At 65.7% G+C, this 55,456-nt stretch carries 57 protein-coding genes, 1 tRNA gene and 1 pseudogene (1 of these 59 cut by a window edge); 36 read left to right on the top strand and 23 right to left on the bottom strand.

The features are described from left to right. From L286_RS44490 to L286_RS44470, 5 genes are all read right to left on the bottom strand, one after another. Positions 1–868, bottom strand: the 5' portion of a protein-coding gene (locus L286_RS44490; protein WP_020818825.1) for a P-loop NTPase. 65 nt of this gene lie to the left of the window's left edge; 868 of the gene's 933 nt are visible here — the first part of the coding sequence; its start codon is at positions 866–868; its stop codon lies beyond the left edge, outside the window. Between the two features lie 13 nt (positions 869–881). Then, positions 882–2,393, bottom strand: coding sequence for an XrtA system polysaccharide chain length determinant (locus L286_RS44485; protein WP_020818826.1), 1,512 nt, complete (start codon positions 2,391–2,393; stop codon positions 882–884). A gap of 1 nt (position 2,394) precedes the next feature. After that, entirely contained in the window at positions 2,395–3,039 is a 645-nt protein-coding gene (locus tag L286_RS44480; RefSeq protein ID WP_020818827.1) for an XrtA/PEP-CTERM system exopolysaccharide export protein, read from the bottom strand. A 146-nt stretch (positions 3,040–3,185) separates the two neighbouring features. After that, complete coding sequence (locus L286_RS44475) at positions 3,186–4,418, bottom strand: pyridoxal-dependent decarboxylase, exosortase A system-associated (protein WP_020818828.1); 1,233 nt, start codon at positions 4,416–4,418, stop codon at positions 3,186–3,188. Then, positions 4,415–5,926, bottom strand: a complete 1,512-nt coding sequence (locus tag L286_RS44470; RefSeq protein ID WP_020818829.1) for an acyl-CoA ligase (AMP-forming), exosortase A system-associated — start codon at positions 5,924–5,926, stop codon at positions 4,415–4,417. Before L286_RS44470 ends, L286_RS44475 begins: the two co-directional genes overlap by 4 nt. Positions 5,927–6,014: 88 nt before the next feature. On the opposite strand from L286_RS44470, the gene L286_RS44465 reads away from it, so the two are divergent. Next, complete coding sequence (locus L286_RS44465) at positions 6,015–7,022, top strand: GNAT family N-acetyltransferase (RefSeq protein WP_020818830.1); 1,008 nt, start codon at positions 6,015–6,017, stop codon at positions 7,020–7,022. A 28-nt stretch (positions 7,023–7,050) separates the two neighbouring features. After that, positions 7,051–7,341 (top strand): acyl carrier protein, encoded by a 291-nt coding sequence (locus L286_RS44460; RefSeq protein ID WP_013039865.1) that lies wholly within the window; start codon positions 7,051–7,053, stop codon positions 7,339–7,341. 30 nt (positions 7,342–7,371) lie between these two features. Here the strand turns inward: L286_RS44460 and L286_RS44455 are convergent, their stop codons facing one another. Together L286_RS44455 and L286_RS44450 are read right to left on the bottom strand one after the other, a co-directional pair. Continuing rightward, positions 7,372–8,022, bottom strand: coding sequence for an MOSC domain-containing protein (locus tag L286_RS44455; protein ID WP_021223977.1), 651 nt, complete (start codon positions 8,020–8,022; stop codon positions 7,372–7,374). 57 nt (positions 8,023–8,079) lie between these two features. Beyond that, positions 8,080–8,298 (bottom strand): DUF2945 domain-containing protein, encoded by a 219-nt coding sequence (locus L286_RS44450; protein WP_007682839.1) that lies wholly within the window; start codon positions 8,296–8,298, stop codon positions 8,080–8,082. Positions 8,299–8,422: 124 nt separating this feature from the next. Here L286_RS44450 and L286_RS44445 point away from each other — a divergent pair, with 124 nt between their 5' ends. From L286_RS44445 to L286_RS44425, 5 genes are all read left to right on the top strand, one after another. Beyond that, positions 8,423–9,601 carry a glycosyltransferase family 4 protein gene (locus tag L286_RS44445; protein ID WP_020818831.1) on the top strand — a complete coding sequence of 393 codons (1,179 nt, stop codon included), beginning with the start codon at positions 8,423–8,425 and terminating at the stop codon, positions 9,599–9,601. Positions 9,602–9,629: 28 nt separating this feature from the next. Beyond that, positions 9,630–10,940, top strand: coding sequence for a replication-associated recombination protein A (locus L286_RS44440; RefSeq protein WP_020818832.1), 1,311 nt, complete (start codon positions 9,630–9,632; stop codon positions 10,938–10,940). Continuing rightward, positions 10,937–11,797 (top strand): hypothetical protein, encoded by an 861-nt coding sequence (locus L286_RS44435; RefSeq protein WP_007682833.1) that lies wholly within the window; start codon positions 10,937–10,939, stop codon positions 11,795–11,797. Before L286_RS44440 ends, L286_RS44435 begins: the two co-directional genes overlap by 4 nt. 31 nt (positions 11,798–11,828) lie before the next feature. Next, positions 11,829–11,903, top strand: a tRNA-Thr gene (locus L286_RS44430). Positions 11,904–11,938: 35 nt separating this feature from the next. After that, on the top strand, positions 11,939–12,331 hold the full coding sequence (locus L286_RS44425; RefSeq protein ID WP_020818833.1) for a YkvA family protein: 393 nt from the start codon (positions 11,939–11,941) through the stop codon (positions 12,329–12,331). A 485-nt stretch (positions 12,332–12,816) separates the two neighbouring features. On the opposite strand, the gene L286_RS44420 is transcribed toward L286_RS44425, so the two are convergent. Beyond that, positions 12,817–13,257, bottom strand: a complete 441-nt coding sequence (locus L286_RS44420) for a cupin domain-containing protein (RefSeq protein ID WP_013039858.1) — start codon at positions 13,255–13,257, stop codon at positions 12,817–12,819. A gap of 121 nt (positions 13,258–13,378) precedes the next feature. Between L286_RS44420 and L286_RS44415 the strand changes: the two genes are divergently transcribed. Next, positions 13,379–13,681 carry a glycine zipper 2TM domain-containing protein gene (locus L286_RS44415; RefSeq protein ID WP_025161093.1) on the top strand — a complete coding sequence of 101 codons (303 nt, stop codon included), beginning with the start codon at positions 13,379–13,381 and terminating at the stop codon, positions 13,679–13,681. A gap of 66 nt (positions 13,682–13,747) precedes the next feature. Here L286_RS44415 and L286_RS44410 read toward each other — a convergent pair whose 3' ends face one another. Beyond that, positions 13,748–14,032, bottom strand: coding sequence for a hypothetical protein (locus tag L286_RS44410; protein ID WP_013039857.1), 285 nt, complete (start codon positions 14,030–14,032; stop codon positions 13,748–13,750). Between the two features lie 133 nt (positions 14,033–14,165). Continuing rightward, a complete protein-coding gene (locus L286_RS44405; RefSeq protein ID WP_020818835.1) occupies positions 14,166–14,573 on the bottom strand; it encodes an EVE domain-containing protein in 408 nt (135 codons plus the stop codon). A gap of 105 nt (positions 14,574–14,678) precedes the next feature. Between L286_RS44405 and L286_RS44400 the strand changes: the two genes are divergently transcribed. Beyond that, the gene (locus L286_RS44400; protein ID WP_025161094.1) at positions 14,679–15,623 is read left to right on the top strand and encodes an isopenicillin N synthase family dioxygenase; all 945 of its coding nucleotides are present in this window, start codon (positions 14,679–14,681) and stop codon (positions 15,621–15,623) included. A 116-nt stretch (positions 15,624–15,739) separates the two neighbouring features. Here the strand turns inward: L286_RS44400 and L286_RS44395 are convergent, their stop codons facing one another. Then, a complete protein-coding gene (locus tag L286_RS44395; RefSeq protein WP_020818837.1) occupies positions 15,740–16,123 on the bottom strand; it encodes a dihydroneopterin aldolase in 384 nt (127 codons plus the stop codon). Positions 16,124–16,275: 152 nt separating this feature from the next. Here L286_RS44395 and L286_RS44390 point away from each other — a divergent pair, with 152 nt between their 5' ends. The 4 genes from L286_RS44390 to L286_RS44375 are packed head-to-tail and all read left to right on the top strand — an operon-like array spanning position 16,276 to position 19,179. Next, the gene (locus L286_RS44390; protein ID WP_193377934.1) at positions 16,276–16,770 is read left to right on the top strand and encodes a GNAT family N-acetyltransferase; all 495 of its coding nucleotides are present in this window, start codon (positions 16,276–16,278) and stop codon (positions 16,768–16,770) included. Positions 16,771–16,815: 45 nt separating this feature from the next. Next, positions 16,816–17,382, top strand: a complete 567-nt coding sequence (locus L286_RS44385; protein ID WP_020818839.1) for a DUF1285 domain-containing protein — start codon at positions 16,816–16,818, stop codon at positions 17,380–17,382. Continuing rightward, positions 17,379–17,990 carry a CoA pyrophosphatase gene (locus L286_RS44380; RefSeq protein ID WP_020818840.1) on the top strand — a complete coding sequence of 204 codons (612 nt, stop codon included), beginning with the start codon at positions 17,379–17,381 and terminating at the stop codon, positions 17,988–17,990. Before L286_RS44385 ends, L286_RS44380 begins: the two co-directional genes overlap by 4 nt. Continuing rightward, positions 17,971–19,179 (top strand): CCA tRNA nucleotidyltransferase, encoded by a 1,209-nt coding sequence (locus L286_RS44375; protein WP_007682819.1) that lies wholly within the window; start codon positions 17,971–17,973, stop codon positions 19,177–19,179. The genes L286_RS44380 and L286_RS44375 overlap by 20 nt, the downstream gene beginning before the upstream one ends. On the opposite strand, the gene L286_RS44370 is transcribed toward L286_RS44375, so the two are convergent. From L286_RS44370 to gcvA, 3 genes are all read right to left on the bottom strand, one after another. Beyond that, positions 19,143–20,885 carry a putative bifunctional diguanylate cyclase/phosphodiesterase gene (locus L286_RS44370; RefSeq protein WP_238559345.1) on the bottom strand — a complete coding sequence of 581 codons (1,743 nt, stop codon included), beginning with the start codon at positions 20,883–20,885 and terminating at the stop codon, positions 19,143–19,145. The genes L286_RS44375 and L286_RS44370 overlap by 37 nt on opposite strands. A gap of 93 nt (positions 20,886–20,978) precedes the next feature. Continuing rightward, positions 20,979–23,267: a DNA topoisomerase IV subunit A gene (parC, locus tag L286_RS44365; RefSeq protein WP_020818842.1), complete on the bottom strand. Its 2,289-nt coding sequence runs from the start codon at positions 23,265–23,267 to the stop codon at positions 20,979–20,981. Positions 23,268–23,653: 386 nt separating this feature from the next. Next, positions 23,654–24,574, bottom strand: coding sequence for a transcriptional regulator GcvA (gcvA, locus tag L286_RS44360; protein WP_025161096.1), 921 nt, complete (start codon positions 24,572–24,574; stop codon positions 23,654–23,656). Between the two features lie 127 nt (positions 24,575–24,701). On the opposite strand from gcvA, the gene L286_RS49085 reads away from it, so the two are divergent. The 6 genes from L286_RS49085 (at position 24,702) to purC (ending at position 30,066) form a co-directional block, all read left to right on the top strand. Beyond that, positions 24,702–24,848, top strand: a complete 147-nt coding sequence (locus L286_RS49085; protein WP_020818844.1) for a hypothetical protein — start codon at positions 24,702–24,704, stop codon at positions 24,846–24,848. Positions 24,849–24,918: 70 nt separating this feature from the next. After that, complete coding sequence (gene otsB / locus L286_RS44355; protein ID WP_020818845.1) at positions 24,919–25,683, top strand: trehalose-phosphatase; 765 nt, start codon at positions 24,919–24,921, stop codon at positions 25,681–25,683. A 99-nt stretch (positions 25,684–25,782) separates the two neighbouring features. Further along, the gene (locus L286_RS44350) at positions 25,783–27,561 is read left to right on the top strand and encodes a glycoside hydrolase family 15 protein (RefSeq protein ID WP_274518534.1); all 1,779 of its coding nucleotides are present in this window, start codon (positions 25,783–25,785) and stop codon (positions 27,559–27,561) included. Between the two features lie 25 nt (positions 27,562–27,586). After that, entirely contained in the window at positions 27,587–28,990 is a 1,404-nt protein-coding gene (otsA, locus tag L286_RS44345; RefSeq protein WP_025161097.1) for an alpha,alpha-trehalose-phosphate synthase (UDP-forming), read from the top strand. 31 nt (positions 28,991–29,021) lie between these two features. Then, a complete protein-coding gene (locus L286_RS49635; protein WP_020818847.1) occupies positions 29,022–29,153 on the top strand; it encodes a hypothetical protein in 132 nt (43 codons plus the stop codon). A 130-nt stretch (positions 29,154–29,283) separates the two neighbouring features. Continuing rightward, the gene (purC, locus tag L286_RS44340; protein WP_007682103.1) at positions 29,284–30,066 is read left to right on the top strand and encodes a phosphoribosylaminoimidazolesuccinocarboxamide synthase; all 783 of its coding nucleotides are present in this window, start codon (positions 29,284–29,286) and stop codon (positions 30,064–30,066) included. A 19-nt stretch (positions 30,067–30,085) separates the two neighbouring features. Here the strand turns inward: purC and L286_RS44335 are convergent, their stop codons facing one another. After that, positions 30,086–30,838 (bottom strand): sulfite exporter TauE/SafE family protein, encoded by a 753-nt coding sequence (locus tag L286_RS44335; RefSeq protein WP_013039843.1) that lies wholly within the window; start codon positions 30,836–30,838, stop codon positions 30,086–30,088. Positions 30,839–30,947: 109 nt separating this feature from the next. Between L286_RS44335 and purS the strand changes: the two genes are divergently transcribed. Together purS and purQ are read left to right on the top strand one after the other, a co-directional pair. Continuing rightward, positions 30,948–31,178, top strand: coding sequence for a phosphoribosylformylglycinamidine synthase subunit PurS (purS, locus tag L286_RS44330; protein WP_007682101.1), 231 nt, complete (start codon positions 30,948–30,950; stop codon positions 31,176–31,178). Between the two features lie 3 nt (positions 31,179–31,181). Then, positions 31,182–31,856: a phosphoribosylformylglycinamidine synthase subunit PurQ gene (gene purQ, locus L286_RS44325; protein ID WP_020818848.1), complete on the top strand. Its 675-nt coding sequence runs from the start codon at positions 31,182–31,184 to the stop codon at positions 31,854–31,856. Positions 31,857–32,226: 370 nt separating this feature from the next. On the opposite strand, the gene serB is transcribed toward purQ, so the two are convergent. After that, positions 32,227–33,105 carry a phosphoserine phosphatase SerB gene (gene serB / locus L286_RS44320; RefSeq protein ID WP_013039842.1) on the bottom strand — a complete coding sequence of 293 codons (879 nt, stop codon included), beginning with the start codon at positions 33,103–33,105 and terminating at the stop codon, positions 32,227–32,229. Between serB and miaA the strand changes: the two genes are divergently transcribed. The 7 genes from miaA (at position 33,104) to leuA (ending at position 40,836) form a co-directional block, all read left to right on the top strand. Continuing rightward, positions 33,104–34,048 carry a tRNA (adenosine(37)-N6)-dimethylallyltransferase MiaA gene (gene miaA / locus L286_RS44315; protein ID WP_020818850.1) on the top strand — a complete coding sequence of 315 codons (945 nt, stop codon included), beginning with the start codon at positions 33,104–33,106 and terminating at the stop codon, positions 34,046–34,048. The two genes, serB and miaA, sit on opposite strands and share 2 nt — an antisense overlap. A gap of 100 nt (positions 34,049–34,148) precedes the next feature. After that, entirely contained in the window at positions 34,149–35,897 is a 1,749-nt protein-coding gene (locus L286_RS44310; RefSeq protein WP_020818851.1) for an acetolactate synthase 3 large subunit, read from the top strand. Between the two features lie 11 nt (positions 35,898–35,908). After that, positions 35,909–36,253, top strand: coding sequence for a hypothetical protein (locus L286_RS44305; protein WP_007682087.1), 345 nt, complete (start codon positions 35,909–35,911; stop codon positions 36,251–36,253). Then, on the top strand, positions 36,253–36,768 hold the full coding sequence (gene ilvN, locus L286_RS44300; protein ID WP_007682086.1) for an acetolactate synthase small subunit: 516 nt from the start codon (positions 36,253–36,255) through the stop codon (positions 36,766–36,768). The genes L286_RS44305 and ilvN overlap by 1 nt, the downstream gene beginning before the upstream one ends. Positions 36,769–36,925: 157 nt before the next feature. Then, positions 36,926–37,945: a ketol-acid reductoisomerase gene (gene ilvC / locus L286_RS44295; RefSeq protein WP_007683242.1), complete on the top strand. Its 1,020-nt coding sequence runs from the start codon at positions 36,926–36,928 to the stop codon at positions 37,943–37,945. Between the two features lie 117 nt (positions 37,946–38,062). Then, a complete protein-coding gene (locus L286_RS44290; protein WP_013039838.1) occupies positions 38,063–38,686 on the top strand; it encodes a YceI family protein in 624 nt (207 codons plus the stop codon). Between the two features lie 473 nt (positions 38,687–39,159). Continuing rightward, positions 39,160–40,836 carry a 2-isopropylmalate synthase gene (gene leuA / locus L286_RS44285; RefSeq protein ID WP_020818853.1) on the top strand — a complete coding sequence of 559 codons (1,677 nt, stop codon included), beginning with the start codon at positions 39,160–39,162 and terminating at the stop codon, positions 40,834–40,836. A gap of 60 nt (positions 40,837–40,896) precedes the next feature. Here leuA and L286_RS44280 read toward each other — a convergent pair whose 3' ends face one another. Then, on the bottom strand, positions 40,897–42,249 hold the full coding sequence (locus tag L286_RS44280) for a M20/M25/M40 family metallo-hydrolase (protein ID WP_020818854.1): 1,353 nt from the start codon (positions 42,247–42,249) through the stop codon (positions 40,897–40,899). A gap of 209 nt (positions 42,250–42,458) precedes the next feature. On the opposite strand from L286_RS44280, the gene L286_RS44275 reads away from it, so the two are divergent. Next, on the top strand, positions 42,459–43,760 hold the full coding sequence (locus L286_RS44275; protein ID WP_020818855.1) for a dicarboxylate/amino acid:cation symporter: 1,302 nt from the start codon (positions 42,459–42,461) through the stop codon (positions 43,758–43,760). A 42-nt stretch (positions 43,761–43,802) separates the two neighbouring features. Continuing rightward, on the top strand, positions 43,803–45,140 hold the full coding sequence (gene trmFO, locus L286_RS44270; protein ID WP_020818856.1) for a methylenetetrahydrofolate--tRNA-(uracil(54)-C(5))-methyltransferase (FADH(2)-oxidizing) TrmFO: 1,338 nt from the start codon (positions 43,803–43,805) through the stop codon (positions 45,138–45,140). 4 nt (positions 45,141–45,144) lie between these two features. Here the strand turns inward: trmFO and L286_RS0125035 are convergent, their stop codons facing one another. Then, positions 45,145–45,609 carry an EF-hand domain-containing protein gene (locus L286_RS0125035; protein ID WP_025161098.1) on the bottom strand — a complete coding sequence of 155 codons (465 nt, stop codon included), beginning with the start codon at positions 45,607–45,609 and terminating at the stop codon, positions 45,145–45,147. A 9-nt stretch (positions 45,610–45,618) separates the two neighbouring features. Next, entirely contained in the window at positions 45,619–46,260 is a 642-nt protein-coding gene (locus L286_RS44265) for a hypothetical protein (RefSeq protein ID WP_020818858.1), read from the bottom strand. A gap of 146 nt (positions 46,261–46,406) precedes the next feature. Between L286_RS44265 and L286_RS44260 the strand changes: the two genes are divergently transcribed. From L286_RS44260 to L286_RS44250, 3 genes are read left to right on the top strand one after another with little or no spacing between them, the layout of a single operon-like run. Beyond that, positions 46,407–48,446: a Tad domain-containing protein gene (locus L286_RS44260; RefSeq protein WP_020818859.1), complete on the top strand. Its 2,040-nt coding sequence runs from the start codon at positions 46,407–46,409 to the stop codon at positions 48,444–48,446. After that, complete coding sequence (locus L286_RS44255) at positions 48,446–49,057, top strand: TadE/TadG family type IV pilus assembly protein (protein WP_007683259.1); 612 nt, start codon at positions 48,446–48,448, stop codon at positions 49,055–49,057. The genes L286_RS44260 and L286_RS44255 overlap by 1 nt, the downstream gene beginning before the upstream one ends. Further along, positions 49,054–49,737: a TadE/TadG family type IV pilus assembly protein gene (locus L286_RS44250; RefSeq protein ID WP_020818860.1), complete on the top strand. Its 684-nt coding sequence runs from the start codon at positions 49,054–49,056 to the stop codon at positions 49,735–49,737. The genes L286_RS44255 and L286_RS44250 overlap by 4 nt, the downstream gene beginning before the upstream one ends. Positions 49,738–49,774: 37 nt before the next feature. Here L286_RS44250 and L286_RS44245 read toward each other — a convergent pair whose 3' ends face one another. From L286_RS44245 to eno, 4 genes are all read right to left on the bottom strand, one after another. Next, entirely contained in the window at positions 49,775–51,157 is a 1,383-nt protein-coding gene (locus tag L286_RS44245; RefSeq protein ID WP_007683263.1) for a pyruvate dehydrogenase complex E1 component subunit beta, read from the bottom strand. Further along, entirely contained in the window at positions 51,157–52,233 is a 1,077-nt protein-coding gene (gene pdhA / locus L286_RS44240; RefSeq protein ID WP_013039827.1) for a pyruvate dehydrogenase (acetyl-transferring) E1 component subunit alpha, read from the bottom strand. Before pdhA ends, L286_RS44245 begins: the two co-directional genes overlap by 1 nt. 126 nt (positions 52,234–52,359) lie before the next feature. After that, positions 52,360–52,671: an FtsB family cell division protein gene (locus L286_RS44235; protein WP_007683268.1), complete on the bottom strand. Its 312-nt coding sequence runs from the start codon at positions 52,669–52,671 to the stop codon at positions 52,360–52,362. A gap of 76 nt (positions 52,672–52,747) precedes the next feature. Next, positions 52,748–54,022 (bottom strand): phosphopyruvate hydratase, encoded by a 1,275-nt coding sequence (gene eno / locus L286_RS44230; protein WP_013039826.1) that lies wholly within the window; start codon positions 54,020–54,022, stop codon positions 52,748–52,750. Positions 54,023–54,233: 211 nt separating this feature from the next. Between eno and L286_RS44225 the strand changes: the two genes are divergently transcribed. From L286_RS44225 to L286_RS44215, 3 genes and pseudogenes are all read left to right on the top strand, one after another. Beyond that, the gene (locus L286_RS44225) at positions 54,234–54,854 is read left to right on the top strand and encodes a hypothetical protein (protein ID WP_007683272.1); all 621 of its coding nucleotides are present in this window, start codon (positions 54,234–54,236) and stop codon (positions 54,852–54,854) included. Between the two features lie 98 nt (positions 54,855–54,952). Then, on the top strand, positions 54,953–55,267 hold the full coding sequence (locus L286_RS44220) for a phage holin family protein (protein WP_020818861.1): 315 nt from the start codon (positions 54,953–54,955) through the stop codon (positions 55,265–55,267). Then, a pseudogene (locus tag L286_RS44215) lies at positions 55,264–55,456 on the top strand (hypothetical protein); the annotation flags it as partial. The gene L286_RS44220 and the pseudogene L286_RS44215, both read left to right, overlap by 4 nt.

Below are 55,456 nucleotides of genomic sequence, written 5' to 3'. Positions count from 1 at the left end.
CGAAGTTCACGCCGTTGAGGAGCAGCTTCACCTTGGACGCGCCCTTGAGCAGCCCGGCCGCGTCGCGCAGCGCGCCTTCGGTCGTCCTGTCCGCCCGCACGACCAGCAGCGCGAGGGCGGCATGACCGGCCAGCACCGCCGCCGGAGACGCCGCCAGCAAGGGCGGCGAATCGAACAGGACGATGCGGTCGGGCCGCCCCTCGGTCAGCCGGTCCAGCAGCATTTCCGTCCGCGCGGAGGCGAGATATTCGGTGTCGTTGTTGCTCCGCTGCCCGGCCGGAAGGACGGAGAGCGAGGGAATGTCGGTGCGCAGCACGCAATCCTCTATGGCCACCGCCGGATCGGCCAGCGCGTCCATCAGGCCCGGCCCCGCCGCCAGGCCCAGCGCCTGCGGAATGCCGGGCTTGCCGAAATCGGCGTCGACCAGCAGGATTTCGCGATCCTTCTCCGCCGCCAGGCTGAGCGCCAGGTTGATCGCGCAGAAGCTCTTTCCCTCCCCGCTATGGGCGGAACAGACCAGCACCCGGTTGCCCCGCGCATTGCCCGCCAGTTCGGCCAGCAGGTCGCGCTTGAGCAGCCGGAACTCCTCGCTCATCCCGGTGACGGGACCGTCGGGCAGCAGATAGCCCGCCTCGACCAGCGCGATGCGGTCGATCGGCTGCACCGGCCCCATCCAGTCCGGCGCGCGATGGGCGGGGACCGGCGTTTCGGCGGCGGCGGGCGCGGGTTGCGCGATCTCCACCGCCGGCTCGCCCTCCGGCACCTCCACCGCCGGCGCGGCGCGCCCGCGCAGGGCCGCGCCGAAATCGTAGATTTCGGTCGCCCGCTCGATCAGCGATCCGCCGGAAAGGGACTTGTGCTTGTTCATCTCCGGTCCCTCCTCAGGCCAGCCCGCGCTGGACGAATTCGATGACGATCAGCAACAGGCACAGCGCCGCAAGGCCGCCGCTGGCGCCCGCAAACCACTTCATCCGCTGCCTTTCCGCCGCAAGTTGCGCCGCGTTGACGGTCTGGCTGATCGATCCGATCACGCAGGCCCCCAGCGCCTTTTCCAGCCGCGCCGCATTGGGGAAGCCGCCCTTCAGCTGCGCCGCGGCAAAGGCCGTGCCCACGCCCGCGCCCAGCCCCAGGACCAACACGCCCAACAGCAGCAGCGGCCGGTTGGGCGCGGCCGGAGCGGTCGGCAGGCTGGGGGGATTGACGATGCGGAACTGGACCGATCCGGTCTCCGACTTCACGTCGCCGCGCAGGCGGATTTCCTCGCGGTCGGCCAGCATCTTGTCATATTGGGTCTTGAGCACCTGATAGTCGCGGTCCAGCCGTTCCTGCTCGGCGGCAAGACCCGGTTCGTCCGTCTGGCGGGATGCCATGGCGTTCAGGTCCGCCTGCAACTGCGCCTTGCGGGCGGAAAGCCCCTGCACCGTCGCGGCGCGTTCCGCCTGCATCGACCGGATCGAAAGATAGGCCGGGTTGGGCGTGCCCGCCCCGCCGCCGCCGCCCTGCCCGCGCAGCAGGTCCACCTGCCGCTGGGCCGCGATCACGTCCGGATGGCTGTTGGTGAAGCCCCGCGCCCGCATGGAGGCAAGGTCCGCCTGCGCCTGCGCCAGGGCAGAAGGAGCGCCCGAAGCGCCCACGCCCGGCAGCGTCTGCGGCGTGCCCGCCAATTGCCCGTTCATCGCCGCCAATGCGCTCTGCGCCTGCACAAGCTGCGATTCGATGCTGTTGATCTCCGACCGGGCGGCGTCCATGCGCTGGCCGATGGAGCCTGCGCCCGGCAGCATGCCCGCATAGCGCTGCTCGAATTCCACGCGGCGCTGTTCGGCGGCGGCAAGCTGCTTGCCCCGCGCCGCCAGTTGCTGGTCCAGGAAGGCAAGGCTCTGGTTCGTCTCCACCTTGTCGGAGGACAGGTTGGTTTCCTGGAATATGTCGACCAGCTTCTGCACGATCTGCTGCGAAATGCGCGCATTGGCGCCGTCCGACAGGCCCGAATCGGCCCATGTGGCGCTGATGTCGATCATGCTGGGGTCAAGCTGCGCCATGACGGTGATCGTCTCGCGCAGCTTGGTGATCTTCGCCGCCAGGTCGCGCGGCCCGTCGACCGTGCGGTTGAGGTCGGTCTCCTTCACCACCCGCTCCAGATTGGCGGTGCTGGCCAGGGTCTGGCGCAGGCGGTCCAGGTCCTGCTGCGCCTGGACCTGGGTGATGCCCACCTTGTCCTCCAGCAGCGACTGGGTGTTCACATAGACACGCGCCTTGGATTCATAGCTGTTGGGGATGAGCGCCACGCCCAGCCAGCCAGCCAGGCACACGCCCCAGGCCACGGCCAGCGCCAGCCAGCGGCGGAGCCAGAGGCCATGCAGGATGACCAGCAGTTCGTCGACCAGCGCCGCCATGTCAGAACATGCTTTCGGGAATGATGATGACGTCGCCGGGCGCCAGCATGACGTTCGCCTTGCTGTCTCCGCGCTTCAGCAGGTCGCCGATGCGGACCTGATATTCCTGCTGCTTGCCGGTTTCCTTGTTGAAGCGGACCAGCTTCGCCCTGTTGCCCGCCGCATATTCGGAAAGGCCGCCGACGGAGATCATCGCGTCGAGCAGCGTCATATTGGCGCGATAGGGGATGGAGGCGGGCTTTTCGGTCGCGCCCACGATCCGCACCTGCTGGCTGAAAGTGCCGGAAAAATTGTTGACGATCACCGACACCAGCGGATTTTCGATATATTTGCCCAGCGCCACCTTCAGGTCGTCGGCCAGTTGCCGGGGCGTCTTGCCCACCGCCGGCATGTCGGAAATCAGCGGCGTGGTGATGCGCCCGTCGGGCCGCACCTGCACCTTCGCGCCCAGGTCGGGGTTGCGCCAGACGAAGATGGTTAGGCCGTCGAGCGGGCCGATCACATATTCGTCGCCCGGCCCCTCCTGCGTCGAAACGAAGGACGCGGGCGGCAGGTTGGGCGCGCCCCCGCCCGAAGCGCAGCCCGAAAGAGCCAGAGCCGGCAGGGACACGCCGATCAACGCGCGGGAAAGTGACAGGAAACGCATAGATTCACCCCTTTTCGCGGCCGCGCCGACAACCGCCAAGGGGAGGTGCCGGCAACCGTCGAGCATTCAGCTTCGACGGCCTTCTTGCCCCCAAAGGGTAAAAATAGCGTTAGGAGTTAAGTTATTGGCAAATCAGTTGATTAAAATCAGCCGACCAGCAGTTCCCGCGGCGCCGGATGACCCAGAAAGGCAGTCGGACTGGCCGAGGCGCCATAGGCCCCCGCCAGGAAGATCGCGACCAGGTCGCCCTCCTCCACCGGCGGCAGCGCGACCTTGTCGCCCAGCCTGTCGATGGGCGTGCAGAGGCAACCCACGACCGTCACGGCATCCTCCGCCGAGGCTTCCCCGAAGCGATTGGCGACGGCGATGGGATAGTTGCGGCGCACCACCGTGCCGAAATTGCCGCTCGCCGCGAGTTGATGGTGCAGCCCGCCGTCGACGACGACGAAGGTTTCGCCCTGGCTTTTCTTCACATCGACGATGCGGGTGAGGTAGACCCCCGCCTCCCCCACCAGCCAGCGGCCCAGTTCCATGGCGAAGGCGCTGTCCTGCAATATGTCCGCCCGCCGATCGAGCAGCCCGCCCAGCGCATCCCCGATGGGCCGGATGTCCAGCCGTTCGTCGCCGGGGAAATAGGGAATGCCGAAGCCGCCGCCCAGATTGACCAGCGGCGGCGGCGCCCCCACCGCTTCGGACAGGCGGGCGGCGAGATCGACCGTCGCCGCCTGCGTCTCGATCAGCGCCTGCGCCCCCAGCGCCTGGCTGCCGGCGAAGATATGCCAGCCGCGCCACTCGCCCCCGGCCTCGATCACCCGGCGCGCCAGCGCCGCCGCGCGCTCCGCGTCCACGCCGAAGGGCTTGGCCCCGCCGCCCATGCGCATGCCGGACCCTTTCAGGTCGAAATCCGGGTTCACCCGCACCGCCAGCTTCGGCGTCCTGCCACGCCGCTCCGCGAGCGCGATGGCCCGCCGCGCCTCGCCCTCCGACTCCAGGTTGATCGTCGCGCCGCTGTCTATGGCGACGATCAGTTCATCGTCGCGCTTTCCCGGCCCGGCGAAGCTGATATGGGCAGCGTCCATCCCCGCCTCCAGCGCCCGCGCCAGTTCCCCGCCCGACGCCACGTCGAATCCGTCGACCAGCTTCGCCATCCGCTCCAGCAGGGGGGCATGGGGATTGGCCTTCACCGCATAATGGAGCGACAGCGCCGCGGGCATGGCGTCGCGAAAGGCCCGCGCCTGCCCCTCTACGATGCCCATGTCATAGACGAACAGCGGCGTGTCCCCGGCCTCCTCGACCAGGCTCGCCGCGCCGCAGCCGCCGATCAGCAACATGCCCTCCTCGCCCGCGAAGAAGGGCGGGATCGGTCCCATCGGCTTCATGCCGCAAATTCCTTCGCCAGCGCCACGCGGTCGATCTTGCCATTGGGATTGCGGGGAAATTCGGACAGCATGACGATCTCTCGCGGTTGCATGAAATTGGGAAGCTCCTGCCGAAGCCGCGCCTCCACCTGCGCCTTTAGCTCCGGCGAAGCCCCGCGCAACAACAACAGCACCGCCTGCCCCAGTCGATCGTCCCGGACGCCCAGCGCCACCGCTTCGCCAATCCCCTCCACCGCGACGGCGGCTTCCTCGACCTCCGTGGGGCTGATGCGGTTGCCGGCGGACTTGATCATGGCGTCGTCGCGTCCGACGAAATAAAGCAGTCCCCGCGCATCCCGGCGGACGGTGTCGCCCGACCACACCGCCATGCCGCCATAGCGGGAGGCCGCGGGCGCAGGCCTGAACCGCTCCGCCGTGCGCGCCGGATCGCGCCAATAGCCCTGGGCCACCAGCGGCCCGCAATGCACCAGTTCGCCCGCCTCGTCGTCGCCCGCCACCGAACCGTCCGGACGAACGACCAGTATCTCCGCATGGGGAATGGCCGATCCCATGCTGTCGGGATGGCTGTCCACCAGCGCGGGCGGCAGATAGGTGGAGCGGAACGCCTCCGTCAGCCCATACATGGGGTAGAGGTCCGCCCGCGCAAACAGCGCCCGCAACTTCGCCACCAGCGGCCGGGTCAGCGCCCCTCCGCTGTTGGTGAGCCGCCTGAGCTTCGCCGCCACGTCGGCGGGCCAATCCAGCTCGGTCAACTGCACCCAGAGCGGCGGCACCCCCGCCAGGGTGGTGATGTCCCACCGATCCACCGCCTTCACCACGTCGCGCGGCGTCAGATAGTCGAGCGGACAGGCGCATCCCCCCGCGAACCAGGTCGAAAACAACTGGTTCTGCCCATAATCGAAGCTGAAGGGGAGCAGGCAAAGCGTCCGGTCCTCCGCCGCCAGCTTCAGATATTCCGCCACCGACGCGGCCCCCAGCCAGAGATTGGCGTGGCTCAGCATCACGCCCTTGGGCCGCCCGGTCGATCCGCTGGTGTAGAGGATCGCGGCCAGTTCGTCCGGCGCGGCATGGGACGGCGCCAGCGCCTCCCCGCCGCTCATCGCGCAGGCCGCATCGTCCTCCCGGTGCAGGTCGCATCGTTCCGGCACGTCGCCCGGCGTCAGCGTCGCCAGGCGGCTGGCCGTCCCGATCAGCAGCGACGCGCCGCTGTCCGCCAATATATGCGCGACCTGCGCATGCTTGAGCAGCGGGTTGACCGGCACATGGACCAGCCCGGCGCGGGGCGCGGCGAGCGGCATCAGCGCAGCGACCGGGCCCTTGGCGACCCAGCTTGCGACTCGCGCCCCCTTTTCCAGCCCGAATCCGGCCAGCCATGCCGCCAGCCGCCCCAATGTCGCTTCCAGTTCGGCATAGCTTTGCGTGCCCGACCGCCCGTCCAGCGCGGGCCGTTCCGGGTCGCCGCGCAGCAGCAGATGGTCGATCGGCCGCACCTGCGCGCCGTCGATCATGGGGGCCGTCCTGGGCGCGGGGGAATCGCTTAACTCCATCTCCAGACTTTTTTCCTAAAGGCGATGCTGTCGACGGGGAGATAATGGTTTGCTGGTCGCAAGGGAATATCGCAGCGTCGCAGATGCGCGCCAGGCCCTGGGCCCGGCGCTCGACCGCGCCTGCACGCCCTCGCTGTTCGACCGCATCGACTGGTTCGAATCGCTCCACGCGCACTGCTTTCCCGCGACGGACGTCCGCATATTCCAGGCGCTGGAGCGGGAATGCCAGGCATGGCTTTTCCTGCTCTCGCCCGGCGCGGGACGGCTCAGCGCGCTCGCCAACTGGTACAGCTTCCACTGGGCGCCGATCTTCCTCGGCCCTCCCGACCAGGCCGTGCGCCGCCGCCTGGTCGAAGTCATCGCCCAATCCCTGCTGAACGACAGCGCCCAGATAGACCTCTATCCCGTCACCGGCGCGTCGGACATGCTGCTCGACGCCTTTCGCCGCGCCGGCTGGTTCAGCGTCCGGCGGCCGATGGGCGGGCGGCACATATTGCACCTGAACGGCCGGACCTTCGCGGATTATTGGGCGCAGCGGCCCGGCCGCCTGCGCACGCTGATCGCGCGCAAGAAGCGCGCGAGCCGCTTCACCCTCAGCATCGCGGACCGGCTGACCGACGCGCTGTGGCGCGACTATGCCGCCGTGCAGGCGCGAAGCTGGAAGAAGCCGGAGGCCGATCTGCGCTTTCTTCATGCGTTGGCCCAGCGGGAAAGCGCCGCCGGCACGCTGCGCCTGGGCTTTGCGCGGCTGGAGGACCAGCCGGTGGCGACCCAGCTATGGACGGTGGAGAACGGCGTCGCCCTGATCCACAAGCTGGCCCATGACCAGGGGTTCGACGGCGCCTCCCCCGGCAGCCTGCTCAGCCATGCGATGTTCGCCCACGCCATCGATCGGGATCATGTCGCGACGATCGACTATGGAACCGGCGACAACGGCTACAAGACCGACTGGATGGAGGAGCGGGAAACGCTCCACCGGCTCGATTTCTTCAATCCCAGAAGGGCGTCGATATGGCTCCCGGCTGCGCGCGCCGCCATTTCCGCGCTTGTAGGTTAGCGGCGGAACGACTAGGTAGGCGCCCATCATGCGGGCGGACAATGCACAGCCGGTCGACCGGACCATGGATATCGAAACGATGATGCGCGCCCTGCTGCGCGACGTGCTGGCCCTGTCGCAGGACCGGGTGGACGCCTTCGATGCCGACACGCCGCTGTTCGGCGCTCTGCCTGAACTGGATTCCATGGCCGTCGCGGGCCTGCTCACCGAGATGGAGGACCGCTTCGGCATCCTGATCGAGGATGAGGATATAGACGGCGACACGTTCGAAACCTTCGGATCGCTCGTCGCCTTTGCGCGGGGGAAGACCGGGGGCTGATTCCGGCCGCCGCGCCGCGCCCTTCCGCCGTCAGGCCAGTTTCCGCGCCCGCTCCCGCCATGCCTCGGCCAGCACCGGCATGTCCGCCAGCGCCCGCACGGCGTCCGGATCGCCCTTGTGCCCGCCCCCGATCAACAGCCGGAACACCCGCGCAATCGGCCATTGGGGCAAGGGCCGCTCCAGCAATTCCATCCGCGTCCCGGCTTCCGCCTCCCCCTCCCGAAGGACGCGGAAATAGATGCCGCATCGCGCCGTCCTGACGATGGTCGCCATCACGTCGCGCGCGCCGAAACGATGGTCGATCTTCCAGCAGGGCTGCCGTCCATGGCTCACCTCCACCACCGCGCCGCCCAACGCGAAGCGGTCGCCAAGGCAGATGTCCTCCTCCGTCATCCCGCGAGACGCGATATTCTCGCCAAAGGCGCCCGGCTTCTCCAGCAGGGGATGGCCCGGCTTGCGCTCGCGCCACCAGCCATAATGGTCCTGCGGGTAGAGGTGGATCGCCTTGTCCCAGCCGCCGTGATGCACGCTGTCGGCCACGCCGTCGCCTTCCAGGCCCAGCCACCCGATCCGCACCGCGCCCGACACCGGCCGCTTCGCGATCGCGCTATGCTCGCCGTCGCGAAAGGGGACGGGCATGCCAGTCAGCAAGGCGTCGACGGTCATGGAGCAAGCGGCCATGCCCTTCCTTGCCACGGAAGCCATGGCCGGGGAAAGGCCGCTCGGCGGGAAAAGGACTCAGGCCGGCGAAAGCTCCGAACCCAGCTTCAGCACTTCGCATCCGCTGTCGGCGGCCACCAGATAGGCGGGATCGCGGCTGGAACCGTTGCGCCTGACGACCGCGCCCTCGATACGGCGCTCCACCTGCCGCTCGAACCGTTCCGATATTCTCCCGCGGCCGACGCCCTGCCCCCGGTTCCACTTGACCCTCGCTCCTTTGCGAAAGCTCCCGGTCATCACGCATCCTCTTCCTTTGGGAAACAACCGCGCCGGCCGGCCGTCATTGCCGCCGCCATGCAAAAATCCCGAACGGCGTCCCGGTTCCCTTGGGTTTTGCGCTTGCCTGCGTTAAGGGCGGCGGATGGATGTCACGGGGCTTCGCGTCGCACTCTTCAGCGGCAATTACAATTATGTGCGCGATGGCGCGAACCAGGCGCTCAATCGCTTCGTCGCCTATCTGCTGCGGCAGGGGGCGGCGGTGCGCGTCTATTCGCCCACCACGGACAGCCCGGCCTTCGAACCGGCGGGCGACCTGGTCAGCGCGCCTTCCGTGCCGGTGCCGGGCCGGCGCGAATATCGGATTCCCTACCGCATGTCGGGCGCGGTGCGCCGCGACCTGAGGGCCTTTCGCCCCAACCTCGTCCACGTTTCCAGCCCCGATCCGCTGGGCCATCGCGCCGTCGCCTGGGCACGCCACCATGGCCTGCCGGCGGTCGCATCCGTCCATACGCGCTTCGAAACATACCCGCGCTATTACGGCCTCGCCTTTCTGGAGCCGGTGATCGAATCGCTGCTCCGCCGCTTCTACCGCCGCTGCGACGCCATCGTCGCGCCGTCCGAATCGATGGCGCAGCTCCTGCGCGAACAGCGGATGAGCTATGATGTCGGCATCTGGACGCGGGGCATAGACCGGGACATCTTCCATCCGGGCCGCCGCGACATGGCCTGGCGCCGGTCGCTCGGCATCGCGGACGACGATCCGGTGATCGGCTTCATCGGCCGGCTGGTGATGGAAAAGGGCCTCGACGTCTTTTCCGACACGATCGATCATCTGGCGGCGAAGAATGTGCGGCACAAAGTGCTGGTCGTGGGCGAAGGCCCGGCGCGGCAATGGTTCGCGAACCGCCTGCCCAACGCGGTCTTCACCGGATTTCAGAAGGGCGCGGACCTTGGCCGGGCCGTCGCGGGCATGGACATGCTGTTCAACCCCAGCGTCACGGAAACCTTCGGCAACGTCACGCTGGAGGCGATGGCATGCGGCCTGCCCACCGTCGCCGCCCGCGCCACCGGCAGCGAAAGCCTGGTCGCCGACGGCGTCACCGGCCGCCTGATCCGCCCTGGAGCGATCACCGCCTTCGCCGACGCGCTGGCCGCCTATTGCACCGATCCCGCCGCCCGCGCCGCCGCCGGGGCAGCCTCCATGGGGCAAGCGGAACGCTATGGCTGGGACCAGGTGAACCAGGCGCTGGTCGACACCTATATCCGCATCATCCGCCAACGCGAACATGGCGCGCTGGTCCGGTCCAGCCCTGTTCCCTGAAAGCCAAAGCCTTCCTATATCCGGGACAATGGCCGATCTTTTCGCTCCCGACGACATCCCCCCTGTCCCAGCCGACGCGCCGCTGGCCGACAGGCTGCGCCCGCGCGCGCTGGCGGAGGTCGTCGGCCAGGACCATCTGACCGGGCCGGAGGGGGCGATCGGCCGCATGGTCGCCGCCGGCCGCCTGTCCTCGATCATCCTCTGGGGTCCGCCGGGCACGGGCAAGACCACCATCTCCCGCCTGCTGGCCGACGCGGTGGGCATGCGTTTCGAACCGATCTCCGCCGTCTTCTCCGGCGTGGCCGACCTCAAGAAGGTCTTTGCCGCCGCGAAGGACCATGCCCGGCGGGGCGAGAAGACCCTGCTGTTCGTGGATGAGATCCACCGCTTCAACCGGGCGCAGCAGGACGGCTTCCTCCCCTTCGTGGAGGACGGCACCGTCACGCTGGTGGGCGCGACCACGGAAAATCCCAGCTTCGAACTCAACGCCGCGCTCCTCTCCCGCGCGCAGGTGCTGATCCTGCGCCGGCTGGACGCGAGCGCGCTGGAACAGTTGCTCGACCGCGCCGAAGCGCTGACCGGCCGCCCCCTGCCGCTCGAGGCCGCCGCCCGCGAAGCCCTGCTCGCCAGCGCCGACGGCGACGGACGCTTCCTGCTGAACCAGGTCGAAACCCTTTATTCCATCGACCTCCCGCAGCCGCTCGATCCGGCGGGCCTTTCCGCCCTGCTCCACCGCCGCGTCGCGGTCTACGACAAGGACCGGGAGGGGCATTACAACCTCATCTCCGCGCTGCACAAAAGCCTGCGCGGTTCCGACCCGCAGGCCGCGCTCTATTATCTCGCCCGCATGCTCACCGCGGGGGAGGAGCCGCTCTACGTGCTGCGCCGCCTGGTCCGCTTCGCCGCGGAGGACATCGGCCTCGCCGACCCGCAGGCGCTGGTCCAATGCCTCGCCGCCAAGGACAGCTATGAATTTCTCGGCTCCCCCGAAGGCGAACTCGCCATCGTCCAGGCCTGCCTCTATTGCGCCACCGCGCCCAAATCCAACGCCGCCTACAGCGCCATGAAATCCGCCTGGAGGTCCGCCCGCGAGACCGGATCGCTGATGCCGCCGCAAAATATCCTGAACGCCCCGACCAGGCTCATGAAAAACATCGGCTACGGCAAGGGCTATCAGTACGACCATGAGGCGCAGGACGGCTTTTCCGGCGACAATTACTGGCCCGAAGAGATGCAGCCCCAGAGCTTCTACGCCCCCACCGAACGCGGCTTCGAAGCGCGCATCGCCGAACGCATGGCCTATTGGGAGCGCCTGAGGGCCGAACGCCGCCCGAAATGACGCCCCGCTTCGTCCGCTACGCCGTCATCGACTGGTCCGGCGCGAAGGGTTCGCGTCACAAGGGCATAGCCGTCGCCCTGTGCGAGGCCGGCGATGCGGCGCCCCGGCTCCAGCATCCGGACGGCGGCGGCCTCTGGTCGCGCAGCGCCGTCGCGGACTGGCTTGTCCACGCGGCGGCCGAAGCCCCGACGCTGTTCGGCTTCGATTTCAGCTTCGCCCCGCCCTATGTCGCGCGCCAGGGCTATCTGCCCGGCGACGAGGTGCCCGTCACCGGCCCCGCCTTCTGGGCCTATGTCGAGAGCATCTGCGCGGACGAAGACCTGGGCGCGGCCAGCCTGCTGGAACGCACCCACCGCCGGCATTTCTATTTCGGCAAGGCCGACGGCATCAAGGCGGACTATATGCACAACCGCGCCTGCGAGGCGCACTACAACGCGCAGGGCGGCGGCAAGCCCTCCACCGTCTATGACGCCATCGGCGCGGCGCAGGTCGCCAAGGCCAGCTTTTCAGGGATGCGCCTGCTCCACCGCGTCCATCCCCATGTCCCCATCTGGCCCTTCGACCCGCCGCCCGAAAGCGGCTCGCTGATCGTGGAAATCTATACCAGCATCGCCGCCCGCGCCGCCGGACGCCCCAGGGGCAGGGCGAAGATGCGCGACCTGCCTGCGCTGAACGACGCCCTCCTTGCCGTCGAATCGCAGCCGCATGAGGGCCTTCCCCCCGACGATCACGGCGCCGACGCGATCCTGACCGCCGCCTGGCTGCGCCGCATGGCCCCGCGCCCCGGCCTGTGGAACCCGGCGCCGCTCGATCGGAAAATCGCCGCAACAGAGGGCTGGACGTTCGGCATCATCTGATAGTAAGGCGCTCCCCGTCCGACGCGGACATGCCGGCTTAGCACAGCGGTAGTGCAGCGGTTTTGTAAACCGAAGGTCGGGGGTTCGATCCCCTCAGCCGGCACCATGACATTCCCGCGCCATCCGCGCTATAGTCGCCCGATGGCATATCAACGCCTGAAAAGCTGGGCCAGCGCGCTGAAGCTCGACATCATGGCCCTGTGGATCGCCGCCCGCGACAGCCGCACGCCTCTGCTCGCAAAGCTCGTCGCGGCGGGCGTCGCCGGTTTCGCGCTCAGCCCGGTCGACCTCATCCCGGACTTCATCCCGATCCTGGGCTATCTGGACGATCTCATCATCCTGCCGCTCGGCATAGCGCTGGCGATCCGCCTCATCCCCCCGCCGCTGATGGCGCAGTTCCGGGCCGAAGCGCGCCGCCTGTCGGACCGTCCCCAAAGCCGCGCGGCCATGGCGGTCATTCTCCTGCTCTGGCTGGGGTCGGGGCTGGCGCTGTCGCTTTGCGCCACGCTCTGGATCGCCCGCCGCGCCCACTGATGCCATTCCATCCAGCCCGAAAAGCAAAATGGGGGCCGGCATCTCTGCCGGTCCCCACTTCCGTCGCGTCTCCCGATCCGCTTCTCTTTCCAGATGCGATCATCGGACTCGGCGTTCGATAGGTCCGCCTCAAAGGCTTTGCTATCGTTTCGGCTCCGTTCGTCCGGCCGGTCGGCCTTTCTCCCGCAGCCTGTCCTCTTTGCCCGATGCCCGACGTTCACTTTCGCGCGTACCCGGCATCATCCATTGAGAACCGTCGGATTTTCCGCATCTTCCTTCCGGTCCATGCTTCTTTCCCAACGCTCGAAAATTCCTTCAAGTCACTGATTTCTCATCGACTTTGGCATCCAGATTTCTCTGTCTCCCGGTCTTTCCGATAAGATGATGCTCTCACCAAAAGCGAGTCGCTCAAAGCGGAATCTCGCAGCTGGAAGGGCGCCTCGCGCTAAAGCTGTGGATAAATGTGGATAAATTTTCGCCACGGTTCAGCCGCCCGGCGACCAGCCCTCCGGCGCCAGCGCGAAGCCCGAAAATTCAAATCCCGGCACCACCGTGCAACTGACCAGGCTCCAGCCGCCCATGGGCCGCGCCGCCTGCCAGTGACCCGCCGGAACCATCGCCTGCGGACTCTGCCCCGCCAGCACGTCCCCGCCCAGCAGCAGGTTCCGCACGGCCCCGCCCTCTTCCGCGATGGAAAGCCCTATCGGCGCCCCGCCATGCCAGAACCAATGCTCGTCGGCGTCGACCCGGTGCCAATGCGACCGCTGATGCGCCTCCAGCAGGAAATAGATCGCCGTCCCACCGGCCCGCTCGCCCGGCTCGGCCGCCGCCCGCCAGGTCTCCCGAAACCATCCCCCCTCCGGATGCGGGGCCAGGTCCAGCGCCCGGATCAGCGCCTCCGCCGTCCCCTCGTCGCAACCGTCCATCGCTTCGCCTCGAAATTTATCATATGGAAAACAACATGATGCGCCGTTGTCGCAGGTTCATGCAACCTCCATCAATATGCGCGGGTTGAACGATCAAAGCACGCCTTTTGGAGGAGATAAAATGCGTAAAGCCCTTATGGCCATGGCCGCCGTCTCGCTGGCCATTCCCGCCTCGATGGCCGTTCCCACGGACGGCGCCAACGCCCGCCGCCATTATGAATATCGCGAATGGCGCGGCCGCGACGGCCGCATGTACTGCCGCAAGTCCAACGGCACGACCGGCCTGATCGTCGGCGGCGTGGGCGGCGCGCTGGTCGGGCGCGCCATCGACACGCGGGGCGACCGCGCCACCGGCACGATCCTGGGCGCGGCCGGCGGCGCGCTGCTCGGCAAGGAAATCGACAGCAAGCGTCGCTGCCGCTGACAGGCGCGAAAAGGGGCGGCTTCCGATGGGAAGCCGCCCCTTTTCCTGTTCAACGCGCCCGCAGGCTTATTCGGCGGCGGCGCCGCGCGCGTCATCGACCTTGAAATCCACGGCCTGGCCGCCGGAAACGCCCGAAACGCGGCCATTCTTGACCGAAAGGTTGAAGGCGACGGCGTCGGGATAGCGACGGCCGGAAATCACCTTGCCGGTCTTGGTGTCCTTGACGTCATACACATAGGTGTAACCTTCGTGCGTGAACTTCTGCTTGGCGGCCTCTTCGGCATGGGCCGCGGCATTGGCGGCGCCGACGACGACCAGGGCGGACATTAGAAACTTGGACAGCATTCGCATGAGTAAACTCCTTGTGAATGCCGATCAAACACCTCTGGAATATTCTTTTCTGTTGGCGCCGGTTTATGAAGCGCGCGGGGAAAACGACAATCGCAAACAAAGGCGAAACGATTGCATTTCCCGCAACCGTTTTTCAACCCTTTGATAAATCGACGATATGCCTGAATTCCGCCGCCGTCAGCGGGGACACGGAAAGGCGGGATTGGCGTATCATCGCCATATCAGCCAGCTTCGGATCGGCCTTCATCGTCTTCAGCGTCACGGGCTTTTCGAACTTTTCCTTGGGCGCCACATGGACGGCGATCCACTTGCCCGTCTCATCCGTGCTGTCGGGCGCTGCCTCCCCGACGATCTCCATGATGCCGACCGCCTCGACCCCGATATTGCTGTGGTAGAAGACGGAAAGGTCGCCCTTGCGCATCGCCCTCATATGGCCCTGCGCGGCGTGATTGCGCACGCCGTCCCACTCCGCCCTCCCCTTTTCGACCAGATCGTCATAGGAAAAGGCGTCGGGTTCCGATTTCATCAGCCAATAGTTCATGGCTTATCCTTGCATCAGCCGCGAAGGACGATCAAGGATGCGCGCATGACCCGCGCCGCCACGACGGCGCGCCAGCCCGATCCAATTGAATTTCGGAGAAATCGCGTGTCGCAATCGGTGCCGGGACAAGTGCCCGTCCTGTCCCTGGCCAACATGGCCAGGGCCGACTTCGCCGCCGCCTTCGGCGGTTCCTTCCAGCGCTTCGGCTTCGCCATGGTGAAGGACCATGGCATGGACCAGGCGCTGATCGACCGTGGCTGGGCGCTCGCCCGCCGGTTCTTCGCCCTGCCGGAGGAGGTCAAGCGCCGCTACGACGCCCGGTATAATGGCGGCCAGCGCGGCTACACCGCCTTTGGCGTGGAGATCGCCAAGGGCGCGAGCGAGAACGACCTAAAGGAATTCTGGCATGTCGGCCGCGACCTCCCCGAAGGCGATCCGCTGGCGCGGAGCATGCCGCCCAATGTCTGGCCGGAGGAACTGCCGGAATTCCATGAGACGTTCTCGCGCCTCTATGCCGAATTCGACCGCGTCGGCGCCGACCTGCTCTCCGCCATCGCGCTCTATCTGGGGCTGGAGGAGCGCTGGTTCGACAAGCCCGTCGAAAACGGCAATTCGATCCTGCGCCTGCTCCACTATCCGCCCGTCTCGCCGCAGGCGCCGGGCATCCGCGCCGGCGCGCATGAGGACATCAACCTCATCACCCTGCTGCTGGGCGCGGAGGAAGGCGGGCTGGAACTGAAGGATCGGGACGGCAACTGGCTGCCCGTGGTTCCGCCGCCCGGCGCGCTCGCCATCAATGTGGGCGACATGCTCCAGCGGCTGACCAACCACCGCCTGCCATCGACCAGCCACCGGGTCGTCAACCCGCCGCCGGAACGGCGCGGCTATTCGCGCTATTCCATGCCCTTCTTCCTGCACCTGCGGCCGGATTTCCTGATCGACGCGCTGCCCCAATGCGTGGATGCGGACCATCCCCGGCGCGACCCGCCCATAACCGCGCACGACTATCTGACCGAAAGGCTGCGGGAAATCGGGCTGATCAAGGGATAAGCTCACCGTGCTCCTGCGCAGGCAGGAGCCTAGTTCCGCCGTTTGAACTGGGCTCCTGCCTGCGCAGGAGCAGGAAGCGCTCCGATCGAAACGAGCACGCCCAAAAGATCAGGAACCTACCGCCGCCCACGCCCCATGGTAATGCCGATCTCCTCGCCCTTCTCGCTGAGGGCGAGCTTCACGATCTTCACCTCGACATGCGTCACCTTGTCGTCCTGGAGGAAGATCGTGTCGACGATATGGTCGGCCACCGCCTCGATCAGGGTGAAATGCTGTCCTTCGGGCAAGGCCGTCGTCGCCGCATGCTTGAGGTCCATGTAATTTTTGGACCGGGACAGCGGCGTGTCGGGATCGTAATGATCCGCGACCTTCAACCGCGCCCTGATCGATATGCGCAGCGGTTGCGGCAGGTGCGTCTCCTCCGAATAGATGCCGGTCAGGACATCCACGTCCAGATTGTTCACCTCCAACGTCAGGAAATCGTCAAATCCGCTGTTCATAGCTCGCCACGTTCGGCCGGTCCCTGCTGCGGGAGTGGGCCAGTTTTAGACTTTTATTTTGCGAGCCACGCGCTAAAGCCCGCCGCTCTCGGCGCGTCCATGCGCCATTGAGGACGGATCGGCAAGACGTGTCTGTGATAGTGCCCCTCAACATGATGTCGCGGGACGCGATAGAGCGGTTGCTCGACGCCGCCTTCGGCGCTGACCGGCACGGCCGCACAGCCTATCTGATTCGCGACGGCATGCCCTGGCTGCCCCAACTGTCCTTCGGCATGGAGGATGAGCGGGGCAGGCTCATCGGCTCGCTGCAAAGCTGGCCCGTCGCCCTCGCCCATGCGGACGGCGGGCGGACGCCGCTCATCATGGTCGGTCCCGTCGCCGTCGACCCCGCCGTCCAGGGGACGGGCCATGGCCGCGCCCTGATGGACGCCGTCGTGGCGGCCGCCCGCGCGCAGCGCAGCGATCCGCTGATGATGATCGGCGATCCGGAATATTATGGCCGCTTCTGGGGCTTTTCGGCGGAAGCGACCGGCGGCTGGGACTGCCCCGGCCCGTTCGAGCCGCGCCGCCTGCTGGCGCTGTCGGTCGACGGGCGGCCCCTGGGCGGCACGGGCATGCTGGGTCCGCGCGCCACCGTCCGCGCCTGAAATTTCCCTTTTGCCTTCGGGCGCTCCGCCCCCTATCTCCGCCCTATGCCGATGGAGCCGCCCCCCGATCTCGCCAGCCTTTCCCTGACGGACATTGCGCGGCTGCTCCAGGAAAAGCGCCTGCCGCCCGTGGAGAAATGGAACCCCGACCATTGCGGCGACAGCGACATGCGCATCGCCCGCGACGGCACCTGGTTCCATCAAGGCTCGCCCATCGGGCGGGAGGCCATGGTCCGCCTCTTTTCCACCATCCTGCGCCGCGAACCGGACGGCAGCCACGTGCTGGTCACGCCCGTCGAAAAACTGTCGATCGAGGTGGAGGACGCGCCCTTCGTCGCCGTCGAGCTCAAGAGCGAGGGCGAAGGCCGGACGCGCAGCCTCGCCTTCCGGCTCAACACGGGCGACCTGGTCGCCGCCGGGCCGGACAACGCCCTCATCCTGCGCGAAACGCCGGACGGGCCGCATCCCTATCTCCACGTCCGCGGCGGGCTGGAGGCGCTGATCGCCCGCAGCGTCTATTATGAACTGATGAACCTGGCGCTGGACGAAGGCGCCGAACCCATCGGTCTCTGGAGCAACGGCGCCTTCTTCGCGCTGGACGGATCGGCATGACCCTGGCGGAACGGCTGCGGACCGCCCTCCGGGAAGGGCATGAGCGGGAGGTCGGCGTCCTGGCCGCCGACACCCGCGATCCCCGCATCGACGGCGACATCATGCTGTTTCCCGCCGCCGTGCTGGTCGCGATCACCGACCGCCCCGAACCCGGCCTGATCCTGACCCAGCGTTCGACCGGACTGCGCAAGCATGCGGGCCAGGTCGCCTTCCCCGGCGGGCGGGTCGACGACGACGACCCCGACGAAATCGCCGGCGCCCTGCGGGAAGCGCAGGAGGAGATCGGCCTCCTGCCCGACCTGGTCGACATCATCGGCACGTCGGACCGCTATCACACCTTCACCGGCTTCGACATCGTCCCCGTGCTGGGCGTGATCCCGCCCGACCTCCCCCTCTTCCCGCAGGAGGCCGAGGTCGCCGACCTGTTCGAACTCCCCCTCTCCTACGCCCTGAACCCCGCCAACCGGATCAGAAGATCGATCGAATTTCAGGGCGTTGAAAGGCATTATTACGAAATATTCTGGGAAGGACGGCGCATCTGGGGCATCACCGCCGCGATCCTCGCCAATCTGTCGCGCAGGCTAGGCCATGACCAGTCTGCTGCCTGACGCCGACTGGCGCCACCGCCCCGGCCTGGACGCGCTGCTGAGGGCGCTTGGCGCGGAACAGGGCCTTGCCCGCTTCGTCGGCGGCGCGGTGCGCGACGGCCTTCTGGGCCTGCCGGTCAACGACCTGGACATCGCCACCGTGCTGGAGCCGCAATCCGTCATCGACCGCCTCAAGGCCGCCGGCATAAAGGCCGTGCCCACCGGCATCGACCATGGCACGATCACGGCGGTGATCAACGGCTGGCCGGTGGAGATCACGACCCTGCGCCGCGACGTCAGCACGGACGGCCGCCGCGCCACCATCGCCTATACCGACGACTGGCGCGAAGACGCCGCCCGGCGCGATTTCACCATCAACGCGCTCTATGCCGACCCGCTGACCCACGCCATCACGGACTTCTTCGGCGGCGTCGCCGATCTTCGCGCGCATCGCGTCCGCTTCATCGGCGACGCCGGCGCCCGCATCGCGGAGGATCATCTGCGCATCCTGCGCTATTTCCGCTTCCTCGCCCGCTTCGGCCATGACGAACCCGATGATGAGGCCTATGCCGCCTGCCGGCAGGCCGCCAACAGCCTGATGGCCCTCTCCCGCGAACGCATAGCGGACGAGCTGCTCAAACTGCTCGCCCTGCCCCGCCCGCTGGCCTCGCTCCGGCTCATGGTCGACGGCGGCATATTGCTGCCGGTCCTTCCGGAGGTCGACCATGGCGGGCTGGCGCGCCTGTCCGCGCTGATCGATCGCGAGGCCGCCTCCGGCACCGCCCCGGCGGCCCTGCGGCGCCTGGCGGCCCTGCTTCCCCCGGACCCCCGCGTCGCCGACCAGGTCGGCGCCCGGCTCAAATTGTCCAACAAGGCCCGAAAGCGCCTGGCCACCGCGCTGGAGGGCGCAGCCTCCGCTCCGCCCCGCGCCCTCGCCTTCCGGATCGGCGTGGAAGGGGCCATCGACCGCATGCTGATCGATCCATCGGCGCCGCTCAACGACATGAAGCTGCTCGCGGGCTGGACGCCGCCGCGCCTGCCGCTGGGCGGCGGCGCCCTGATCGAGCGGGGCCTGCAACCCGGCCCGGACGTGGCGAAGGCGCTGGCGGAAGTTCAGGACATCTGGGTGGCGGAGGGCTTTCCCGACGAAGCCCGCCTGTCGGAAATCGCGGATCAGACCGTTTCGAAGTTCCAGCGCGCCCGCCAATAGTCATAGGCGTCGGCTTCGGGCATCGGCCGCGCGAAATAATAGCCCTGCCCCTGCCAGCAGCCCAGATTCTGCAACGCATGGGCCAGTTCCTGCGTCTCGATCCCCTCGGCCGTCACGTGCAGCCCCAGCGATTCGGCCAGCGACAGGATGGTCCGCACCATGATCTCCTTGTCCCGGTCCTCCAGCATGGAGGTCACGAAACTGCGGTCGATCTTCAATATGTCGATGGGCAGGCTGTGCAGGCTCGCCAGGTTGGAATAGCCGGTGCCGAAATCGTCCATGGCGATCGGCATGTGCAGATCCTTGAGCGCGAACAGCAGCTTCCGGGCCTTCTCCGGATCGGCGATGATGGCGCTTTCGGTCAGTTCCGCGGTCATGCGCTTGCCCGAAATGCCCGAATAGCGCAGCGCCTCCTCGAACATGGAGGCGACATCGTCCCGCGCCATCTGAATGGGGGACAGGTTCACATTGACGCCCAGCGGCGCCGGCTGGCCGAATTTCGCGTCCCACCGGCTGAGCGCCTGCGCCGCCTCATAGGCCGCCCAGCGTCCCAGGGAGGTGATCAGCCCGCTTTCCTCCGCCACGGCGATGAATTCGGCGGGCGAGACATGGCCCAGTTCCTCGTCCTCCCACCGCGCCAGCGCCTCGAAACCCGTGACTTCCCCGGTCTGGAGGTGGATGAGCGGCTGGAAGGCCAGGGTCAGCCCGCCCTGCGCCAGCGCGTCGCGCAACCGGCTCTCTACGGAGAAGCGCCGCTGCGCCTCCTTGAGCACGCCGTTGCGATAGATTTCCACCTTGCCGCTGCGCTTGGCGATCTTCACCGCGGCCTGCGCCTTGCGCACCACGTCCTCGGGATCTTCGCTCAGGCTGGTCGACAGGGCGCAGCCGATCGCGCAATCGACCCTGATCTGCAGATCGCTCAGCCTGATAGGATAGCTCAGCGCATCGCGAATGCGCTGAACGATGTGAAGGGCGTCGGACAAGCCGTTGTTAAGACGGGCGAAGATCGCGAAATCATTGCCGCCGATGCGCGCCAGCACATCGCCCTGGCGCAGGCTCGACTTCAACCGCTTGGCGACGGTGATCAGCAATTCGTCGCCGGCCATCGGCCCCAGCGATTCATTGACCCGGCTGAACCGGCTGAGATCGATGGCGATGACGCCGAACTGCGCATTTTCCGGCCAGGGCGCGTTGGTCAGCCGGTCTTCGATCTCTTCGCCGAAACCCGTCCGGTTGGGCAGCGCCGTCAACCCGTCGGACAGCAATTCCCGCCTCAGATTCTTCTCGATGGTCCGGTCGCTGGTGCGGTCGAGCGCCGTGAACAGGAAAAGGTCGGGCTTGCCGTCCCGTTTCGGCAGGCGGCCGACCGTGCAATAGAAATATTCCGGTCCCAGCGCCCCGTCGCGACGTAATTCGAATCCTTCCGAATCGCGGCCGGACAGGATGCTCTCCACGATTCGCTTGCGCCATTCGGCCGCGTGGGACCGTTCGGCCTTGCCCGACAGGATGCAATCGAAGCTGTGCGCGAAGGCCGCATTGGCCCCCACCATGGACAATCGCTTGTTCTCGAACGATAATATGGTGGCGGGAAAGGGCAATGCCGCCATCCAGTCGGGCATCGGCAGCGTCGGCGACGGATGCGCGCCATCATGCCCCGAAAGAAGCTCGACGTCCGGCGTTTCTGTGGGCCGATCGCGCATCGACATGGATTCCATGGCCCTGGCGATAGGGCCAAAGGGTAAATATTCGGGAAACGACATTCCCCGATCCCGATGCGATGATAGCGAAAAATCCGCTTCTCAGAAACGGTTATCGCGCGGGAAGCCGGTGGGCGGCATCCGCCCGGCCGCGCCCCTGGCGACGCGCCATGGCGTCATGTCCGCCTCCGTGCGCACCCGCCCCGTTCCCCCGCCCATGGCCCAGCTAAGCCCGTCCGACAGGCGGAAGGCGATGGCGTCCGACAGGCCGCCGTCGCGATATCGCTGCATCTGCACGCCCTGCCCCCGCGCCATGCGCGGCATTTCGATCAGGGAAAAGACCAGCAGCTTGCGATTCTCGCCCACCACGGCGACGCTGTCGGCATCGGGCGCGATGGGGTGGACGACGCTCAGCTTCGCGCCGGTGCGGACATTGACCACCTGCTTGCCCTTGCGGGTTTCCGCGATCACGTCGGCCACCGCCGCCACGAAGCCCCGCCCGTCGGATGACGCCAGCAGCAGTTCGCCGCCGATGCGCGCAGGCATCAGCGCGACGATCTGGCCGGTGCCGTCCATGTCGACCAGCGACCGCACCGGATCGCCGAAACCGCGCCCGCCCGGCAGCTTGTCCGCGCCCAGGGTGAAGATGCGCCCGGTCTCCGTCGCCAGCAGCAGCTTGTCGGTGGTCTGCGCGTGGAAGGCGATCATCGGACCGTCGCCTTCCTTGAATTTCAGCGTATCGGCGGAGGCCAGGTCGCGATGCCCGCTCATCGCCCTGATCCAGCCGCGTTCGGACAGGATGACGGTGATCGGCTCCTTCTCGATCATCGCCTCCAGCGGGATTTCCCGCGCCGGCGCCGCTTCCTCGACCAAAGTGCGCCGCCTGCCGAAATCGCTGTCGGGCGAATAGCGCTTGCGCAGGTCGGCCAGATCCTTCTTCAGCCGCGTCCGCTGCCGCGCCGGGCTTTCGACCAACTTGATGAGGTCATCCCGTTCCTTCAGCAGTTCGGAATGCTCGCGCCGCAGTTCCATCTCCTCCAGCTTGCGCAGGCTGCGCAGCCGCATGTTCAGGATCGCCTCGGCCTGCCGGTCGTTCAGGCCGAACTCGGCCATCATCACCTCTTTCGGCTCGTCCTCGGTCCGGATGATCTCTATCACCCGGTCCAGGTTCAGATAGGCGATGATATAACCGTCCAGCAGTTCCAGCCGCGCCGCGATCTTGTCCAGCCGGTGCTGGGCGCGCTTCACCAGCACGTCGATCTGGTGCTTCAGCCATTCGATCAGGACCGGCTTCAACCCCAGCACCCTGGGCGTGCGCGTCGCGTCCAGCACGTTCAGGTTCAGCGGGAAGCGGTTTTCCAGGTCGGTCAGCCGGAACAGGCTGTCCATCAGCACGTCCGGGTCGACCGTGCGGGCGCGGGGTTCGATGACGATGCGGATCAGTTCGTCGCTCTCGTCCCGCACATCGGCCAGGATCGGCAGCTTCCTGTCGTTGATCAGCGCCGCGATCTGCTCGATCAGCTTCGACTTCTGCACCTGGAAGGGGATTTGCGTGACCACCGCGACCCATGTGCCGCGCCCGCCATCCTCCTTGTGCCAGCGGGCGCGGGTTCGAAACGATCCCCGCCCCGTCGCATAAGCCTCTGAAATAATGGAAGGACTGTCCACCAGCACGCCGCCGGTCGGAAAGTCCGGCCCGCGCACGATCCGCATCAGCTCGGCATGTTCGGCATCGGGATTGTCGATCAGCAGGCTGGCCGCGTCGATCAGTTCGGCGACATTGTGCGGCGGGATGCTGGTCGCCATGCCGACCGCGATGCCGCTGGCGCCATTGGCCAGCAGGTTGGGGAAGAGGCCGGGAAAGACCTCCGGCTCCTGATCCTCGCCATTATAGGTGGGGCGGAATTCGACGGTGCCCTCGTCCAGCCCCGCCATCAGGTCGGCCGCCGCCTGCGTCAGCCGCGCCTCCGTATAGCGCATCGCCGCCGCATTATCGCCGTCGATATTGCCGAAATTGCCCTGTCCGTCGACCAGCGGCGTGCGCAGCGAGAAATCCTGCGCCAGCCGCACCATCGCGTCATAGACCGACGCGTCGCCATGCGGGTGATATTTGCCGATGACGTCGCCGACGACGCGGGCGCATTTCTTGTAGGACGTGGTGTTGCGCGCCGGATTGGCGACCAGCACGTCCGGCGAAGCCCCGCCCGGCTCCATCTTGAGCAACCGCATCGCCCACAGCAGCCGCCGGTGCACCGGCTTCAACCCGTCGCGCAGGTCCGGCAACGACCGCGCCGTGATGGTGGAGAGCGCATAGACGAGGTAGCGCTGCGACAGCGCATCGTCGAACGGGTGATCCTTGATAGCGTCGAACGGGTCGCGAAAATCGGTCATCGCGCAGGGGAATAGCAGCGCCGCGACAAAACGGAAACGGAGTTTAATCCCACCCTGCTCCTGCGAAGGCAGGAGTCCAGTTCGCCCCAGGCAGCGTGGACAAATTCAAGTCTCGCCGGACTGAGTAATTTGGGTGGAAAGCGGACCTATCCTATTCCTCCCCATCGAGAGATGGGGAGGGGGACCGCGCGAAGCGTGGTGGAGGGGAAAAGGCACGGCCTCCGAAATTTCCCCTCCACCAGCCTGCGGCTGGTCCCCCTCCCCACGCTTCGCGTAGGGAGGAATGATGTCCGGAAATGCCCATCCCCCACATCCCGAATTTGTCCACCCGGCCCAGGGCAGAACTGATTTCCCGCCTTAGCAGGAACACGCAACATCAACGCGCTTCACCGCGGCAAAAACCGCCCTTCCGGGTCCGCCGCGATCTCCCGCGCGAACTCCGCGCCGATCCAGTCGCGAAACGCCTTCACCTTGGCCGTGTTGCGCGCATGGGGCGGATAGACCACCCAATAGCTCGCCCGCTCCCGGACATAGGAGGGCACGGCCTCCACCAGCAATCCGGCCTCCACCTCCGCCTTCCACAGGAAGGGATTGACGATGGCCACCCCCTGCCCGGCCATGGCGGCGCGGCCCTCCATCACCTGGGAATCGAACGCGATTGCGGGCGGCAGCCCCTTGCCGTCCGCCTCCACCCCCATGGCGGCGAACCATTCATGCCACCACATGTCGTCCGGCGACAGGCGCGGCATGGCGTGCAGCGCCTGCGCATCGGCAATGGGTCCGTTCGCCGCCAGCCAGGCCGGGCTGCAAAGCGGCGCCAGCCGGTTGTGGGTCAGCAGCTTCGCCTCCAGCCCCGGCCATTCGCCCCGCCCGCCCCGCACCGCCACGTCCACGCCGTCGCGGGCCAGGTCCACCACCCGGTCGGTCGCGTCGATCCGCACGGCCAGCCCCGGCTGGCGCATCTGGAACGTCCCGATCCGCTGGGCGAGCCAAAGATGCGCGAAGCTGTTGGTGCAACTGATCGTCAGGATCGTCATATGGTCCTGCGTCAGCGCGGCGAACCCCTCCCGCATCTGGTCGAAGGCGCGAGACACGACCGTCGCGATCTCTCGCCCCTTGTCGGTCAATGCCACTTTCCGTCCCGCCCGCTGGAACAGGCTGATGCCCAGCCGCTCCTCCAGCAACTTCACCTGATAGCTGACCGCCGCCTGGGTCATCCCCAATTCCTGCGCGGCGGCAGTGAAATTCTCCAGCCGTGCGGCGGCTTCGAACACGCGGACGGCGGACAGGGGCGGCAATGGTCTCATGCGCCATGGATAAGCCAGCCTTATGATTCCCGTCCACCCTTTTGTTGGCCGACCCCCTGAAAAAGAGCGATAGGAAATCCCGAAAAACGCCATTCATTCTCCACAACGTTCATGGAAAGGAACTGTCATGCATATGTCCAAGGACGCCCGGCTGTCCCCCCGCGCCCATGAAACCGCCCAGGATCGCCCGGATCTGACCGCCGCCATCATGCAGGCCTTCCGCGCGCTCCACCGCATCGCCTGGTCGGCGCCCTGGGCGGAGGAACGGCGGTGAAGCCCCGCAAAAATCGCGAACAGGGTTCAACGGGGCTTGCACAATCCGCGCCACGCGCCAACTTGCGCGCGTGTCCGATTCCCGCCTTTCCCCTGTTCCCGATCTTCCCCCTCCGCCGCCCCGGCTGCTGACCGGGGCCGCGCTGTTCCTCGATTTCGACGGAACGCTGGCCCCCATAGCCGACACGCCCGACGGCGTGGAGGTCGATGACGACCTGCTCGCTCTGCTCGGCCGCCTGCGCGATCGGCTCGAGGGGCGGCTTGCCATCGTCAGCGGCCGATCCGTCGCCACCCTGCGCGATTTCGGCTTCGGGCAGTTCCTGCTCGCCGGCACCCATGGGCTGGAACTGGCGGAACCCGGCCGCCCCATAGAGGCGCCCGCCCGCCTGCCCGCGATCAATGAGGCGGAAGCCGCCTTCCAGACCTTCGCGTCCGGCAAGCCCGGCGTCCTTGTCGAGCGCAAGACGATCAGCGTCGGCCTGCATTTCCGCGGCGCCCCCCAATGGGGCCGGGAGGCGGGCGACCTCGCCGCCGGCCTGGCGGACCGGCTCGACCTCGCGCTCCAGCCGGGCAAGATGCTCTACGAACTGCGTCCCGGCGGCGCCGACAAGGGCAGCGCCGTCCGCGCGCTGATGCGCCGCGCGCCCATGGCCGGCGGCACGCCGTTGTTCATTGGCGACGACGTCACCGATGAGGAGGGCTTTGCCGTGGCGCGCGATCTGGGCGGCGCCGGCATTCTCGTCGGCGTGCCCCGGGCGACGCTCGCCGCATTCTCTTTGGAACAGGTTGCCGCCGTCAGGCATTATCTGGCCCAGGGGGTCGCTGGCACCGACTGATCCGATGGTCCGGCGCCCCCGTCGTGCACGAACAAGGGGGACGGACCGATAGAGACGCAGAAAAACGACCTTCCCGGCGGGAATGAGCGCACGCTCGACCTGTGGCCCATCGGCAATTGCCAGGCTTCGGCGCTGATCGACCGGGCCGGGCGGATGGTATGGGCCTGCGTCCCCCGCGTCGATGGCGATCCGGTATTCTCGGCCCTGCTGGACGATGCCGCCTGGGATGAACCGGATGCGCGGGGCTTCTGGGCCATAGAACTGGAACACTGCGTCCGGATCGAGCAGCATTATGTCCGCAACACCCCCGTGCTCGTGACCCGCCAGACCGACGCGCAGGGCAATGCGATAGAGCTTTACGATTTCTGCCCCCGCCACAAGCATCTGGGCCGGATGTACCGCCCGGTCGCGTTCGCCCGCGTGGTGCGGCCCGTGTCCGGCAGCCCGCGCGTTCGCGTCAGGTTGCGGCCCACCACCTCCTGGCATTCGGAAAAGGTGCCGATCAGCTACGGATCAAACCATATCCGGCTGGTGCTGTCCTATATGGCGATGCGCGTTTCCACCAATGCGCCCATCGGCCTCATCTCCCAGGAAAGCTGGTTCCGGCTGGAACATGACATGCATTTCTTCCTGGGTCCGGACGAGAGCTTTTCCGACGCCCTCCGCCCCGCAGTGGAGCGGATGCTGGACGATACGATCCACGAATGGCAGATCTGGGTGCGCGGCCTCGCCATTCCAGCCGAGTGGCAGGAGGCAGTGATCCGCTCCGCCATCACGCTCAAGCTGTGCCAGCATGAGGAAACCGGCGCCATCGTCGCTGCGCTGACCACCAGCATCCCCGAACATGCGGACAGCGGCCGCAACTGGGACTATCGCTATTGCTGGATCAGGGACGCCTATTACACAGTGGAGGCGCTGAACCGGCTGGGCGCGCTGGACGTTCTGGAAAGCTATCTCGTCTACCTCCGCAACATTGTCGACGGTGCGCGGGGCGGCCATATCCAGCCGCTCTACGACGTGCGCGGCAACGCCACGCTGGAGGAGCGGGAGGCGCAGAACCTGCCCGGCTATCGCGGCATGGGGCCGGTGCGCGTCGGCAATGCCGCCTATTCCCAGGTGCAGCATGACGCCTATGGCCAGATCGTCCTCTCCTCCGTGCAGGGCTTCATCGACCAGCGCCTGCTGCGCATGGCGGGGCTGTCGGATTTCGAGGCGCTGGAGGCCGTGGGCGAGCGCGCCTGGCAGGTCTATGACCAGCCCGACGCCGGCCTGTGGGAATTGCGCACCCGCGCCCATGTCCACAGCTATAGCGCGGTGATGTGCTGGGCGGCGTGCGACCGCCTCGCCCATGCGGCGGCGGCCCTGGGCCTGCCGGAACGCGAAGTCCATTGGCGCGAACGGGCGGAGGTCATGAAGGCCCGCATCCTCCAGTCGGCCTGGCGGACGGACAGCAACGCCATTTCCGCCACTTTCGAGGACGACGCGCGGGATGCCTCGCTGCTCCAGTTGCTGGACCTGCGCTTCCTGGCGGCCGACAATCCCATGTTCGTCGGCACGCTGAAGGCCCTGGAGCAGGATCTTCGCCGGGGCAACGACATGCTGCGCTACAGCGCGCCGGACGATTTCGGGGAGCCGGTCACCGCCTTCAACGTCTGCACCTTCTGGCTGATAGAGGCCCTGCATCGGACCGGCCGCAGCGAGGAGGCCCGCGCCCTCTTCGAGGAGATGCTGTCCCGCCGCACCGCCGCCGGGCTGCTTTCCGAAGACATCGACCCCGCCACCGGGGAATTGTGGGGGAACTATCCCCAAACCTACTCATTGGTCGGCATCATCAATTGCGCCGTGCTCTTGAGCAAACCGTGGAGCGTGATGCGATGAGGCGCTTGGCATGGAGGCGCTTGGCATGAGCCGCCTGATAGTCATTTCCAACCGGGTCAGTCGCCCGACCAAGACCGGCAACCAGGGCGGCCTGGCCGTCGCGCTTTCCCAGGCCCTCCGGGAAAGCCGGGGCATCTGGGTCGGCTGGTCGGGCGAGGTCACGGAGAATTTCACCGGACAGATCGGCTTTTCGGAGGATGAAGGGGTCAAGACCGCGACCATCGATCTGGAGGAGCAGGACGTCGATGAATATTATAACGGCTATGCCAACAAGACGCTCTGGCCGCTGTTCCATTTCCGCATCGACCTGGCCGAATATGCCCGCGATTTCGAGGGCGGGTACAACCGCGTCAACCAGCGTTTCGCGGACACGACCAGCCCGCTGATCGAGCCTGAGGACATCATCTGGGTCCAGGATTATCACATGATCCCGCTGGGTCGGATGCTGCGCGATCGGGGCCATGACAATCGCATGGGCTTCTTCCTGCACATCCCCTGGCCGCCGACCCGGCTGCTGGTGTCGCTGCCCCACCACAGCAAGCTGGTGCAGACGCTGTTCGCCTATGACGTCGTGGGGTTCCATACGGAGGAATGGCTGGAATCCTTCCGCCACTATGTGGAGCGGGAGATGGGCGGAACGGTCGACGGCGATTTCGTGACGCTGGGAAACCGGACGATCCAGGCGATCGCCTGCCCCATCGGCATCAACGCGCAGGAATATGCCAGCGCCGCCGTCAGCGACGCCGCCAAGGACATGTATGAGAAGGTCCGCCGTTCGCTTCAGGACCGTCCCATGATCGTGGGCGTGGACCGCCTGGACTACAGCAAGGGGCTGGAGGAGCGGTTCAACGGCTATGCCCGCTTCCTCAAGGATCATCCCGAACAGCATCGCAATGTCGTGCTGACGCAGATCGCGCCGCCCTCCCGCGGGGAGGTGGAAAGCTATCAGCAGATCCGCGCAACGCTCGACGCGCTGGCAGGCCGCATCAACGGCGAATATAGCGACGTCGACTGGACGCCGATCCGTTACGTCAACCAGGGCTATCCGCGCGACAAGCTGGCCGGCATCTACCGCGCCGCGAAGATCGGGCTGGTCACGCCGCTGCGCGACGGCATGAACCTGGTCGCCAAGGAATATGTGGCGGCGCAGGATCCCGACGATCCCGGCGTCCTCATCCTGTCGCGCTTCGCCGGCGCGGCCCAGCAGCTCAAGGACGCGCTGCTCATCAATCCCTACAGCCCGGAGGAGATGTCAGACGCCATCACCCGCGCCCTTTCCATGCCCCTGGACGAGCGCAAGCGCCGCTGGCGCGCCATGATGGACAGCGTGGAGCAGCAGGACATAAGCTGGTGGCGTCAGCGCTTCACGGAGCGGCTTATGGCGGTCCAGCGCGACGGCGAAGTGAAACCGGAGGCGCAACCGGCTTAACTTTCCCGCCGGCGCCGCTACTGTCGGACAGATGGATGATGATGAGGAAGAAGCGGGCGGCGCCCTTGCCGCCATTCGCGCCAGATCGGGCGTCATATTGGGGGCGGTCGGCCTTTTGCCGTGGCTGGCGCTGATCTGGTTCATGTTCGGGGACGTGCTGTAGCTATCCCCATCCATTTGCACCCTTGCCCACTTTGGTCTAAGGGCCAGCCCAAGCAGCCCCGGCACCCGCTGATCCTTCCCGATTCGCGTTTGCCGGGGCACATTCATTCTTGGGAAGACAGGAACCGCGCATGGCCCGTCGCCGCCAGATCTACGAAGGCAAGGCAAAGATCCTTTACGAAGGCCCGGAGCCGGGCACGATCATCCAATATTTCAAGGATGACGCGACCGCCTTCAACGCCCAGAAGAAGGGCACGATTTCGGGCAAGGGCGTGCTCAACAACCGGATTTCCGAGCATATCTTCACCCTGCTCGGCCAGATCGGGGTTCCGACCCACTTCATCCGCCGCCTCAACATGCGCGAGCAGCTTGTCCGCCAGGTCGAGATCGTGCCGATCGAAGTCGTGGTGCGCAACGTCGCCGCGGGTTCGCTCAGCAAGAAGCTGGGCATCGAGGAAGGGACGCAGCTTCCCCGGACGCTGATCGAATATTGCTACAAGGACGACGCGCTGGGCGACCCGCTGGTGTCGGAAGAGCATATCGCCTGCTTCGGCTGGGCGAGCCAGGACGAGATGCACGACATCGCCGACATGGCGATCCGCATCAACGACTTCATGTGCGGCCTGTTCGCGGGCATCGGCATCCGCCTGATCGACTTCAAGCTGGAGTTCGGCCGCCTGTGGGACGGCGATTACAGCCGCGTCATCCTGGCCGACGAGATCAGCCCGGACGGCTGCCGCCTGTGGGACATGGCTACCGGCGAGAAGCTGGACAAGGACCGTTTCCGCCGCGACCTGGGCGGCGAAGTCGAGGCCTATCAGGAAGTCGCCCGCCGTCTGGGCCTGATGCCTGAGGGCGTCGATACGACCGTCCTCGACCTCGACACCCACCGCAAGAAGCGCAGCAAGGATTGATAGATATAGGACGCGCTGCTCAGGCGAGCAGCGCGTCCACCAGCAGCTTGATGCCCAGCAATACCATCAGCACATAGATGAGCGTGTAGAAGCGCGCCGGATCCACGCGCCGCACCAGCACCACGCCCGCCAGGGTCGCCGCGACGGCCACGGGAATCAGCGTCGCGGTCGCCAGCAAATTGGTCCGGGTGAACTGCCCCAGGGCGGCATAGGCGGGCACCTTCATCCAGTTCATCGTGGCGAAGGTGACCGCCGTCGTCCCGACCAGCGTGTCGCGGGGCAGGCGCTTGGGCAGCACCCACATCTGGAAGGGCGGCGACCCGGCATGAGCGATCTGGCTGGTGAAGCCGCTCGCCACGCCGAACAGCATGCCGATCCAGCTTGGCGAATTGGACGGCAGCACCATCGCGCCGCCGCGCTCGATCCAGAGCCGCTGAAGCCCGAACAGCGCCGAAATCAGGCCCAGCACGCCCAGCACCGCGACTTCGGACACCTGGGCCGCGAAGACATAGCCGATGGCGACCCCCATCGCCATGCCCGGCAGCATGACCTTCGCTATGTGCCGGTCCCAGCTATGGCGGAACGACCAGACGCTGACGGCGTCCTGCAGGATCAGGATGGGCAGCAGGATCGCCGCCCCCTTCACCGGGTCCACGCCCAATGCCATGATCGGCATGGCCAGCGCCCCCACCCCGGCGAACCCGCCCTTGGCGAGGCCGGACAGGATCACGGCGGCGACGGCGCAGGCATAATAGAGATATTCCTGATTCATGGCGCCCGCCTAAAGCAACGCCGCCGATCGGGAAAGCATAATGCCTTGCCTGCGGGAGCCGAGGGGATTAGGGGGTGCGCGAAAGCCTGATTACGGAGTTCCCTGCCCCATGAAAGCCCGCATCTTCGTCACCCTCAAGGGCGGTGTCCTCGATCCGCAGGGCAAGGCGATCCATCATGCGCTGGAAGGCCTTGGCTTCGGCGGCGTCAACGACGTGCGCGCGGGCAAGCTGATCGAGCTTGACCTGGCCGACGGCACCAGCGACGAGGATATCGACGCCATGTGCCGCAAGCTGCTGGCGAACACGGTGATCGAAAACTACCGCATCGAAAAGGCCTGAGCCATGAAGAGCGCCGTCATCGTCTTCCCCGGCAGCAATTGCGACCGCGACCTCGCCGTGGCGTTCGAGGCGGCGACCGGCGCGAAGCCCGCCATGATCTGGCACCGCGACACCGAACTGCCCGACGATATCGACCTGATCGGCGTGCCGGGCGGCTTTTCCTATGGCGACTATCTGCGTTCCGGCGCGATGGCGGCCCGCTCGCCGGTGATGCAGGCGGTGGCGAAGGCGGCGGACCGGGGCGCCTATGTGCTGGGCATCTGCAACGGTTTCCAGGTGCTGACGGAGAGCGGGCTGCTGCCCGGCGCGCTGCTGCGCAATGCGGGCGGGCATTTCGTCTGCCGCGACGTCGCGCTGACGGTGGAGAATGCGCAGAGCGCTTTCACCAGCCGCTATGAGGCGGGGGAAGCGATCAGCTTTCCGGTGGCGCATCATGACGGCAATTATTTCGCCGACGCGGCGACGCTCGACAGGCTGGAGGGCGAAGGCCGCGTGGCGCTGCGCTATGCGGAGAGCGTCAACGGGTCGGCGCGGAACATCGCGGGCATTTTGAACGAGACCGGCAATGTGCTGGGCATGATGCCGCATCCGGAGCGCGTGATCGAGGCGGCGCATGGCGCGACCGATGGCCGGCGGCTGTTCGAGGGGCTGGTCGAGGGGCTGCTGGCGCGAGCCTGAGAGGGGCTGCCTTTCAAGAAGCTGAGTGAACTATGAAAGGCCGGGAAACTGCGGCTTCCTGGTCTTTTTTCCTGTTCGCCGTCGAGCGTTTCACCCCGAAGTTCACAGTGTATGCGCGCGCGTGCCTAGGCGCGCGTATGCGTGGTGAGGCGATTGGTCGGACGTTTCAAAGAGCGACGTGGGATAGGCTGGCTGGCGTCGAATAGGACAGGGCAAATTGTGGGGGTGGTTGAGAAATAGGATGTTTTTTTAGGGAAGCTGTGGCCATTGGGTTACGCCTGATCCTGAGCCAATCATCTGGACTCGGGGCCGGACAATTGAAAAGAGAGTCTGAAAATGGCCAGTCGCGGTCATTCTGGGCGCGCCAGGATCAACGCACGACCCACTCCGCCGAAGCGATGCCCTGCGCGTAGAGCAGCACGGACAAATCGCCATGCACGATCTCAGCCGCCGCAGCTTCGCGGGTCTTGGGCTTGGCATGATAGGCGACGCCCAGTCCCGCCCCCTGGATCATCGGAATATCATTGGCTCCGTCGCCCACCGCCAGCGTCAGGGCGCGGTCGATGCCGCCCTCGATCGCCGCCTCCAGTTCCGCCCGCTTGCGCGCCGCGTCGACGATGGGCACCGTCACCGTGCCCAGCAAGGCCCCGTCCGCAATCTCCAGCACATTGGCGACCGCCGCGTCGAAGCCGATTTCCTCCGCCACCGGCCCGGTGAAGCGCGTGAAGCCGCCCGACACCAGCAAAGTCGTCGCGCCCCGCGCCTTCATCGTCCGCACCAGTTCCCTGGCGCCGCCCATGATGACGACCCGTTCCTCGCGGCACTGGTCGATGGCCGCGTCCGCCAGCCCCTTCAGCAGGGCCACACGCTCATGCAGCGCGCCCGCGAAATCCAGTTCGCCGCGCATCGCCCGCTCGGTGATTTCGGCGATCTGCGGCTTGATCCCGGCATAGTCGGCCAGTTCGTCGATGCATTCGACGGTGATCATGGTGGAATCCATGTCCGCGATCAGCAGCTTCTTCTCGCGCCCCTCGGCCAACTGGACGATCACGTCCACCCGCTCGCCGATGCCGGTCAGCACCGCCCGCGCCGCGACCGGATCGAACCCGAAGAAAATATCCGCCGCCTTGCCCTCGTCCAGCCACTTGCTATCGACGGGCGCGCATCCCGCCGTCGCCAAGCGTCCGACGGCATCGGCAATATCTTCCTGACTCAAGGCCCCGCTTGCCACTAAGGTCGCAACGAACATGGATACTCCTGCCACATCGAAGGGCGAATCCCGCCCCCGCGTCGCGCTTATTGCCGGGCCTACCGCCAGCGGCAAGAGCGCGCTTGCGGTCCGCCTGGCCCACATGACCGGCGGCATCGTCATCAACGCCGACGCCAGCCAGGTCTATGCCGACCTCCGGATCCTCTCCGCCCGGCCGTCGGATGAGGAGATGGACGGCGTTCCGCACCGCCTGTTCGGCCATATCGACGGGGCAGAGGCCTGCACCGCCGCCCGCTGGGCCGCCGAAGCCAAAGCCGAAATCGACAAGGCGCATAAGGCGGGCCGCCTGCCCATATTGGTCGGCGGCACCGGCTTCTATCTCCGCACCCTGCTGGACGGCATCGCCCCGGTTCCGGACATAGACCCCGCCATCCGCGCCGCCGTCCGCGCCCTTGCCGTGGCCGACGCCCACGACGCCCTCGCAAAAGAAGACCCCGAAGCCGCCGCCCGCCTAGCCCCCGCCGACACCACCCGCGTCGCCCGCGCGCTGGAGGTGGTCCGCTCCACCGGCAAGCCCCTCGCCCAATGGCAGCAGCATAAAAGCGGCGGCATCGCCGACGGCATCGCCCTCTCGCCCCTGATCCTCCTCCCTCCCCGCGACTGGCTGATCGCCCGCTGCGACCTGCGCTTCGGGCAGATGCTGGACGGCGGCGCCGCGGCGGAAGTCGAGGCCCTGCTCGCCCGCAACCTTTCCCCCGACCTTCCCGTCATGCGCGCCATCGGCGTGCCCGAAATCGCCGCCTGGCTGGCGGGACAGATCGACCGCGACACGATGCTGAAACGCGGCCGCATCGCCACCCGCCAATATGCGAAACGCCAATATACCTGGTTTTCGCGCCAGCCCCCGCCCGAATGGCCGAGCGAGAACCGACAGATTGATGCAGAAATATTGGGTGAATTGGCAATTAAATTACAGCAATAACTCTTGACTTGCCATTTTATGTCCAATAGACGCAGCCGCCTTGCCATCGCTCCGCTTCTGGAGCAGAGGGCGCAGCAATTATCCAACGGAAGGATCCATCGTGGCCGAAAAGAGCGGCGCGGACATATTGGTTGAGTGCCTGATCGACCTGGGGGTCGAGGTCGTGTTCGGTTATCCGGGCGGCGCGGTGCTGCCCATTTATGACGCACTCTTCAATCATCCGAAGATCCGCCACGTCCTGGTCCGCCACGAACAGGGCGCGACCCATATGGCGGAGGGTTATGCCCGCTCCACCGGCAAGCCCGGCGTCGTGCTCGTCACCTCCGGCCCCGGCGCGACCAATGCCGTCACCGGCATCACCGACGCGCTGATGGATTCCATCCCGATGGTCGTCATCACCGGCCAGGTTCCCACGCATCTCATCGGCACGGACGCTTTCCAGGAAGCGGACACGGTCGGCATCACCCGCCACTGCACCAAGCACAACTATCTGGTGAAGTCGCCGAACAAGCTGGCCAGCGTCGTCCATGAGGCGTTCCATATCGCCACCACCGGCCGCCCCGGCCCGGTCGTCATCGACATTCCGAAGAATGTCCAGATCGCGACCGCGCCCTACAGCAAGCCGCAGGCGTTCGAACATGCCAGCTACCGCCCCCAGACGAAGGCGGACCCGGCCGCCATCGCCAGCGCGGTGGAGATGCTGGCGGCGGCCGAGCGCCCGATCTTCTACACCGGCGGCGGCGTCATCAACTCCGGCCCCGAAGCATCCGCCCTGCTGCGCGAGATCGCGGCGCTGACCGGCGCGCCCGTCACCTCGACGCTGATGGGCCTGGGCGCCTTTCCGGCTTCGTCCGATCAATGGGTCGGCATGCTCGGCATGCACGGCACCTATGAAGCCAATTGGGCGATGAACAAGGCGGACCTGATCGTCTGCGTCGGCGCCCGCTTCGACGATCGCGTGACCGGCCGCCTGGACGCCTTCTCGCCGGATTCGAAGAAGATCCATATCGACATCGACCGCAGCTCGATCAACAAGACGGTCGACGTCGACTTGGCCATCATCGCGGACGTCGCCAGCGCGCTGGCGGACATGATCGCGCTCTGGAAGGATCGCTGCCACAAGGCGGCAGACCTTTCCGAATGGTGGGCGCGGATCGACGGCTGGCGCGCGCGCAACAGCCTCGCCTATCCCGACAGCCGCGAAGAGATCATGCCGCAGGAGGCCATCGCCCAGCTTTACAAGGCGTCGCGCTCGGCCAAGGACGTCATCATCTCCACCGAAGTCGGCCAGCATCAGATGTGGGCGGCGCAGCATTTCGGCTTCGACGCGCCCAATAAATGGCTGACCTCCGGGGGCCTCGGCACCATGGGCTACGGCTTCCCGGCGGCCATCGGCGCGCAACTGGGCAATCCCGACAGCCTGGTCGTCTGCGTCGCGGGCGACGCCTCGATCCAGATGAACATCCAGGAAATGGGCACGGCCAGCCAGTATCGCCTGCCGGTCAAGATCTTCATCCTGAACAATGAATATATGGGCATGGTCCGCCAGTGGCAGGAACTGACCTATGAAAGCCGCTATTCCAACAGCTATTCGGACAGCCTGCCCGACTTCGTGAAGCTGGCGGAGGCCTATGGCTGGACCGGCATCCGCATCGAGGGGCCGCAGGAACTGGAGGCGGGCATTGCCCAGATGATCGACACGCCCGGCCCGGTGCTGGTCGATTGCCGCGTGGCGAAGCTCACCAACTGCTTCCCGATGATCCCGTCGGGCGCGGCGCATACCGACATGCTGCTCGACCCCAGCCAGGTCGAAGGCGTCATGTCGGACGAAGCGAAGGCGCTGGTGTAAAGGATGGCGGCGTGACGCAACATCTGAAGCTCCGCATCCATGTGAGCGAACCCTTCGATTTCGAACGGCTGGCCGGCACCGCCGAGCTGACCGGCTGGACGGTGGACCATGCCGATCCGGAGAATGAGGCCTGGGAAGTGCATCTGGATCATGGCTTCGACTTTCACGAACGCCATATCGGCCGCCTGCTGGTCAGCCCCCGCTATGTGGGCGAGCATCTGGCGCGGATGTTCGATGCGATCGCGGGCTTCCCCGTGCGCCTCGCCCATCGCGACGACGGCAGTTGGCACTACGCCTTCACGGGCATGATCTCGCAACGCCATGACGGCGAAGAAGCGGACAATGGAACGATCTGATGCACATTCAGGAAGAGATTAGCGAGCGGCACGTCCTGTCGCTGACGGTTTCGAACGAGGCGGGCATATTGGCGCGCATCGCGGGCCTGTTCACCGCGCGCGGCTATAATATCGACAGCCTGACCGTGGCGGACATCACCCCGGACCATGCGATCAGCCGCATCACCATCGTCACCAGCGGCCCGCCCAAGGTGATCGACCAGATCATCGCCCAACTGGAACGGCTGGTGCCGGTGCACAAGGTGACTGACCTGACCGACAACGGCCCCTTCGTCGAGCGCGAACTGGCGCTGGTCAAGGTCGCAGGAACGGGCGAAAACCGGATAGAGGCGCTGCGCCTGGCCGACGTGTTCCGGGCGAAGGTGGTGGACACCACGATAGAGAGCTTCATCTTCGAGATCACCGGCACGACGGACAAGATCGACAATTTCGTCGGCCTGATGCGCCAGATCGGCCTGGTCGAGGTCGGCCGCACCGGCGTCGTCGGCCTGATCCGCGGCAAGGAGTCGAACTGAAGAAATTACCCCTCTCCCCTTGTGGGAGAGGGAGGGGCCCGCCGCGCAGCGGTGGGAGGGTGAGGGCCAGCAGCCCCTCCCCCGCGCGCAGGTGGTCCCCCTCACCGCCAATCTCGGCTCCGAAAGGCGCCACCCGAACTGAAAGAAGGAACGTCAAATGAAGGTTTATTACGACCGCGACGCCGACATCGGCCTGATCAAGGGCAAGAAGGTCGCCATCCTGGGTTACGGTTCGCAGGGTCACGCCCATGCGCAGAATCTGCGCGACAGCGGCGTCGCCGAAGTCGCCATCGCGCTGCGCCCCGGCTCGCCCAGCGCCAAGAAGGCCGAAGGCGCGGGCTTCAAGGTGCTGCCGAACGCGGAAGCCGCCGCATGGGCCGACGTGCTGATGATCCTGGCGCCCGACGAGCATCAGGCCGCCATCTACGCCGCCGACATCCACGCCAATCTGCGCCCCGGCGCGGCGCTGGCCTTCGCGCACGGCCTCAACGTCCATTTCGGCCTGATCGAGCCGCGCAAGGATGTCGACGTCATCATGATCGCGCCCAAGGGCCCCGGCCACACCGTGCGCGGCGAATATGTGAAGGGCGGCGGCGTGCCCTGCCTGATCGCCATCCATCAGGACGCGACCGGCAACGCCCATGACATCGCCCTGTCCTACGCTTCGGGCGTCGGCGGCGGCCGCAGCGGCATCATCGAAACCAACTTCCGCGAGGAATGCGAAACCGACCTGTTCGGCGAGCAGGCCGTGCTGTGCGGCGGCGCGACCGCGCTGGTGCAGGCGGGCTTCGAAACCCTGGTCGAGGCGGGCTACGCCCCGGAAATGGCCTATTTCGAATGCCTGCACGAACTGAAGCTGATCGTCGACCTGATGTATGAAGGCGGCATCGCCAACATGCGCTATTCAATCTCGAACACCGCCGAATATGGCGATATCAAGACCGGCCCGCGCATCATCACCGAAGAAACGAAGAAGGAAATGAAGCGCGTCCTGGCCGACATCCAGTCAGGCCGCTTCGTCAAGGACTTCGTGCTCGACAACCGCGCCGGCCAGCCGGAATTGAAGGCCAGCCGCATCGCCGCCCAGCGCCATCCCATCGAGGAAACCGGCGCCAAGCTGCGCGCCATGATGCCCTGGATCGGCGCGAACAAGCTGGTCGACAAGGACAAGAACTGACGGCCACGCCGACATAGCGTAACGGTAACCCATTGTTTCCGGTTACGGCTCTGGAACAATCGAGGGACGTCGCCTATCGTGGCGGCGTCCCTTGAACGTTTCGGAGAGAGCATCCCTATGCGCAAATATCTGATCCCCGCCGCCGCCCTGATCGCCCTGGCCGGCGGCAGCGCCGTCATCGCCCAGCAAATGCCCGCCGCGCCCGGCGCGAAGGACGCCGCGCGCGTCACCGGCGGCGCCTATACGATCGACCCCGGCCACACCCAGATTCTCTTCGCCTATGACCATATGGGCTTTTCCAACAATCTGGGCGTCCTGTCCGAATCGACCGGCACGCTGACGCTCGACCCGAAAAACCCCTCCGCCGCCAAGGTTTCGGTCGAGGTTCCGATCGCCAACCTCAAGACCGGCATCGCCAAGCTGGACGAGCATCTGATGAAGCCGGAATTCTTCGATTCCGCCAAATTCCCCAAGGCGACCTTCGTGTCGACCGGGGTGAAGGTGCAGGGCACCCAGGCGGAGATCAGCGGCAACCTGACCATCAAGGGCATCACCAAGCCGGTGACGCTGGACACCGAATTCTACGGCGCGGGCAAGGCCCCGGCGATGATGGGCGGCAAGGAAAATGTCGGCTTCGTCGCCACGACTACGATCAAGCGCAGCGATTTCGGCATGGGCTATGGCGTCCCGATGGTCGGCGACGCGGTAGAACTGAAGATCGTCGCGGCGTTCCAGAAATAAGCGCTCCCAATATCCCTCTCCCTTGAGGGTCGGCCAGAGTCACGTGCCTCTGGCCGAGGCTGCGCAGACTTGGCAGCTTGCTGCCTAGTCGTAGCTGGGTGAGGGGGTTGCGATCCTTCGGATCGCGCGGGCCGCAGGCCCGCTCCCCCTCATCCAACTGCGCCTAGCTTCGCGCCGCTCAGCAAGGCTCCGTATCCTTCTCGCTCAAGGGAGAAGGAATGGCCCGGCCTGCTCCCCCGCCCATCCGCGAACGACACCAACCTTGCGCTTTCCCCCAACTCCGGGTAAAGCGGCCCCATCATGCAGCGCGCGCTTCTTCCCCTGCTACGACTTACACGCCCTTAGGCGTGGTTTTTGTGCTGCTCTTCGCTTGAACGACGCGGCAATCCGCCTAAGGGCATAATCAAGCAGATAGTCGTACCACCGGGCAGACGCCAACAGGCTCGCCCGTATGCAGAGAAGCCATTTTCGTCATGATGCTGAACGATCCCTCGCTGAAATACCGCCCCTTCCCCCAGGTGGACCTGCCCAACCGCCAGTGGCCGTCGCGGGTCATCACCGCGCCGCCGCGCTGGCTGTCGACCGACATGCGCGACGGCAACCAGTCGCTGATCGACCCGATGAACGCGGAAAAGAAGCGCCGCTTCTTCGACCTGCTGCTGAAGGTCGGCGTGAAGGAGATCGAGGTCGGCTTCCCCAGCGCGGGCGCGACCGAGTTCGATTTCATTTCCGGCCTGGTCCGCGACGGCGCGATCCCCGACGATGTCTTCCCGCAGGTGCTGACGCAGGCCCGCGAAGACCTGATCGCCACCACCTTCGAAAGCCTGCGCGGCGCGAAGAAGGCCATCGTTCACGTCTACAACGCCGTGTCCCCGGCGTGGCGCAACATCGTGTTCCAGATGGACCGGCCGCAAATCCGGGAGATCGCCGTCACCGCCGCCAAGCTGCTGCGCGACAATGCGGCGAAACAGCCCGACACCGACTGGCATTTCGAATATAGCCCGGAAACCTTCTCCACCGCGGAACTGGATTTCAGCCTGGAATGCTGCGAGGCGGTGATCGACATATTGCAGCCGACCCCGGAAAAGCCGCTGATCCTGAACCTGCCCGCCACGGTCGAATGCGCGACGCCCAATATCTATGCCGACCAGATCGAATGGATTTGCCGCAACATCTCCCGGCGCGACAGCGTGGTGATATCGCTGCACACCCATAATGACCGGGGAACCGGCGTGGCGGCCGCCGAACTGGGCCTGATGGCGGGCGCGGACCGCATCGAAGGCTGCCTGTTCGGCAATGGCGAGCGCACCGGCAATTGCGACCTGGTGACGGTGGCGCTCAACATGTACACGCAGGGCATCAATCCGGGGCTGGATTTCAGCGACATCGACGAGGTCATCCAGACCGTCGAATATTGCAACCAGTTGCCCGTCCACCCGCGGCATCCCTATGCGGGCGAACTGGTGTTCACCGCCTTTTCCGGCAGCCATCAGGACGCGATCAAAAAGGGCTTCGCCGGGCAGGAAGCGCGCAACGACCAGATCTGGGACGTGCCCTATCTGCCCATCGACCCCAAGGATCTGGGCCGCGACTATGAGGCCGTGATCCGCGTGAACAGCCAGTCCGGCAAGGGCGGCGTCGCCTGGGTGCTGCAACAGGACAAGGGGCTGAAACTGCCCAAGCGGATGCAGGCCGATTTCTCCAAGGTGGTGCAGGCGCTGGCCGACGAAAGCAGCCGCGAACTCAACGCCGCCGACATATGGGCCGCGTTCGAGACCCATTATCGCCTGGCGGGCGAACAGCCCTACAGCCTGATCGACTATCATGAGAGCGGCGCTGCTGGCGACCGCATCTTCACCGGCAAGATCACGCACAAGGGCGGCGAGCGCTCGATTTCCGGGCGCGGCAACGGCCTCATCTCATCGGTGCTGGCCGCGCTGCGCGACGAACTGGGCGTCGATCTGGAGGTCGCGGATTATAGCGAACATGCCATCGGCGCAGGCACGGACGTCGCGGCGGCCGCCTATGTCGAATGCCGCACGCCCGATGGCCGCACCATCTTCGGCATCGGCACCGACACCGACGTCGCGACCGCCTCGGTCCAAGCGGTCCTCTCCGCCGCGAACAGCATCGCGGCGCAGCGGGAATAAGTCGAATTCCTGACGCGACGTGCTCCTGCGCAGGCAGGAGCACGTCGCGCATTGGGGCGATTATCCCGCCAAAGCCTTCACCACCCTTTCCCACTGGTCGAGCGCCGCCGGAATTCCCGCCACCGGCACCCGCTCGTCCAGCCCATGGGCAAAGCCGTCCTCGCCGCGCTGGAACAGGCTGGACACGCCATAGCTCGGCACCCCCAGCGCCCGGAAATGAAGGCTGTCCGTCGCCCCCGCCGACATGGAGGGAATGACCGGAATATCCGGATGGCGCGCCGCCACCGCCGCCCTCACCGCATCCACCACGTCCTTGCGCAGGGGGGAGGCGCTGCTGGCCTGCGGATCGTCCAGCGTGGCGATCTTCGCGCCCGGATCGTCGATCACCTGCGCCAGTTCCGCCTTCACCGCATCGATGGCGACGCCGGGAAAGATGCGGCAATTGACATCCACCTTCGCGCTCTGCGGCAAGGCGTTGAGCGCATGGCCCGCCTGCGCCATGGTGGCGACGCAGGTCGTCCGCACCTGTCCCACGAATTCGGGATAGTCGGACAGAAGATCGGCCGATTTCCTGTCCCCCGTCTCCGCATAGCGCCGCATCGCCGCGCCCGCCGCGCCGCCGATCCGATCGGCCGACAGCAGCAGGGATGCCCTGGTCAGTTCATTGCGCATCGGCACAAAACGATAGGCCGCGATCCGACCGATGGCCCGCGCCATGCGATGGATGGGATTGCCCGGCGTCGGCGCGCTGCTGTGGCCGCCCGCATCGGTGAAGGCGATCTCGAAATCGGCATAGGTCTTCTCGCCCGCCTGCAACTGGTACAGCACGGCCCGCCCGCCCTCGTCCAGCAGCCCGCCGCCGCCGTCGCCGTTCAGCAGCAATTCTGCATCCCTGTATTTCTCCGCCAGCGCCCTGCCGGTGCGCATATGGGTTTCCTCATCGCCCGACAGCAGCAGCGTGACGGTCCGCCGGGGTCGCCAGCCCTCTTTGCGCAGGCCCGCAAGCATCGCCACCATCATGGCGACGTCATATTTATTGTCCTCCGCCCCCCGGCCGAAAATATAGCCATTCTCTTCGACCGGCACGAAGGGATCGCGCGCCCAGTCCGCAGGATTGGCGGCCACCACGTCCATATGGCCGGTCAGCAGCAGGGGCTTGAGCCGCGGATCGCTGCCCCGGATGGTCGCGGCCAGGCTGGCCGTTTCGCCCATCGGCATGATCTCGACCTCCGCCGCCGCAAAGCCCGCCTGCCGCAGCACCGACGCATAATAAGCGGCCAGACGGGGCACCTGCCCCTGCCCCTCGACCGTGCGAAAGGCGATGGATCGGACGAGCACATCCTTGGCCAGTGCCGGATCGCCGGCGGCCTGCGCGGCGCGGGGCAGGATTAGCGCGGGCAGGATCAGGGCCATCGGAACCGCCCACCAATTCGTCAAATCGCATCTCCTGCTGGATTTCGGTCCATTCTGTGGCATAGCGGATCGCGGCCGCCAATCCGTTTGGCCGTCAAGTAGCGGAAAGAGGGCGTCCTTATCCGCATTCACCCCCATAAAGAATTGCTTGCGCGCATCTGGCGGAGCCGCTCCCCATATCGCGCGCCGGTCGCCCGAAGGAAATGCCCATGGCCATCAACTATCGCAGTTTCGGATTTCAGGTTCTGGTCGGCATGGCTGTCGGCCTGTTGCTCGGTCTTGTGGCGCGATCTATGGGGCCTGGGCCGGACGGCGATCTCAACGGGCTGGCGACCGCGCTCAAGACGACGGGATCGATCTTCGTCTCGCTGCTCAAGGCCGTGGTGCCGCCGCTGGTGTTCGCGGCCATCATCGCCTCCATCGCCAATCTGCGCGCGCTGGACAATGCGGCCCGGCTGGCGGGGCAGACGCTGCTCTGGTTCGCGATCACGGCGTTGATCGCCGTCGTCATCGGCCTGGCCATCGGGTTGATCGTCCAGCCGGGTTCCGGCCTCCACGGACAGGCGCTGGCAACTGCCAAGCCGGATTCCGTGGGCGGCTGGCTCGATTTCCTGAAAGGCCTGGTCCCCGGCAACAGCTTCGCCCTGTCCGCCAGCACCAAGGTCACGGATACAGGCGCGACCACCAGCCTGTCCTTCAACATCCTGCAATTGCTGGTCGTCTCCATCGCCATCGGCCTTGCGACGCTGAAGGTCGGGGAGAAAGCCGAACCTTTCCTGGCCTTCGTCCGTTCGCTGCTGGCCGTGGTGCGGGCGATATTGGGCTGGATCATCCGCCTGACGCCCATCGGTTCGGCCGCCCTGATCGGCAGCGCCGTCGCGACCTATGGCTGGAGCGCGCTGGCCCAGCTCGGCGGCTTTGCGGGGGCGGTGTATCTGGGTCTCGCATTGGTGCTGCTGGTGGTCTATCCGCTGCTGCTCGCCGCCAACGGCCTTAGTCCCCTGCCCTTCTTCGCCAAGGCATGGCCCGCCATCCAGCTTGGCTTCGTGTCGCGATCCTCGGTCGGCACCCTGCCCGTCACCGAAACCGTGACCGAGCGGATGGGGGTGGAAAAGGGCTATGCCGCCTTCGCCATTCCGCTGGCATCGACCACGAAGATGGACGGTTGCGCGTCCATCTATCCGGCGCTGGCCGCGATATTCGTCGCCGGTTTCTACGGCATACCGCTTCATGCGGCGGACTATGCGCTGATCGCCTTCGTATCCGTGGTGGGATCGGCCGCGACGGCTGGCCTGACCGGCGCCATCGTGATGCTGACTCTGACGCTTTCCACGCTCGGCCTGCCGCTGGAGGGCGCGGGCCTGCTGCTGGCCATAGACCCGATCCTCGACATGGGGCGCACCGCCGTCAATGTCGCGGGACAGGTGCTGGTCGCCACCATCGTCGCCAAGCGGGAAGGGATATTGGACGAGGCCGCCTATCAGGGCAAAGCGGATCTGGCCGTCGCCTGACAGCGGTTGACCTGCGCGTCGCGGGGGACCATGGGTCGCCCCATGCATCAGGTTCATATCATCGGCGGCGGACTCGCGGGCACGGAAGCGGCATGGCAATTGGCGCAGGCGGGCGTGAAGGTCCGCCTGTCGGAAATGCGCGGAAGCGGCGACATGACCCCCGCGCACCAGACGGAGGGGCTGGCCGAACTGGTCTGCTCCAACAGCTTCCGATCCGACGATGCGGACAAGAATGCCGTGGGCCTGCTGCATCAGGAGATGCGGCGGCTGGGATCGCTGATCATGGCGCAGGCGGAACCGGCCAAGGTGCCCGCCGGATCGGCGCTGGCGGTGGACCGGCATATTTTCTCCGACGGCGTCACCCGCGCGCTGGCCAGCCACCCCAATGTGGAGATCGTGCGGGAGCGCATCGACGCGCTGCCGGCGGAGGGCATGACCATCGTCGCCACCGGCCCGCTGACCGCCCCCGCGCTGGCCGCCAGCATCGGGCAGGCGGCCGGGATCGACCATCTCGCCTTTTTCGACGCCATCGCGCCGGTCGTGCATCATGACAGCATCGACATGGACAAATGCTGGATGGCCAATCGCTGGGACAAGATCGGCCCCGGCGGCGGCGAGGGCAAGGATTACATCAACTGCCCCATGAACAGGGATCAGTATCAGGCCTTCGTCCAGGGACTGCTGGACGGCGAAAAGACCGACTTCAAGGAGTGGGAAAAGGACACGCCCTATTTCGAAGGCTGCATGCCGATCGAGGTGATGGCGTCACGCGGCCCGGAAACGCTGCGTCACGGGCCGATGAAGCCGATGGGCCTGGACGATCCGCGCACCGGCCGGTGGCCCTATGCCGTGGTGCAGTTGCGGCAGGACAATGCTTCGGGCACGCTGTGGAACATGGTCGGCTTCCAGACCAAGCTGAAACATGGCGCGCAGGTCGAATTGTTCCGCACCATTCCGGGTCTGGAGAAGGCGGAATTCGCTCGGCTGGGCGGCCTGCATCGCAATACCTTCATCCAGAGTCCCAAGCTGCTGGATGGCACGCTGCGCCTGAAAAGCGCGCCGCATATCCGCTTTGCAGGCCAAGTGACGGGCTGCGAAGGCTATGTCGAGAGCGCGGCCATCGGGCTGCTCGCCGGGCGATTTGCCGCGGCCGAGATATTGAGCCGGCCGCTCGCGCCGCTGCCGCCGGAAACCGCGCTGGGCGCGCTGCTCGGCCATGTGACCGGCAATGTCGAGACGGCGGATTATCAGCCGATGAACGTCAATTTCGGCCTCTTCCCGCCGCTGGAGGATGTGAAGAAGAAACAGCGCAAGGAAGCGATGACCGCCCGCGCCCGCGCCGCGCTGGGCGCCTGGCTGGGCGAACTTCAGCCGGCCTGACGCGTCAGCATCGGCATTTCGGCGCGGCCGCGCGTTTCGGGGCGGTCGTCGCGAATTCGGCGGGTGTCAGCCTGCCGTCGCCATTGGCGTCCGCCCTGGCGAAGCGGTCCGACGTCGTCACCGCCCACTCCTCGAAGGAGAGGAGATTGTCATTGTCGCGGTCCAGCGCCTTGAACGCCCTGACGCGGCTGCCCATCATCTCGACCCGCGAGATGACGCCGTCGCGATTGCGGTCGTAACGGGCAAATCGCTTCTGCTCGCGGCTTTGCGGCGACGCTTCGCCGGGCATGGGCGGCGCCTCCCCCGAAGCGTCCGGATCGCCTTCCGGCAGGGCGTCGACAGCGGGCGGCGGGGGCGATCCGACCAAAGGGTGGGGCACGGGTTGATTGTTTGCCCGTCCCTGCCACCAGAACAGTCCAGCCGCCGCCAGCAGCAATGCCGCTATCGCACCCCCCAGAACTCGCTCCACACTATCCCCCTATCGCCCCAGCAGCGCGACGCGCACCAATCGCCAATATAGCGCCGGGGTCAATCCCGCCGGCGCGCGGCGGCCCTTTTCGATGTCGCGACGCGCAAGCTGACAGGCGATCCGCAACGGGCGCCATTCCTTCGGCCAGGGCAGCCCGCCGCCGGTTATATATCCCCGCGCCAGATCGATTGCCTTTTCCGCAACCTGCCGGTCCGCACAATGTCCGGACAGATCCCACAAGGCCCAGGCCGCTCCCGCCCGGTCGAGCCATGGCGGCATATCCTCCCGCCCCGCCAGAGCGCGGAACAGCCCGCCGCCCCGCCCCTCCGCATAGCCGGGAAGGTCCACCTCCCCGATCAACGCTTCCCAGCCGTCAAGCCATTGCGAAAGCCCGCAGGGCGGCAGGCCCTTTATCTCCCGCATCGCATCGATCAAGGGTTCGCCCCGCCCCCTGACGCCGCTTTCGTCGGTCAGGGCATCGTTCCACCAGGCCATGCGCATCTGCCCGATGACAGGCTCGCTCGTCGTCGCCACGAGCCGCGAGAAGCGGGCATCGAGCGCCCAGACCAACCGATGACGGGGCGCGTCCGGGCCGGCATAGGCGCTGAGCAGCGACGGCAAGGGGGCGAGATCGTCGCTCACCTTATCCATTCACCTATATCGAACGAAATGGATTTTGTCGAAATTATCAGCTTTTTAACCCCAACCGGCATAGTGATCCTGGCAATTGCCCCTGACGGGCATGGGGGTGCCCTGCCTGAATTGGGGATGCGGGGCAAGCGAAGGCAGAGCGGATTATGGGCGATCGGATCAAGCGCGCGCTGTTCATTCTGATGCGGCTTTACCACAATCAGGCGGGCAATACGCTGGCCATTGTGGCGGCGGCCGTCCTGCCGCTTATGGGATTGATCGGCGGCGGCGTCGACATGAGCCGCATCTATCTGACCAAGTCAAGGCTGCAACAAGCCTGCGACGCTGGCGCTCTGGCGGGCCGCAAGACCATGGGCGGCGGCGCATGGGCCGCCAACAACAACCAGGCGCTGAATGCCGCCAATGGGATGTTCGACGCCAATTTCCGGCCAGGCTCCTATGGCAGCGGAACGGTAATGCGATCGTTCAGCGAGTCCGCGGGTAAGGTTACCGGCACAGCGTCTGTGCCGCTGCCGATGGCGATCATGCGGATTTTCGGCATTAATTCCAAAACTATCGAGGTCACTTGCGACGCCGAAATGCGCCTGCCGAATACCGATGTGATGTTCGTGTTGGACACCACAGGTTCAATGGCGAGTGCCATTTCCGGAGATACCGAGACGAAGATCGTCGGCTTGCGACGCGCTGTTAGATGCTTCTTCGAGATCGTGGCCAGGCTGGACACCGTCGCAGCATGTGATGGCGGCGCTCCTTCTGGCGGCACCAGTTCGGAAACCCAGATTCGTTTCGGCTTCGTGCCTTATGCCACCAACGTGAATGTCGGCAGGCTGCTTCCGCCCGAATGGTTCAGGGATTTTTCCTCCTATCAGTCACGTGAACGGGTCGTCGTATATGGTCGGCCTGTATCCTATGTCGACAGCGACAAAACAGACTGGCTATGGATCAGTTGGACCCAGAAGACCGCAACCACCGCTAGCGATGCGCTCTGTAAATCGACTTATGTCGATCCCACGGAATCCTCGGTTGCCACCGGAACCCTCAGCAATGGCATCAATGAGAGCAATGGCGGCTTGCAGGGACATGGCAACTGGCAGGCCACGCGGCCGTGGCAGGATACGCAGCGCCAGTTTGTCAGTTGGACCTCGAACAACAAGAGATGCACCTACCAAATAAGATCGCGATCCTATACGCGCACCTATACCTATCAGTGGTCCGACACCGCCACTTCAGACACAGTCGCGTTCAATGCCTGGCATTACGGCTTGGTATCTTTCGATTTGCGTGGACTGAAAAGCGGTAATGGATGGACCGCCGCTGGAACAGTCACCTTGCCCATCGGCGGCACGACGAACAATCAACTGAATTCATCCTATTATAACGACAGGACTATAACGTGGAACGGTTGCATCGAAGAACGGCAAACTGCGCGCGCGACAACCTATATCCCGCTCCCGGAAGGCGCCTTCGACCTTGACGTCAATGCGCTACCCACGACGGCGCCAGAAACGCAATGGGCGCCTGCTCTGGGTCAAACTATATATCGGCGCGGTACAACCTATTATGACAGCACCAGAAGTACGAGCGACATCACCACGTTCAGCGCCTTTTCTGCCAATAACAGCACCGAATGCCCGGTCGCAGCCACGAAACTGCGTCAGTGGGCCTCTGCATCGGATTTCGATGGCTATGTCGATACTTTGACGCCGAACGGTAGAACCTATCACGATATTGGCCTGATCTGGGGCGCGCGCCTGATTTCTCCCACAGGTCTGTTCGCATCGGAAAACGCAACGACGGCGCGCGGCGGAGAAATTCAGCGGCACGTCATTTTCATGACCGATGGTCAGGCCGACACCGATGTAGACATTTATCAGGCCTATGGCATGGCCTGGTATGATCGCCGTCAGACCGATCCAAATACGGTTCCGACGGATGGCACCTCCACCAGTGCGACATTGACACAGCAGGTTTACGCCCGGACGGCGGCAACATGCGCTGCAATCAAGAACATGCCCAACACGACGCTGTGGGTGGTATGGTTCGGCACGAAGAACACCACCATCGAAAATATATTGACGGATTGCGCCAGCAAGGATCGCTTCTTCTCGGCCCAGAGTTCGGCCGCCCTGCAACAGACTTTCCGCAATATCGCCAATCAGATTTCCCAACTCAGGCTGACAAGCTGATGTCAGTGGCAGCGCTTTTCCGTCGCTCCAGCGACCAGCGGGGCACCGCCATCACGGAATTCGGGCTGATCGCGCCCGTGTTCCTGCTGCTGATGCTTGGCGCGCTCGACCTGGCGCATACGCTGTACATGCAGGGCGTGCTTCAGGGCGTGGTGCAGAAGGCGGCGCGGGATTCGACGCTGGAAAGCGCGCAGGAAGAAACGACGCAGTTGGCCATCAACCAGAAGATCGAAGATCAGGTCAAGCGGCTCGCGGCCAATGCCGATGTGAGCATCAGCCGTCGCAACTTCTATTCCTACACGAAGGCGGCACAGGCGGTCGCAGAACCCTATAATGACAATAACGGCAACGACAAATGCGATGATGGGGAGCCGTTTCAGGACAATAATGGCAACGGCGTTCGGGATGCGGACGGCGGCAGCGAAGGTCAGGGCGGCACCCAGGCAGCCGTGGTCATGATCGTGGACGTCCAATATCCCCGCTTCTTCCCTCTGGACAAGATGATCGGCCTGCCCGGCAAGGTCCATCTCTCGGCAAAGACCGTGCTGACTAACCAGCCCTATGGCCAGAAACCCGGCGAACCTGTTTCCGTCGTGAGGAATTGCCCATGAGGAGGAACAGCAATATTTTTGCGCGGGGTTCGAACTGGATTTGTGGCCTAATCCGCGCGCAGAACGGTATCGCGGTGGTTGAATTCGCCCTATGCCTGCCATTCGTCCTGGTGGCTACGCTTACGGCTGCCGAGCTGGCCAACTATACAGTCACCAAAATGCGGGTCAGCCAGTTAGCGTTACGGCTCGCGGATGATGGTTCCCGCATTGGAACAGGCGACCTGTTATCAACCAAACAGATAACGGAAGCACAAATAAATGATCTGATGACGGGTGCCGACCTCCAGGGTTCCGCCCTGGGCCTGTTCACCAACGGAAAAGTCGTCCTCACCAGCCTTGAGCCGGTGGCGAACCCTAATACGACGGACCGCTACCGCATCCGTTGGCAGAGATGCCGAGGCAGCCTGACTTACTCCTCCGGCTTCGGCAAGCAGGGCGACACTAATCTGACGGGCATTTCGGTAAATAGCCAGACGCTGAAGGCGCCTGAGGGTGGCGCGGTCATCCTTGCCGAGGTGGCGTACAGATATCAGCCGTTGATCGGATCGCGCTGGCTCAACTTGTCTAGCATGGTGGAGACAGCAGGAATGTATGTCCGGGATAATCGCGAATATGCAGGACCAACAGGCGGCGTAGGCATCTACAACCCGGAAAATGTGACTGCATCGACCTGTAGTTGACAGAGGAGCGGCATGCGCCGCTCCCCTGTCCCAATTCCTACCGATAACAAACCTTCTTCGCCGCCGCGATAACCCGGGCTGCGTCGATAAGCGCCGCCTTTTCCAGATTCGCCGCATAGGGCAGCGGCACATCCTCGTTGGTTACGCGCAGCACCGGGGCGTCGAGGTCGTCGAAGCCCTGCTCCATCACCACGGCCGCGATTTCAGACGCGATCGAGCAGACCGGCCAGCCCTCTTCCACCACCACCAGGCGGTTGGTCTTCTTCAGGCTCTCCAGCACCGTCGCCGTGTCGAGCGGGCGCAGCGTGCGCAGGTCGATGACCTCCGCATCGATGCCTTCGCCGGCCAACGCCTCAGCCGCTTCCAGCGCCACGCCGACGCCGATGGAGTAGCTGACCAGCGTCACATCCTTGCCCTCGCGGACAATGCGCGCCTTGCCGATGGGGAGGACATAGTCGTCCACCTCTGGCACGTCGAAGCTGCGGCCGTAGACCAGTTCGTTTTCCAGGAACACGACCGGATCGTCCGAGCGGATCGCCGCCTTGAGCAGGCCCTTGGCATCGGCCGCGTCATAGGGGGCGATCACGATCAGCCCCGGAACCGACGCATACCACGGACCGTAATTCTGGCTGTGCTGCGCGGCGACGCGGCTGGCGGCGCCGTTCGGGCCACGGAACACGATGGGGCAGCGCATCTGGCCGCCGGACATGTAGTTGGTCTTGGCCGCCGAGTTGATGATGTGGTCGATCGCCTGCATCGCGAAGTTGAAGGTCATGAACTCGACGATCGGCTTCAACCCGCCCATCGCCGCGCCCGCGCCGATGCCGGCAAAGCCATATTCGGTGATCGGCGTGTCGATGACGCGCCGGTCCCCGAACTCCTCCAGCAGGCCCTGGGTGACCTTGTAGGCGCCCTGATATTCCGCCACCTCTTCGCCCATGACGAAGACGCGCTCGTCGCGCCGCATTTCCTCCGCCATGGCGTCGCGCAGCGCTTCGCGCACGGTCGTCTTGATATATCCGGTGCCCTCGGGCAGCGCGGGATCCTTGACGGTCGCCTTGGCCTCGGTCGCCAGCTTGGCGGTGCCGCTTTCGGCCTTCCTGGGTTCCGGAGCGGCTTCGGGAGCGGCCGGCGGCGCGCTTTCCGCGGCCTTCGGGGCCTGGGCGGTCTCGCTCGTCCCATCCGCGGCCATGGTGGCGATGACGGTGCCGACCTTCACGCCCTCGGTCCCCTCGGCCACCATGATCTGGCCGATCTTGCCTTCATCGACAGCTTCGAATTCCATCGTCGCCTTGTCGGTCTCGATCTCGGCCAAGATGTCGCCCGAGCGGACCTCGTCCCCTTCCTTCACCAGCCACTTCGCCAACGTGCCTTCCTCCATCGTCGGGGACAGCGCCGGCATCTTGATTTCGATACCCATTAATATTGCTCCACCAGCACGTCGGTATAAAGGTCGTGCAGTTCCGGTTCGGGAGAGGTTTCGGCGAAATCCGCCGCGTCGCTGACGACCTTGCGGATGTCCTGGTCGATCTTCTTGAGTTCGTCCTCGCCCACGCCCATTTCGGCCAGATATTTCTTGACGCCTTCGATCGGGTCGGACTTTTCGCGCATCGACTGCACTTCCTCGCGCGACCGATATTTGGCCGGGTCGGACATGCTGTGACCGCGATAGCGATAGGTCTTCATCTCCAGCAGGATGGGACCATTGCCCGCCTGCACCCATTTCAGCGCCTCTTCCGTCGCGCCGCGCACCGCCAGCACGTCCATGCCGTTCACCTGGATGCCGGGAATGCGGAAGCTCTCGCCGCGCCGATAGAGCTGGTCTTCCGCCGAGGAGCGGTTGACGCTGGTGCCCATGGCGTACTGGTTGTTCTCGATCACGAAAATGATCGGCAGCTTCCATAGCTCGGCCATGTTGAAGCTCTCATAGACCTGGCCCTGGTTGGCCGCGCCGTCGCCGAAATAGGCGACGCAGACGCCGCCGTCATTATTGTACTTGTGCGCAAAGCCAAGGCCCGCGCCGAGCGACACCTGCGCGCCGACGATGCCATGGCCGCCGTAGAATTTATGCTCGACGCTGAACATGTGCATCGAACCGCCCTTGCCGCGGGAGATGCCCGCTTCCCGGCCGGTCAGTTCCGCCATGATGACATTGGGATCGATGCCATAGGCCAGCATGTGGCCATGATCGCGATAGCCGGTGATGACGCTGTCCTTGCCCGGCTGAAGCGCCGACTGGATGCCCACGGCGACCGCTTCCTGCCCGATATAGAGGTGGCAGAAGCCGCCGATCAGGCCCAGGCCGTAAAGCTGGCCGGCCTTTTCCTCGAAACGGCGGATCAGCACCATCTGCCGGTAGAATTCCAGCAACTCCTCCTTGCTGGCGTCATAATCTTTCGGAGTGTCGGGGCGAGGCCGGTTATGGTCCGCGCCGGCGGCGGGTGCAGCCGCCTTTGCCTTTGCGCGTGAAGGACGCGGCGTCGTTGGTTTCGCCAAGGCTCTTATCCTTTTGCGTGGGTGAGGATGGAAGGAAGGCCGATATAGCGACAGTCCGCCACCAAATGCAACGCGGCATGGCGCCCAAAAGCGCGGTCAGGGCGACCCGCCGGCCATCCGCGGCGATCAGTTCAGCGGGACGATCACCTCATCAGGATGAACGACGCCCAGTTCCCGCCGGATCAACTCGTCGGAAAGGTCGGGATCGACGCGCCGGGGATCGAGCAGGTCCACCCGGTTCTTCAACTCCTGCCGGCTGGCCTGGACCTGCTTCAGTTCGGCGCGCGCATGATGGAGCTGCCGCTTGTAGTCGCCCCAGGCCAGAACGCCGTTGGAACCCAACACCACATAGCCCGCGAAGAAGAGAAGAAGAAGCACCGCAATCGCAGGCCCGAAAGCCGAAAAAAGCAATATGCGGAGTTTCGCGATATGCGCCATGGGCCAGTTGAATCACAGGGAAGGGCCAGCCGCAAGCGAAATTTAAGGCGCTTGCGGCCGGTGGCGGATATTCGACTTAACGGAAAATCGAACGGCCTGCGTAAAGCGCGATGTCGCCCAGTTCTTCTTCGATCCGGATAAGCTGGTTATACTTGGCGAGCCGGTCGGAACGGGCGAGCGAGCCGGTCTTGATCTGGCCGCAATTGGTGGCGACGGCCAGGTCGGCGATGGTCGCGTCCTCGGTCTCGCCGGAACGGTGCGACATGACGGCGGTGTAGCGCGCCCGGTGCGCCATGTCGACGGCGGCCAGCGTTTCGGTCAGCGATCCGATCTGGTTCACCTTGACCAGCAGCGAGTTGGCCAGCCCCTTGCCGATGCCCATTTCCAGGCGCTTGGGGTTGGTGACGAACAGGTCGTCGCCCACCAACTGGACCTTCCCGCCGATCTTGTCGGTCAGCGCCTTCCAGCCTTCGAAATCATCCTCGCTCATGCCGTCCTCGATCGATTTGATCGGATAGTCGGCGCACAGGGCCGCGAGGTAATCGGCCATCTCGACCGGGCTGAGCGACAGGCCCTCGCCCGAAATCTCATATTTGCCGTTCTTGAAGAATTCGGTCGCCGCGCAGTCCAGCGCCAGCACGACATCGTCGCCCGGCTTGTAGCCCGCCTTCTCCACCGACAGCATGATGAAGTCGAGCGCGTCGCGGGTGGAGGCGATGTTGGGCGCGAAGCCGCCCTCGTCGCCCACCGAGGTCGCAAGCCCCTTGTCGTGCAGGCCCTTCTTCAGCGTATGGAAGATTTCCGAACCGATCCGCACGGCGTCGGCGATGCTCTCCGCCCCGACAGGCATGATCATGAATTCCTGGAAATCGATGGGGTTGTCGGCATGCTCGCCGCCATTGATGATGTTCATCATCGGCACCGGCAGCACATGGGCGTTGACGCCGCCGACATAGCGATAGAGCGGCAGGCCGCGCGCATCGGCGGCCGCCTTCGCTACGGCCAGGCTGACGCCCAGTATCGCGTTGGCGCCCAGGTTCGACTTGTTGTCCGTCCCGTCGAGCGCGATCATCGCGGCGTCGACTTCTGCCTGATCCTCGGCGTCCAGGCCGATGATCTGCTCGGCGATCTGGTCGTTGACGGCGGCGACGGCGGCCAGCACGCCCTTGCCCAGATATTTGGTCGCGTCGCCGTCGCGCTTCTCGACCGCTTCATAGGCCCCGGTGGACGCGCCCGACGGCACGGCGGCGCGGCCGAAGCTGCCATCCTCCAGCATCACGTCGACCTCGACGGTGGGATTGCCGCGGCTGTCCAGGATCTGGCGGGCGTGGATATCGAGAATGGCGGTCATGGATCGCTCCTTGGAACTGGCTCTGGTCGCTTTTCGCGCCCCGCTTAGCCACCGACCTTCCGCTTGGCAATGCGGGGGCTTGCAAGGACTCGAAAAATGCCGATGCTCAAAATAGTAACGGCAACGGAACTGTGGGCGGTGGGAAGCATTAGAGGGAGAGCCGCCAGCCCGCTTCGCGATTCCGCTGCATTTCAAAGGGAGACTTAGGACGATGGCCGACACCCCCGAAACCCCGCCCGCCAAGCGCGTCAAAAAGGCCAGCCCCGCCAAGGCGCCCAAGGCCAAGCCGGCCAAGGCCGCCCTGTCCGGCACGCTGGTGAAGGCCGCGCCCGTCAAGACCGCCACCACGCGCAAGGCCGCCGCGCCCAAGACGCCCGGCAACGGCGCCGTCGCCCATGGCTGGACCGCGCAGATCGCGCCGATCAAGGCGCAGGCCGAAAAGGCGGCGAAGGCCGCCGCCGACAAGCTGAACGCCGTCGATTGGAAGGCGCATATCGACCCGCTCAAGGACCAGGCGTCGAAGACGGCCAAGTCGGCCGCGGGCGTCGCCAAGGACAAGACCGGATCGGCCATGCAGAGCCTGGCCAAGCTGATTTCCGACACGGCCGGCACCGTGGATGCGAAGCTGGGTCCGCAATATGGCGACTATGCCCGCCAGGCCGCCGAATCCGTGGCCGGCGCGGCGAAGACGCTGGACAGCAAGGATGTCGACCAGTTGATGACCGAAGCGCGGGATTTCGTGCGCAAGAGCCCCGCCGTGGCCATCGGCGCGGCGGCGGTGGTCGGCTTCGTGCTGATGCGCCTTGCCAAGGGGCCGGACGAAGACGCCTGATCGCGTCCCTGCCCATTGACGGACGATAAGGCCCCGGCGCCGGGGCGGAGGATATTTTGACCCAAGAGCCCCTGCAGAACGAGGCACAGCAAGAGTCCGTGCGGGACGTCTTCGCGCGCCTGTACAGCGACGGGCGGGCCTATGCGGAAGCGGAAGCCGAACGGCAGAAGCTGCGCGCCGGCATCATCGGCGCAGGGGTCCGCGACGCGCTGATCTTCGCGACGGCGGGCGTCATGCTTGTCTTCGCGGCGATCGTCGCCGGGCTGGTGGGCGTCATATTGGCGTTGTCGCCCCTTGTCGGGCCAGGCTGGGCGGCGGCGGCGGTGTTCGGCGGCGCGCTGGTCGTCGCGCTGCTGCTGCTGCTGGTCGCGAAGGGGCGCATCGGCCGGATGAAGAAGGCGGTGAAGCCGTGAAGCGCGAGGAAGCCTATCGGGATGCGGCGGCGCGGGCGGATGCGCGCAAGGCCGCGCTCCTCTCCAGCGCCCTTGCGGCCAAGGCGCGCGTCGCCCCCGCCCGGCTCAAGCAGGACGCGAAGGACAAGGCGACGGAAACGCTGACGGGCGGGGTCGCCCACGCCGCTGCCCAGGTCCGGCAGCGGCCGG

It is taken from the genome of Sphingobium sp. HDIP04 (genome assembly GCF_000445085.1).
Taxonomy (GTDB): Bacteria; Pseudomonadota; Alphaproteobacteria; order Sphingomonadales; family Sphingomonadaceae; genus Sphingobium; species Sphingobium indicum.
The sequence above is the reverse complement of the archived record's forward strand: the minus strand, read 5'-3'. Positions and strand labels throughout refer to the sequence as shown.

What these genes read in the sequence shown, in the direction of transcription:
- L286_RS44265 (WP_020818858.1), bottom strand. Translation starts at nt 46,260, where the DNA reads ATGGATAAGGTGAGCGACGATCTCGCCCCCTTGCCGTCGCTGCTCAGC.
- L286_RS44280 (WP_020818854.1), bottom strand. Translation starts at nt 42,249, where the DNA reads ATGGCCCTGATCCTGCCCGCGCTAATCCTGCCCCGCGCCGCGCAGGCC.
- eno (WP_013039826.1), bottom strand. Translation starts at nt 54,022, where the DNA reads ATGACCGCCATTCTCGATATCCACGCCCGCCAGATCCTGGACAGCCGC.
- L286_RS44445 (WP_020818831.1), top strand. Translation starts at nt 8,423, where the DNA reads ATGGATGTCACGGGGCTTCGCGTCGCACTCTTCAGCGGCAATTACAAT.
- otsA (WP_025161097.1), top strand. Translation starts at nt 27,587, where the DNA reads ATGAGCCGCCTGATAGTCATTTCCAACCGGGTCAGTCGCCCGACCAAG.
- L286_RS49635 (WP_020818847.1), top strand. Translation starts at nt 29,022, where the DNA reads ATGGATGATGATGAGGAAGAAGCGGGCGGCGCCCTTGCCGCCATTCGC.
- L286_RS44225 (WP_007683272.1), top strand. Translation starts at nt 54,234, where the DNA reads ATGGCCGACACCCCCGAAACCCCGCCCGCCAAGCGCGTCAAAAAGGCC.
- L286_RS44275 (WP_020818855.1), top strand. Translation starts at nt 42,459, where the DNA reads ATGGCCATCAACTATCGCAGTTTCGGATTTCAGGTTCTGGTCGGCATG.
- ilvC (WP_007683242.1), top strand. Translation starts at nt 36,926, where the DNA reads ATGAAGGTTTATTACGACCGCGACGCCGACATCGGCCTGATCAAGGGC.
- gcvA (WP_025161096.1), bottom strand. Translation starts at nt 24,574, where the DNA reads ATGAGACCATTGCCGCCCCTGTCCGCCGTCCGCGTGTTCGAAGCCGCC.
- L286_RS44455 (WP_021223977.1), bottom strand. Translation starts at nt 8,022, where the DNA reads ATGGCCGCTTGCTCCATGACCGTCGACGCCTTGCTGACTGGCATGCCC.
- L286_RS44480 (WP_020818827.1), bottom strand. Translation starts at nt 3,039, where the DNA reads ATGCGTTTCCTGTCACTTTCCCGCGCGTTGATCGGCGTGTCCCTGCCG.
- L286_RS44290 (WP_013039838.1), top strand. Translation starts at nt 38,063, where the DNA reads ATGCGCAAATATCTGATCCCCGCCGCCGCCCTGATCGCCCTGGCCGGC.
- L286_RS49085 (WP_020818844.1), top strand. Translation starts at nt 24,702, where the DNA reads ATGCATATGTCCAAGGACGCCCGGCTGTCCCCCCGCGCCCATGAAACC.
- L286_RS44375 (WP_007682819.1), top strand. Translation starts at nt 17,971, where the DNA reads ATGACCAGTCTGCTGCCTGACGCCGACTGGCGCCACCGCCCCGGCCTG.
- purS (WP_007682101.1), top strand. Translation starts at nt 30,948, where the DNA reads ATGAAAGCCCGCATCTTCGTCACCCTCAAGGGCGGTGTCCTCGATCCG.
- L286_RS44470 (WP_020818829.1), bottom strand. Translation starts at nt 5,926, where the DNA reads ATGATCGACGGCGCGCAGGTGCGGCCGATCGACCATCTGCTGCTGCGC.
- L286_RS44425 (WP_020818833.1), top strand. Translation starts at nt 11,939, where the DNA reads ATGGCATATCAACGCCTGAAAAGCTGGGCCAGCGCGCTGAAGCTCGAC.
- L286_RS44405 (WP_020818835.1), bottom strand. Translation starts at nt 14,573, where the DNA reads ATGAACTATTGGCTGATGAAATCGGAACCCGACGCCTTTTCCTATGAC.
- L286_RS44410 (WP_013039857.1), bottom strand. Translation starts at nt 14,032, where the DNA reads ATGCGAATGCTGTCCAAGTTTCTAATGTCCGCCCTGGTCGTCGTCGGC.
- L286_RS44385 (WP_020818839.1), top strand. Translation starts at nt 16,816, where the DNA reads ATGCCGATGGAGCCGCCCCCCGATCTCGCCAGCCTTTCCCTGACGGAC.
- L286_RS44380 (WP_020818840.1), top strand. Translation starts at nt 17,379, where the DNA reads ATGACCCTGGCGGAACGGCTGCGGACCGCCCTCCGGGAAGGGCATGAG.
- L286_RS44440 (WP_020818832.1), top strand. Translation starts at nt 9,630, where the DNA reads ATGGCCGATCTTTTCGCTCCCGACGACATCCCCCCTGTCCCAGCCGAC.
- ilvN (WP_007682086.1), top strand. Translation starts at nt 36,253, where the DNA reads ATGCACATTCAGGAAGAGATTAGCGAGCGGCACGTCCTGTCGCTGACG.
- L286_RS44395 (WP_020818837.1), bottom strand. Translation starts at nt 16,123, where the DNA reads ATGAACAGCGGATTTGACGATTTCCTGACGTTGGAGGTGAACAATCTG.
- L286_RS44250 (WP_020818860.1), top strand. Translation starts at nt 49,054, where the DNA reads ATGAGGAGGAACAGCAATATTTTTGCGCGGGGTTCGAACTGGATTTGT.
- L286_RS44415 (WP_025161093.1), top strand. Translation starts at nt 13,379, where the DNA reads ATGCGTAAAGCCCTTATGGCCATGGCCGCCGTCTCGCTGGCCATTCCC.
- L286_RS44475 (WP_020818828.1), bottom strand. Translation starts at nt 4,418, where the DNA reads ATGAAGCCGATGGGACCGATCCCGCCCTTCTTCGCGGGCGAGGAGGGC.
- L286_RS44390 (WP_193377934.1), top strand. Translation starts at nt 16,276, where the DNA reads ATGATGTCGCGGGACGCGATAGAGCGGTTGCTCGACGCCGCCTTCGGC.
- parC (WP_020818842.1), bottom strand. Translation starts at nt 23,267, where the DNA reads ATGACCGATTTTCGCGACCCGTTCGACGCTATCAAGGATCACCCGTTC.
- L286_RS44450 (WP_007682839.1), bottom strand. Translation starts at nt 8,298, where the DNA reads ATGACCGGGAGCTTTCGCAAAGGAGCGAGGGTCAAGTGGAACCGGGGG.
- L286_RS44435 (WP_007682833.1), top strand. Translation starts at nt 10,937, where the DNA reads ATGACGCCCCGCTTCGTCCGCTACGCCGTCATCGACTGGTCCGGCGCG.
- L286_RS44485 (WP_020818826.1), bottom strand. Translation starts at nt 2,393, where the DNA reads ATGGCGGCGCTGGTCGACGAACTGCTGGTCATCCTGCATGGCCTCTGG.
- miaA (WP_020818850.1), top strand. Translation starts at nt 33,104, where the DNA reads ATGGATACTCCTGCCACATCGAAGGGCGAATCCCGCCCCCGCGTCGCG.
- L286_RS44420 (WP_013039858.1), bottom strand. Translation starts at nt 13,257, where the DNA reads ATGGACGGTTGCGACGAGGGGACGGCGGAGGCGCTGATCCGGGCGCTG.
- purC (WP_007682103.1), top strand. Translation starts at nt 29,284, where the DNA reads ATGGCCCGTCGCCGCCAGATCTACGAAGGCAAGGCAAAGATCCTTTAC.
- L286_RS44260 (WP_020818859.1), top strand. Translation starts at nt 46,407, where the DNA reads ATGGGCGATCGGATCAAGCGCGCGCTGTTCATTCTGATGCGGCTTTAC.
- L286_RS44335 (WP_013039843.1), bottom strand. Translation starts at nt 30,838, where the DNA reads ATGAATCAGGAATATCTCTATTATGCCTGCGCCGTCGCCGCCGTGATC.
- purQ (WP_020818848.1), top strand. Translation starts at nt 31,182, where the DNA reads ATGAAGAGCGCCGTCATCGTCTTCCCCGGCAGCAATTGCGACCGCGAC.
- L286_RS44255 (WP_007683259.1), top strand. Translation starts at nt 48,446, where the DNA reads ATGTCAGTGGCAGCGCTTTTCCGTCGCTCCAGCGACCAGCGGGGCACC.
- L286_RS44370 (WP_238559345.1), bottom strand. Translation starts at nt 20,885, where the DNA reads ATGTCGATGCGCGATCGGCCCACAGAAACGCCGGACGTCGAGCTTCTT.
- L286_RS44245 (WP_007683263.1), bottom strand. Translation starts at nt 51,157, where the DNA reads ATGGGTATCGAAATCAAGATGCCGGCGCTGTCCCCGACGATGGAGGAA.
- serB (WP_013039842.1), bottom strand. Translation starts at nt 33,105, where the DNA reads ATGTTCGTTGCGACCTTAGTGGCAAGCGGGGCCTTGAGTCAGGAAGAT.
- leuA (WP_020818853.1), top strand. Translation starts at nt 39,160, where the DNA reads ATGATGCTGAACGATCCCTCGCTGAAATACCGCCCCTTCCCCCAGGTG.
- L286_RS44460 (WP_013039865.1), top strand. Translation starts at nt 7,051, where the DNA reads ATGCGGGCGGACAATGCACAGCCGGTCGACCGGACCATGGATATCGAA.
- L286_RS44235 (WP_007683268.1), bottom strand. Translation starts at nt 52,671, where the DNA reads ATGGCGCATATCGCGAAACTCCGCATATTGCTTTTTTCGGCTTTCGGG.
- trmFO (WP_020818856.1), top strand. Translation starts at nt 43,803, where the DNA reads ATGCATCAGGTTCATATCATCGGCGGCGGACTCGCGGGCACGGAAGCG.